The sequence below is a fragment of the Mannheimia haemolytica genome (genome assembly GCF_004342115.1).
In the GTDB taxonomy this organism is placed as follows: Bacteria; Pseudomonadota; Gammaproteobacteria; order Enterobacterales; family Pasteurellaceae; genus Mannheimia; species Mannheimia haemolytica.
This window is the reverse complement of the sequence record NZ_SMAC01000014.1, coordinates 1-57,671: the sequence shown is the minus strand read 5'-3', so window position 1 is coordinate 57,671 and position 57,671 is coordinate 1. Positions and strand designations below refer to the sequence as shown.

Here is a 57,671-nt window from a genome sequence, read left to right as displayed (position 1 = left end):
ATCACCAAGTAGTCGAGCATCTGGTACAGAAAATGGAAGATGCGGCGGAGGCTTTGGATTTTGAAGGTGCGGCACGTTTTCGGGATCAAATTCAATCAGTAAGAGCGGTGCAAGAAAAACAATTCGTCTCTAATGATAGGCTAGATGATCTTGATATTATCTCGATCGTTTATCAAAATGGGATTGCCTGTGTGCATATCTTATTTGTTAGGCAAGGTAAGGTACTAGGCAATCGTTCTTACTTTCCAAAAGTGCCAAGTAATACAGATTTAACCGAGCTCGCAGATACCTTTGTCGGTCAGTTTTATTTACAAATGAACCAGCACCGCACCATACCTAACCAAATTGTAATTGATCATCAATTAAGTGAATCTAAGGCACTCAGTGAAATTTTAAGTGAGCAAGCAGGGCATAAAGTCAGCATTTTAGATAATGCCATCAGAGGTGATAAACAGCGTTATTTAGCTTTAGCGAGAACTAATGCAATGGCAGCATTAGCTTTACAACTTAAGCAAGAATCCCATATTCAAAGCCGTTATCAGGCATTGAAAGAAATGTTGAAAATGTCAGAGATTAAAAGAATGGAGTGCTTTGACATCAGTCATACAATGGGCAACCAAACAGTGGCTTCTTGCGTGGTGTTTGATGAAAATGGGCCGCTAAAATCGGATTACCGCCGTTTTAACATTGAGGGGATTACCGGAGGTGATGATTATGCAGCAATGGAGCAGGCTCTCTTGAAACGCTATAATCGAGAATTACCGCCAGAAAAGATCCCTGATATTATTTTTATTGATGGTGGCAAAGGGCAGTTGAACCGAGCGTTAGATGTCTTCGCTAAACTTGATGTGGAATGGGATAAATCGAAACCGCTTTTAATTGGTGTGGCAAAAGGCGTAGAACGTAAAGCTGGGCTGGAAACTTTAATTATCAGCAAATGGGATAAAGAAATTCACTTACCGCCAGATAGTCTTGCCTTGCATTTAATTCAGCATATTCGAGATGAATCCCACCAGCATGCCATTAGTGGGCATCGTAAAAAACGCCAAAAGGCCTTTACCGAAAGTGGATTAGAATCTATTGCCGGTGTCGGTGCAAAACGCCGACAAGCGTTGCTAAAATATTTAGGCGGAATGCAGGGGGTGAAGTCTGCAACCTTGGAAGAGATTCAATCAGTTCCGGGAATTTCTAAAGCGTTGGCAGAGGTTATTTTTGATACATTAAAAAATAGTTAAATTATCAATAGCGATATCGCTTCCAGCCGTAATGGTAGCCCACTCCTATGCTTGGGTAAATTATAGGGTGAATTGGCAGATTTATGCTTTCTGAGCGTTTATCGCTTTGGTTTAATGGCTCATCATGTTGCTTTGTATTTTTATCAACAGTTTGCTTATTGATTACTCGTTGATGGTAATCCTGAACTGCTTGCATATCCATTGGTACTGTGCTTTGTTGTTGGGGTGTCGAACAGGCGGTTAGTGCAACGCTCAATCCGAGTAAAATTAATTTTTTCATATCATTTCCTTATATTGCAAAATATTTTGCTTTTTTGACCGCTTATTTTGCTATTAATTCTTAAAAAGATTATTTTATCCATAAAAAAGGACGCACTAGGCGTCCTCATTTCTATTCTTTAAAATTAAAGAGCAGATTTTGCTTTTTCAACTAAAGCTGCGAAAGCAACTTTGTCAAATACTGCGATGTCAGCTAAGATCTTACGGTCGATTTCAACAGATGCTTTTTTCAAGCCGTTGATGAATTTGCTGTAAGATAAACCGTTTTGACGAGCTGCTGCGTTAATACGAGCAATCCATAATTGACGGAATTGACGTTTACGTTGACGGCGGTCACGGTAAGCATATTGAGCAGCTTTAACTACTGCTTGGAAAGCAACGCGATACACGCGTGAACGTGCACCATAATAACCTTTAGCAGCCTTAAGAACTTTCTTATGGCGTGCTCTTGCAATAACACCACGTTTTACACGAGCCATTATTTAATCTCCTAATTGTCTATTTTGATTGGTGGTCGTCATCACGACCTTTACTAAGAATTCTATCCGTACGTCCGTACTTTACTACACTACGCTAACCTAAAAGGCTTATGCGTATGGTAAGCACGCTACTACTAAAACTTGGTCAGCTTTCGCTACCATTGATTTGTGACGTAATTGACGTTTACGTTTAGTGGTTTTCTTAGTCAAAATGTGACGTAAGTGAGATTGTTTACGTTTAAAACCGCCGGAAGCTGTTTTTTTGAAACGCTTAGCAGCACCACGTACTGTTTTAATTTTAGGCATTGTTAAAAAACTCCGCATTGTTTGTTAGATATTATGAAAATAAGGCGAATTTTGTGAACAAAATTACTTGGAAGCACTTATTCTCCGCTATACGATTTTCATCGTTAAAAAGTCAAGCAGGCTGCTGAGTTTGCCTGTTGAGCATTTTCTCTTTCTTGGCTAGGCAAAAAAACTTGCGAATTTTAGCGAAAATATAACCGCTATGCAAGCCAATTTAAGCTTTATCAAGAAAAAAGCACATTAAAACAATGTGCTTATCGAAATTATTTCTTCTTAGGTGCGATCACCATCACAACTTGGCGACCTTCCAATTTGCCTGGGGCTGACTCTACCATTGCAATTTCTGCAGTATCTGCTTTGACACGTTCTAAAACGTCCATACCGATTTCTTGGTGAGCCATTTCACGACCACGGAAACGCACTGTGATTTTTACTTTATCCCCATCTTCTAAGAAACGGATAATGCTACGAAGTTTAACTTGATAATCGCCATCATCAGTTCCCGGACGGAATTTGATCTCTTTAACTTGAACAACTTTTTGTTTTTTCTTTTGTTCTTTTGCTGCTTTCTCTTTTTCGTAGATGAACTTACCATAGTTCATAATACGACAAACTGGTGGTTCAGCATTTGGGCTGATTTCCACTAAATCCAATTCAGCTTCTTCTGCTCTATTTAGAGCATCTTGAAGTGATACAATACCAACTTGTTCGCCGTTTTCATCGGTTAAGCGAACTTCTTTTACGCCACGAATTTCGTCATTAAGACGATGTGCACGATTTGATTGAACACGTTTTACAGGTTTAATAGCCTTATTCCTTCTAGTAAATTTTTGCTTAAATTTTACCGCTTGAGAGCGTATAAATATTTTAGATTGCTTGTTTTAAGTGATTAAAAAACAGCTAAACGTGCGGATTCTATAAGATTTTCAGTGCTTATGCAATAATAAAGCCCTTATTTAACTGCCTATTTTCGGTTATTTTGATATTCTTTGATTAAACTCATAAATGCTTGCCCAAATCGTTCAAATTTTCGTTCACCAACACCATTAATTTCTAACATTTCCACTTTTGAAGTCGGGAGAAATTCTGCCATTTCTTGCAAGGTGGCATCGTTAAAGACGATATAAGGTGGAATATTTTCGAGGTCAGCTATCTGCTTGCGTAAAAAACGTAAGCGTGCGAATAGGTCTTTGTCATAGCGATGACTTGCTTGTTTTTGCACAAATGCAGTCGCAGATATACCTAAACGTGGCAATGCAAGCTGAAGTTGCTTTTCTCCACGCAAAAACGGTCTGGCACTTTCGGTTAATTGCAGAGCGGAATGGTTAGCAATATTTTGAATAATCAACCCTAAATGAATCAGTTGCCGCACCACATTTTGCCAATAATGTTGGCTTTGTTCTTTTCCGATACCATAAACGGAAAGTTGATCGTGTTGATGTTCACGAATTTTGAGATTGTTCATTCCTCGCAATACCGCAATAATATGGTGCTGACCGAAAATTTGACCGGTGCGGTAAATCACCGACATCACTTTTTGGGCATCAAGTAAGCCATCGTATTGTTGCGGTGGATCTAAACAAATATCGCAGTTTTTGCATTGCTCTTGGCGATGTTCCCCAAAGTAGTTGAGTAAGACTAAACGGCGGCAAGTCTGTGATTCGGCGAAATCGCCAATTGCCTGTAATTTATGCTGTTTAATATTTCTCTGTTCGCTTTCCGGCTCTTCCAATAATATTTTTTGTAACCAAGCATAATCGCTAGGATCATAAAAAAGCACGGCTTCAGAAGGGAGATCATCTCGCCCGGCTCGTCCGGTTTCTTGATAGTAAGATTCGATAGAGCGAGGTAAATCGAAATGTACCACAAAACGTACGTTGGATTTGTTGATCCCCATACCAAACGCAATAGTGGCAACCACAATTTGAATATCATCACGCTGAAAGGCATTCTGCACTCGTTCTCTCTGTTCAAAACTCATACCGGCGTGATAGCCCATCACGCTGATTTTACGGGCTGAGAGTTTCTCGGTGATTTCTTCCACTTTTTTGCGACTGTTGCAGTAAACAATACCGCTTTTGCCTTGCTGTTTGCTGATGAATTTAATGAGCTGTTCAAGCGGTTTAAATTTTTCCTGCACGGTGTAGCGAATATTGGGGCGATCAAAGCTGCCTAAATAGATATGTGGGCTATTTAAGCGTAAATGATGCAGAATATCGGAGCGGGTTGTTAGATCTGCCGTGGCGGTGAGTGCCATCAACGGCACATTCGGGAAAGTGTTTCGTAAGCCACCTAGCAGGGTATATTCAGGGCGGAAATCGTGCCCCCATTGGGAAACACAATGGGCTTCATCAACCGCAATAAAGCTGATTTTACATAGCGAAATAAAGTGGAAAAAGCCTTGAGTCATTACCTTTTCAGGGGAAAGATAGAGTAATTTTAATTGACCGGATAAGGCTTTTTGTTCCACAAGTTGCTGCTCTTCGAGCGTTTGAGTGGAGTTAAGATAAGCTGCTTCAATGCCGTTGGTGATAAGTTGATCCACCTGGTCTTTCATCAACGAAATAAGCGGCGAAATCACCAAAGTGATGCCGTCTAGGCACAAAGCCGGCACTTGGTAGCAAAGGGATTTGCCACCGCCTGTTGTCATAATCACGAGGCAATCACGATTTTCCAACACGGCATTGATAACTTCTTCTTGCCCGTCTCGGAATTTTTGATAGCCAAAAATATTATTTAAAACAGAAATTGCGGTGGTGTTCATTGGTAGTTGGTTGCTACTTATGATAGTACTCGTCTTCTGAGAGTATCTTTTAAAATGAAAATAAAGCACTCATCAAAGACGAGTGCTGTCTTAGTTAACAATTAGGCATTAGAAAGAAACGCTTTCTCCGTGTCGAGCAAAAGCTTCTTCTAAATGTTGCCAGAACGAGCGACCTTCATCTGTTACCCATTCGCCTTCTACATTTTTAAAGTGGAAACCACCCAATTTGCTGGCAAGCCATAATTCCAGCATTGCCTCTTGTTTATTAATGATAACTTGCGATTCATCATCAAAGGTTAAGGTGCAGACCGCTCCTTGGATTTCAGTATCGACTGATAATCCTTCGTCATAAATTTTTTCTTCAATTTGTTGCCATACTTGCTCTACGGCTTGGTGGAATTGTGCTGTGTTCATTGGTGTATCCTTATTTGAATGTTATATAAGTAGTAAATACTTTTTGTTTTAGCTGTTTAAATGGTCTGTAAAGTTCTTTTTGTATTTTTGTTAAGAAATAATTAGGCTTTTTAAGTTTAGCTTGATTTTTTATTTTATCCTCATTATTACAACGAATAGCTCTATCATCCTGTAATGAGCTTTTAAAATTAGTTTTACTATTTAAAATAAAATCTTGTACACATAAAGCAGGAGACATTTGTAATACTTTATATTCTTTAATTTTTAAATATTCATCAAAAATTAAGTCGTCAATAGGAATGTTAAGTGTTTTTAATATATTAATTAAAAATTCTGCTCCCTTGTTCGTTAATATATAGCCAGCCGTACCAACATGTCTACTGTTTAATTTAAAAAGCCTTCTATTTAATATGTATTTCTCGGTTTTGTTAAAACGATTTATTCTATCAAATGGTAGTGTCTCTAATTTAACAATATGAGTATTTTCTGGTATATAATTTGTTTTTAGTAATTCAAATGCATTATTACCTAAATAAATATCATCTTCAAAAATACAAATATAATCCAAATTCTGTTGTTTGGCTAAATGCCATAATGCAATATGACTCAAAGCACAGGCTATTTCACCTTTTGTTAAGTTTGTATTTGAAATGTCAATATTAAATGCTTTGGCTTTTTCTTTAATTAAATCCGGCGTAATCGCATCGAAAAATTGAAAAGGAATATTTTGTTTGCCGAATTCAGCTTCAATATGTTTTCTACGCTCCTGTGCGGAGGTTAGGCTAATTACATAATTATTCATAAATTTAATCTATCATATAGCAAGCGGTTATTTTTGATTAAATTTTTGCAAAATTAACAAGAAATTTCACCGCTTGAAAGGTTAATTAATCGGTGGTAATTCGGTCATAGCCCAGCGGGGTTTTACGCTAATGCTTAAGTCGGTTTGTTCATCGTTTTTTAAGCGAAGAAAGCCAGTGTAGGCAATCATTGCGCCGTTGTCAGTGCAAAATTGTGGGCGAGGGTAGAATACTTCGCCTTTTAATTTTTTCATCATTTCCGCAAGGTCTGCTCGTAATTGTTTATTGGCACTTACGCCGCCTGCCATTACTAAGCGTTTATAGCCGGTTTGCTCTAACGCTCGCTTGCATTTAATTAAAATAGTATCAACCACGGCTTGTTGGAATGCGTGGGCAATATCGCATTTGGTTTGCTCATCGAGTTCACCATTTTCATTAAGATTGGCTTTAATCGTATTCGCAGCAAAGGTTTTTAAACCGGAGAAACTGAAATCCAGTCCCGGTCTGTCGGTCATTGGACGAGGGAATTTAAAACGATTTGGCGTGCCGGATTCGGCTAATTTTGACATCGCTACACCGGCAGGGTAATCCAAACCGAGTAGTTTGCCTGTTTTGTCAAAGGCTTCACCGGCAGCATCATCAATTGATTCCCCGAGTAGTTCGTATTGCCCAACGCCGTCAACTTTTACCAGTTGGGTGTGTCCACCTGAAATCAATAATGCCACAAACGGAAATTCAGGGGCATTTTCTTCCAACATTGGGGCAAGTAAATGCCCTTCCATATGGTGAACGCCCAATGCCGGAACATTCCAAGCATAAGCCAGCGAACGGGCAATGGTTGAGCCGACCAATAAAGCCCCGACCAAGCCTGGGCCGGCAGTATAGGCAATGCCGTCAATATCCGAGGGTTGCAGATTGGCCTCTTTTAAGGCTTCTTGAATTAGTGGCAACGTTTTACGGATATGGTCTCGAGAAGCCAGTTCAGGGACTACGCCACCGTAATCGGCGTGCATATCAATTTGGCTATAAAGCTGGTTTGCCACTAAGCCTTTGTCTTCATCATAAATGGCAACACCGGTTTCATCACAAGAGGTTTCAATACCTAAAATTCGCATAGTTGGAGAAGTCAAAATAAGTTAGAAAACCAAAAGGGGCGAAGAACGCCCCTCACATTATTCTCTGTACGACTAGAATTGTTCGCCATACTTCGGTTTTTCAGGATTCGGTAGCTCTTTGCTTTCATATTCTTGGATCAAGAGTTCCGTTTTTTGCTCTGCATCTGGGATATTCATTTGCTTATATGCTTCTTTTAAGTATGGCAATGCTTGTTTGGTTGCCAGTGTATTCGGGTAAAAACGCAACATTTCTTCGATACGGTTTACTACAGCCACATAGGCATTACGTTCATCATAAAATTTAACAACGGCTAATTCGTGTTCCGCTAAACGGTTAAATAAGTAATTCATCCAATTTTGAGCATCTTGTGCATATTGGCTTTGAGGGTAGCGCTGTACAATAGTTTGGAAGTTACCGTAAGCATTACGAACATTATCTACGGCTCGAGAGGCGCGATTTACACCAAAGAAGTCTTGAATAAAATTATCACTTAGACGTGCATTTGATAATCCTGCTAGATAGAATACGTAATCCATATTAGCTGCATTCGGGTAAGAGCGAGCAAAACGTTCTGCGGCATCAAGTGCTTTATAGTATTCGCCAACTTTATATTGAGCATAAATTAAACTTAGTTGGGTTTGCTCACCAAGTCCTGAATATTGGCCTCCTTTGGTTCCAACCGCTTCTAAGTAGCGAATGGCAGAATTATAATCTCCATCTTGTAAATAGGTCTGACCTTTGCCATAAAGATCTTGAACGTTGGATTGTTCTAATTCTTTATTTGAATTTGAACAACCTGCAACAAACAGTCCGGCTAATACTAATGTGGCAAGAGATTTAAATTTACGCATATGTTTTACCTATAAAAAGTGTCTAGGACGAAAAGTTAATGTACAATGTCCTCTGACTAAGAATAACTTATGAAGTTCATCTCGCTATTCTATATAACATCACGCAAGTAAGCAAATGACTAATTAGGATTTATGGTTTAATGACTCAACAAAAGATTTTAACAGCAGAAATTACTGCAGATTTACTAGGTGCTCGCCTAGATCAGGCTCTGGCACAACTTTTTCCGGACTATTCTCGTTCACGCATTAAAGTGTGGATTGAAAGTGATCTAGTGAAAGTTAATGGCAATATCGTGAATAAAGCAAGGGAAAAAGTATTTGGTGGTGAAACTGTTGAAATTACCGCTGAAATAGAAGAGGAAATTCGTTTTGAGCCTCAAGATATTCCTCTAAATATTGTGTATGAAGATGACGATATTATCGTCATTAATAAACCGAAGGATTTAGTGGTTCACCCAGGGGCTGGTAATCCGGACGGTACAGTGCTGAATGCTTTGCTACATTATTATCCACCGATTGCAGAAGTGCCTCGAGCAGGGATTGTTCACCGATTGGATAAAGACACGACAGGCTTAATGGTAGTGGCTAAAAACATTCCGGCACAGACTCACTTAGTAACCGCATTACAAAAACGTCGTATTACCCGTGAATATGAAGCGATTGCCAGCGGCATTATGACACAGGGCGGAAAAGTTGATGAGCCAATGGCTCGCCACCCAACTAAACGTACGGCAATGGCTGTTCACCCAATGGGAAAACCGGCGGTTACGCATTATCGTATTATGGAGCGTTTTCGTAATTACACACGTTTACGTTTAAGATTAGAAACAGGGCGTACTCACCAAATTCGGGTACATATGGCGCATATTGCTCACCCATTATTAGGTGATCAGCTCTATGGCGGTAGACCTCGCCCACCTAAAGGTGCGAGTGACTCGTTTTTATCAGTGTTACGAGGCTTCCAACGCCAAGCCTTACACGCCACAATGTTGAGATTAGAGCATCCGATTACTGGTGAAATGATGGAGTGGCACGCCCCGTTACCTGATGATTTTATTGAATTGATTCAGGCACTAAAAGCGGATTATGAGCTTTATAAAGATCAATTAGATTATTAAGTTTAGGTGTTGCTTAAATAATGTAAAGTTGATATATTGAAATCGTTTTCATAAGTAAACAACAAAAAAGGAGCTTTCTATGAAAAAATTAGTATTAACTATTTTAGCAGCTGCAACTTTCTTGACTGCGTGTAATACCGTTGATGGTGTTGGTAAGGATGTTGAAAAAGCGGGCGATAAAATTCAGCAGGCTGCACAATAACAAAAAGCTTCGAATTCTAAGAAGCTAATAATATATATACCTTATTGAACAATTGTTCAATAAGGTATATTTTTGCGAAAAATACGGTAAATTTTACCGCTTACTCTTGGAATAAAAAATAGGGCTAAATGATATCTCTCATTTAGCCCTTATTATTAGATGTAAAGTTTAAACATCAATGTTCATTTTTCTCTTTTAGTTTAATTAACCGACCTTCTAATTTCTTCTTAACATCAAAAATTGCAGTATATAAATCTTCATGTTCAGCTTTAGCGACTAAATCACCTAAAGGGGTGCCAATTGTTGCTTCAACTTGGAATGAGTTAGGTTGTTTTATCAGCATAAAATGTGGGTTTATCAATTGGGTGTGGTATTTTTCTAACTTAGCTAAACGCTCCTCAATATGAGTACGGATTGCAGGGGTAATGTCCATTTGTTTGCTTGAAATATTTAATGACATAACATTTTCCTCTTGTTTAGTTAAGGCTTTTGCCGTTGATATTCTAATAACCAAAATATGCTCATCACTCCAAAAATTCAAGTGAAAAATGAAATAAGTTTCCAAAAATTTGATCTACTTAACACTTTTAGCAGTTTTTAGCTATAATGTAATCATAATCTAGTATGTGAGAATAATTAATGAGTGAGAAAAAACAGTTACCTCCATTCCAGACACAATTTTTACACCCTAAATATTGGGGATTGTGGCTCGGTTTAGGTGTTTTTAAGTTAATTTTATGTTTGCCTTATCCTATTTTAGTAAAAATTGGTCTGGGACTAGGTAAATTGTTTACTAAATTGGGTTTTGGTAAACGTCGTATGCGTATTGCTCGCCGTAATTTAGAGCTCTGTTTTCCCCATTACTCTGCTGAGAAAGTAGAGGAATTAGTCGAAGAAAATATGAAATCGGTTGGAATGGCGATTATTGAAACCGGTATGGCTTGGTTTTGGTCGGATAAACGTATTCTTAAATGGTCTAAAATCGAAGGGCTAGAGCATTTAACACAGCGTGATCAGGAAAGGGGTATTTTACTTGTAGGGGTGCATTTTCTGACTTTAGAACTCGGTGCAAGAATTATTGGGCTACATCATCAAGGAGTAGGGGTTTATCGACCGAATGATAATCCATTATTAGATTGGATACAGTTTCGAGGACGTGTTCGCTCAAATAAAGCGATGTTAGATCGTAAAGATGTGCGTGGAATGATTCGAGCTTTAAAAAATGGCGAGGTGATATGGTACGCGCCTGATCACGATTATGGAAGACGAAATAGCGTTTTTGTACCATTTTTTGCAGTGGAGGAAACTTGTACTACTGCGGGTAGTTATATGTTACTTCGTTCTGCCCCAAAGAGTTTAGTGATCCCGTTTAGCCCGATTCGAAATTTGGACTATTCAGGCTACACAGTAAAAGTCAGTCCTGCCGTTGATTTTAGTCAATGTCAAAATGAAGTTGAAACGGCTATTTTAATGAATCGGGTGGTAGAACGTGAAATTATGGCTGCGCTAACTCAATATATGTGGCTACATCGCCGTTTTAAAACTCGCCCAAATGAAGGTGATCAAAGCCTATATGATTAATTTTAAATAATTTCAAAAAAGTGCTTGCATATTTAAGCTGAATTTTGCAATCTAGCAATGTTATCAAGCATAATAAAAAAATACAGGAGATGATTATGGCGACCCCTTTATTTCACGGTAGTATCGTAGCATTAGTTACACCAATGACTCATGGTGAGGTAGATTATCAGGATTTAAAAAAATTAGTTGAGTATCATATTCAAGCAGGTTCTCACGCTATTGTATCTGTTGGTACAACAGGTGAATCTACCACATTAAGCATTGATGAAAATGTTAAGGTGATTAAGAAAACGGTTGAATTTGCTGATGGACGTATTCCAATTATTGCAGGAACTGGTTCTAATGCGACCAGTGAAGCTATCACTATGACTAAATTATTAGCAAACAGTGGTGTAGCTGGTTGTTTAAGTGTAGTGCCTTATTACAACAAGCCAACGCAAGAGGGGATGTACTTACACTACAAAGCGATTGCAGAAAGTACAGATTTACCACAAATTCTGTATAATGTGCCGGGGCGAACAGGGAGTGATTTAAAACCTGAAACAATCGGTCGCTTAGCGAAAATTGAGAATATTGTTGCTGTGAAAGAAGCAACGGGTGATTTAAGCCGCTTACCTTTAATTAAGCAATTAGCCGGTGAAGATTTTATTTTCTTAAGTGGTGATGATGCTACCGGTTTTGAGTCTATGAAATTAGGTGGTCAAGGGGTGATCTCGGTCACCAATAATGTTGCTGCTGCTGATATGGCAAAAATGTGTGAGTTAGCTCTTGCCGGTCAATTTACTGAAGCAGAAGAAATTAATAACCGCTTAATGGCGTTACACCATGACTTATTTGTCGAATCTAACCCGATTCCGGTGAAATGGGCTGCTTATAAATTAGGTTTAATTAGTGAGCCTAATTTACGTTTACCGCTTACCACACTGTCTGAATCAGCACAGCCTGTAGTGTTAAAAGCATTACAACAAGCGGGCTTAATTTAGTTATTTTTTGCAAATCAAATTTGAAACCGGTTAAGTTAATTCTAACCGGTTTTTTCATATCTAAAAGAAATTTCCACATAAAAATAAAATTCTAAATTTCTTTGATTTAAGTAAAATTTAATTTTGTTTGATGGATTTTTACTCGCCAAAAACACTATTTTTTCTGCTTTTAATAGTTTGATCAAAAAATACGTAAAATCTTGTTGTGTTACTGTTTCCCATCGCTAATATAGCATAGCTTGTTAGATAATTCTTTAAAGGAGATTACTATGGCTATGCCATCTCAACGTTTTTCTCTTACTTGGGTACTAAATTTATTTGGTACTGCGGTAGGAGCCGGCGTTTTATTTTTGCCAATTAATGCAGGTATGGGTGGGTTCTACCCACTTATTATTATGACTTTGTTAGTTGGACCAATGACATATTTAGCTCACCGTGGCTTAACACGTTTTGTGCTTTCTTCAAAATACAAAGGGAGCGATATTACGGCTGTTGTTCGTGAACATTTTGGTGAACAGGCCGGTAAATTGATCACGCTACTGTACTTCTTTGCCATTTTTCCGATTTTACTGATTTATGGTGTAGGTATTACCAATACCGTGAGTTCTTTTATGGAGAATCAGCTTCATATCGCGCCACCATCTAGGGCTGTATTATCGTTTATGCTAATAGCTGCTATGATCGGAGTAATGTTATTAAGTGAGCAAGTCATGTTAAAAATCACAACTTGTCTTGTGTATCCATTAGTGTTGATTTTATTGGGCTTATCTATTTATTTAATTCCACAGTGGAATACAGCTGCCTTACAGCAAATGCCAACTACAGGAGACTTCCTTACTACACTTTGGCTGACTATTCCTGTTTTAGTCTTTGCTTTTAACCATTCGCCGGCTATTTCTTCTTTTGCACTTTCTCAACAGAAATATTACCAAGATGACAAGAAGGCTGAAATTGAATCAGCTAAAGTATTACGTTCTACCGCCTTTATCTTGGTGTTATTTGTGATGTTCTTTGTATTTAGCTGTGTATTAACTTTGACACCTGAAGAATTAGCACAAGCTAAAGTGCAAAATATTTCGATTCTTTCTTACCTTGCGAATAAATTTGATAATCCGATTATTTCCTATTTTGGACCGTTGGTTGCTTTTTTGGCGATTGGTAGCTCTTTCTTTGGGCATTATTTAGGTGCGCGCGAGGGGTTAGAAGGATTGGTTAATCAAATGCGTAAAGAGCCGATTGAGCCAAGCAAATTCCGCAAAATTACCGCTATTACTTTTTTGATCATTTTATGGATTGTTGCGACTATCAATCCAAGCATTTTAGGCTTCATTGAAAGCCTTGGTGGGCCGATTATTGCGATGATCTTGTTTATTATGCCTGGCTATGCCGTATATAAAGTACCGGCACTTGCACGTTTTAAAGGTGAATTTGGCCATTTATTTGTGCTTGTTATGGGTTGTATTGCTATTTCAGCAATAGTATATGGGTTACTGTAATCTTTCTAAAATCAATGTAGAATACGCCCTTTTATTTTCTATGTGAATTTGTGTTTATGATTAGTGTATTTGATATGTTTAAAGTGGGGATTGGGCCTTCCAGTTCCCATACTGTGGGGCCGATGAAAGCGGCAAAGGAATTTGTTGATGAGCTACAAAATCGCAAATTTTTAAACAAAATTGACCGCTTGCGGGTAGATGTCTATGGTTCATTATCACTCACCGGGCGAGGACATAATACGGATATTGCCATCATAATGGGATTAATGGGGTATTTGCCTCATAATGTGGATATTGAACGTATTGAGCAGACGATTGAAAATCTAAAACAAAATAAGCAACTTATCATTGCTGAAAGCAGTGTTGAGCCTAAAGTGATTGCGTTCGATTTTTATGAGGATATGCCATTTCATCGAGATTTCTTACCTCGGCACGAAAATGGTGTGAAATTTAGTGCCTTGAGCGGTGAAGAGTTGCTATTTCAAAACACCTATTATTCTATTGGTGGTGGCTTTATTGTTGATGAAGCTAACTTTGAGCAAGTTAAAAATTCAGATCTTTCTGTTCCATTCCCATATCAGAATGCAGCAGATTTACTTGCACATTGTAAGAATAACGGGTTACCGCTTTCTTCTTTAGTCTGGAAAAATGAGCTTGCTTTACGCAGTAGAGTAGAAATTTCGGATTATTTGGCAATGATTTGGAATACAATGGAAGCCTGTATTGAGCGTGGTTTGAATACGGAAGGGTTACTACCCGGGCCTCTGAAAGTGGTACGCCGTGCCAGTGGGCTACGCAGAATGTTAGAGGCAAACAGTAAATTCAATACCGACCCAATGCAAATTATCGATTGGGTGAATATGTTTGCCCTTGCCGTGAATGAAGAAAATGCGGCAGGTGGGCGAGTAGTCACCGCACCTACCAATGGAGCCTGTGGTATTGTTCCGGCTGTGTTGGCGTACTACCAAAAATTTATTGCACAGCTTAATCAAGATACTATTGAGCGTTATTTATTGACTACCAGTGTGATTGGTTCGTTATACAAAATGAATGCCTCTATTTCCGGTGCTGAAGTAGGTTGCCAAGGGGAAGTTGGTGTTGCTTGTTCAATGGCGGCAGCAGGTTTAACGGAAATTATGGGTGGCAGTGCTGAACAGGTGTGTATGGCTGCAGAAATTGCAATGGAGCACAATTTAGGCCTAACTTGTGACCCTGTTGGCGGACAAGTGCAAGTGCCTTGTATTGAAAGAAATGCAATCGCTTCAGTCAAAGCGATTAATGCCAGCAGAATGGCACTACGCCGTACTTCTTCGCCTCAGGTAAGTTTAGATAAAGTCATTGAAACAATGTACGAAACCGGCAAAGATATGAATGCAAAATACCGTGAAACCTCAACCGGTGGCTTAGCAATCAAAATTTTACCTTGTGATTAATTAATGAAAAAGGCTACCTTATCAAAATAAGGTAGCCTTTTAGTTTGTAGAACATTAATGACGGAAATGCCTCATTCCGGTTAGTACCACTGCCATACCGTGTTCGTTGGCGGCATCAATCACTTCTTGATCACGCATTGAACCACCTGGGTGAATCACACAAGTAATCCCTACTTTTGCAGCAGCGTCAATACCATCACGGAACGGGAAGAACGCATCGGAAGCCATTACACAACCAGCAACTTGTAAGCCCTCGTCTTCCGCTTTAATACCTGCAATTTTTGCGGAATAAACACGGCTCATCTGCCCTGCACCGATACCGATAGTTTGCCCGTCTTTGGCATACACAATCGCATTCGATTTCACATATTTCGCCACTTTCCAGCAGAACAATAGGTCTTTTAGCTCAGCTTCAGTTGGTTTACGCTCTGAAACCACCTTTAAATCGTCAATAGATACAGAGCCTTGGTCGGCATCTTGCACTAATAATCCGCCGTTTACCCGTTTGAAATCTAAGCGTTTTACAGCTTCTGAGAACTCGCCACATTCAAGCACACGCACGTTTTTCTTAGTGGCTAACACTTCTTTGGCAGAAGCAGAAACGGTTGGTGCAATAATCACTTCAACAAATTGACGGTCTGCGATGGTTTGAGCAGTTTCGCCGTCTAATTCACGGTTAAAGGCAATAATGCCACCGAAAGCAGAAGTTGGATCGGTTTGGTAAGCACGGTTGTAGGCATCTAAAATATTTTTACCCAAAGCAACACCACAAGGGTTAGCGTGTTTTACAATCACACAAGCAGGCTCGCTAAATTCTTTCACGCATTCAAGAGCCGCATCGGTATCTGCAATATTATTATACGAAAGGGCTTTACCTTGTAACTGTTTGGCGGTGGAAACAGAGGCTTCTTTTAACTCATTTTCGACATAGAATGCAGCGTTTTGATGCGAATTTTCGCCATAACGCATCGTTTGTTTACGCACAAAATTGAGGTTTAAGGTGCGAGGGAATTGTCCACTTGGTTGGGTTAAATCTTCTTCCTCAGCCCCTTGATAAGGCGGCACTTTTTGCCCGAAATAGTTGGCAATCATTGAATCGTATTGTGCGGTATGCTCAAACGCTTTAATAGCAAGATTAAAACGGGTTTCTAAAGTTAAACTGTTTTGATGTTGATCCATTTCGGCAAGAATAGCATCAAAATCATTGTTATTGACCACAATCGCCACATCTTTATGATTTTTCGCTGCAGAACGCACCATTGTCGGACCACCGATATCAATATTTTCCACCGCATCTTCAAGGCTACAATTTGGATTGGCAACGGTTTGAGCAAAAGGGTAGAGGTTTACTACCACCATATCAATTCGTTCAATGCCGTGTTGGTTCATCACTTCATCATCAGTACCACGGCGACCTAGAATTCCGCCGTGCACTTTCGGGTGCAGGGTTTTTACACGCCCGTCCATCATTTCAGGAAAGCCGGTGTAATCTGATACTTCTGTTACTAGCAAACCGGCTTCAGCCAGTAATTTTGCGGTTCCGCCCGTAGAAAGTAATTTTACCCCACGAGCCGATAGCCCACGAGCAAATTCGACAATGCCTTTTTTATCAGACACACTTAATAACGCCTGTTGAATCGCCATTCTTAAATTCCTTAAAATGAGTGTTAACGTGAAAATAAACGGCAAAGATTATAACGCAAACGTTTGCTTTTTTCATCTACAAGTGGTCGATTTTGCAAATTTTTCTGCAAAATCGACCGCTTGCACTCGTGATTAAAGCGGGTAGAATAGAGGAAAAAAATCGGAGGAACTATGATTAACCACAATTTAGCAGATTTCGTATTTGAGTATTTTACCGAAAACAACCTAAAAGCAGGCACACTACGTTATCGCTACATAAAAGAGAACGTGATTGATGCTTACAGTACCCGAGTAGATGATGCCTTTCAAGGTAAAGGTATTGCAGGAGAGCTTTACAATGCTTTAATTGCGTTTGCGCAAGAAAAAGGGCTGAAAATCAAGCCAAGTTGTAGTTATATTGAGGTAAAAATGCAACGAAGTCATCGAGATTTAATTGCTTAGAGAGGAGCAAGCGGTCGTAAAATTTCAAAAATTTACGACCGCTGTCTTATTCAATTCTCAAAAATCCGTCACACAAAATATAAGCCCTATTCATTAAACAACGCCATATAAAATTTATTTTCAAACGTATTAAGCGGAGCCCGTTTGGTTTTGCTTTCCAGCTCGCCAGTGGAATAGCCGTTAATAAATTGCACAAAAGCGATGCGTTCGCCACGGGCATTTTTCATAAAGCCGGCAAGGTTGTAAACCCCTTTCAGTGAGCCGGTTTTAGCAATCAGGTTTTTGGCAAGCGGTTCGGTTGAAATTGAGCCTCTGCCGGAAATAGTACCATCTACACCTGCAATCGGGAAGGTTTCAAACAGTTTTAAGCTTTCTTCGTTTTGGGCGATATATTCAAGGCTTTCCAGCATTGTTCGGCTACTCACTTGATTATGGCGGGAAAGCCCTGAGCCATCGGTCACCACACTGTTTTTAAAGTCAATATTGGCTTTGGTTTTTAATAGTCGACGAATCACATAACTGCCTAATTGGAATGAGGCAGGGCGGTTGTGCTGCTTGTTGGCAACGGTTCTAAACAGGGCATCGGCAATTTGGTTATCCGATTTTTTCATCATTTTCTTCAGCAACACCGGCAACGGCTCGGAATAATGCTCGGCAAGGAGCGTTCCGTTTTGGGCGGTTAATGACTCTTTTACTTGCCCGTTAAACGCAATTTTCAGGCTTTTTAAATGAGCTTTAATGATATTTGCTCCGTAATTGGTTGGATCTTGCACCGAAAAACTTAAGCCGAACGGCTGAGACTGGCGAGCCATACAGCCTTTGATTTGGTAACGGTTGTTATCGTGAACCACTACATCAAGCTGGCAAAATGGGGCTTCTTTCGGCTCGACAATATAAGCAGAGCTAAACACCTGCACTGGGTAGGCAGACGGCACATTCACTTTAGCAAATTCGCCAATAGGCTGGTCTGCATTTAAAGTGACATAAAAACAGTTGTGATCTACATTAATTGCCGCTGGTGGAGCGTTAAAGCACATCGTCAAGTCGTTCCAAATCCAACCGGAGGCTTTGTCGTGGCTGGCAAAAACCGAAGTGTCTAAAATTAAATCCCCTTCAATTTTATTGATATCTTGTTGCTTCAATTTGCTAATTAATTGATAAATTTGACCGCTTGTCAGCTCAGGGTCGCCACTAAAACGGGCAATTAAACTGCCTTTTAACACCCCGTTTTCTACTTTTCCGTTACTTAAAAGGGCAGCTTGAAAGCGGAAATCATCGGTTAAGGTTAATTTGGCTGCTAATGCCGTAAAGACTTTTTGGGTGCTGGCAGGTAGCATAAAAATATCACTTTGATATTGAGTGATGATTTGGTTAGTGTCTAAATTTTTAGCAATAAAGCTAACAGAAGTGCCGGCAGGCAAGGTATTTAATAATTCTTCGGTATTAATTTCAGCCTGGGTAATACTCGGAATCAGAAGTGTAGATAAGATAAATTTATTTAAAAAAGCACGAGTGAAATTTTTAAAAATCATAATAAAAGGGGAGTTGAAATTTTTAGTGAGAAATTGAATAATAGCCCTTTCGTTTTAATTCGTAAACCGATAATTTTTAGTAAGGAAATAGATTTAATGAAACAAATTCCTATGACGGTGCGTGGTGCAGAGCAACTGCGTGAAGAATTGGATTTTCTAAAAAATGTGCGTCGCCCTCAAATTATTGATGCGATTGCAGAAGCCCGTGAACACGGCGATTTAAAAGAGAACGCCGAGTATCACGCAGCCCGTGAACAACAAGGTTTCTGTGAGGGGCGTATTCAAGAAATTGAAGGCAAATTAGGCAATGCTCAAATTATTGACGTCACTAAAATGGCAAACAACGGCAAAGTGATTTTTGGGGCAACGGTGCAGTTAGTGAATGCTGATACAGATGAAGAAGTCACTTACCGCATTGTGGGTGATGATGAAGCCAATATTAAAGAGGGCTTAATTTCAGTTAATTCCCCGATTGCTCGTGGTTTAATCGGCAAAGAGGTGAACGATTCGGTGAGCATTACCACACCGGGCGGTAAGGTCGAGTTTGACATTGTGGGTGTGGAATATATTTAATCTACGCTAGGGGCGAATTACAATAGTGGGGCGAAAAATTTTTCGCCCCTACTTTATTAAACAATCTCACTCGGCACAAAGAAGTACGCAATTTCACGTTTTGCCGACTCTTCTGAATCTGAGCCGTGTACTGAATTTTCACGCATACTTAAGGCGTAAAGATCACGAATTGTGCCTTTTTCACGGTTATCCGGATTGGTTGCTCCCATTAATGCACGATAATGGTTGATCGCATTTTCCCCTTCCAGTACAGAAACGACAATAGATCCTGATGTCATAAATTCCACTAACGGCTCAAAGAAATCTTTGCCTTTGTGTTCCGCATAAAATCCTTCCGCTTGCTCACGGGTAAGATGTACTTTTTTTAGAGCTTTGATAGTCAGCCCGTTTTCTTCCAATTGAGCCAAAATTTTGCCGATTAAATTACGGCGTGTAGCATCCGGCTTAATAATAGAAAGCGTTTGTTGAATCATCATCTTCTCCTATTTAACTTGCATTCCCGGCTGAACACCGCTGTCTGCATCTAATAAGAACAGGTTCGCACCGCCTGTGCCGGCAGATAAAATCATTCCTTCCGACATACCGAACGACATTTTGCGTGGAGCAAGGTTGGCAATTACAATCACAAAACGCCCGATAAGTGCTTCCGGATTTGGGTAGGCCGCTTTAATGCCGGAGAACACTTGGCGTTGGTGATCACCTAAATCCAGCTCAAAACGTAACATTTTGTCTGATTTTGGCACTGCCTCGCAGTTCAATACTTTGGCTGCACGCAAATCTAATTTAGCGAAATCATCAATCGTAATTTCAGGGCTGATTGGCTCAACTGCAATATTTTCTTGTTTTTCGACTGCTTGTTGTTCCACTTTTTGTGTTCCTTTGGTTTGGTTTTCGGTTTTTTTATTCGCTTCTGCAAATAAGGCTTTGGTTTCATCAATAACTGCATCAATCTGTTTTTTCTCAAGGCGTGAGAACAGCGATTTAAACGGTGCAACGGTATGCCCGAATAATGGGGTAGCGATATTATCCCAACGCAATTCGCTTTGTAAGAATGCTTCAGCACGTTCTGCCAGTTTTGGTAATACCGGTTTTAGGTAGCTCATTAGCACACGGAATAACTCAATGCCCATTGAACAAACCGCTTGTAATTCAGCCTCTTTGCCTTCTTCTTTGGCGATGACCCAAGGGGCTTTGTCGTCAATGTATTTATTGGCTTTATCGGTTAATTCCATAATGGCACGAATAGCTTTATTAAATTCACGGTTTTCATAGAAATTCGCTATGGTTTCTGCTTGAGCGGTAAATTCATTAAATAACGCTTCGTCATCTAATTTTTCAGCTAATTTGCCCTCAAAGCGTTTAGCGATAAAACTGGCGTTGCGAGAAGCAAGATTCACTAATTTGTTTACGATATCGCTGTTTACACGTTGCACGAAGTCGTCTAAATTAAAATCTAAATCTTCAATGCGATCGTTTAATTTTGCCGCATAGTAATAGCGTAAGCATTCCGGATCGAGATGTTTTAAATAGGTGTTGGCTTGAATGAATGTACCACGAGATTTCGACATTTTCGCCCCGTCCACTGTCACATAACCGTGAGCAAACACATTGGTCGGTTTGCGGTAGCCGCTGCCTTCCAACATTGCCGGCCAAAACAGGCTGTGGAAGTAAACAATGTCTTTACCGATGAAGTGATAAAGCTCGGTGGTGGAATCTTTTTGCCAAAACTCATCAAAATCAATGCCTGCACGGTCGCATAAATTTTTAAACGATGCCATATAACCAATAGGGGCATCTAACCAAACGTAGAAGAATTTGTTTTCTGCGTCCGGAATTTCAAAACCGAAATAAGGGGCATCACGGCTGATGTCCCATTGCTGTAAACCACTTTCAAACCATTCTTGCATTTTATTGGCAATTTCAGGTTGGAGTGAGCCGGAACGAGTCCACTCTTTCAACATTCCCTCAAAGCTTGGCAGGTCAAAAAAGAAATGTTCTGATTCTTTTACCACCGGAGTTGCACCGGAAACTGCCGAGCGAGGGTTGATTAAATCCATCGGGCTATAGGTAGAGGCACATACTTCACAGTTATCGCCATATTGATCTTCGGCTTTACATTTCGGGCAGGTCCCTTTCACAAAGCGATCCGGCAAGAACATATTTTTTTCTGGGTCGAACAGTTGTGAAATCACTTTGCTTTTAATAAAACCGTTCGCTTTTAAGGTTTTATAAATATCGGTAGTGATTTGGCGGTTCTCTTCGCTGTGGGTGGAATGGTAATTATCAAAGCTGATATTAAAACTGGCAAAATCCGCTTCGTGATCGGCTTTGGCTTTTTCGATTAACTGTTCAGGGGTAATGCCTAATTTATCGGCATTAAGCATAATAGGCGTGCCGTGGGCATCATCAGCACAGACAAAGTGGACTTCATTGCCACGCATACGTTGAAAACGCACCCAAATATCTGCTTGAATATGTTCAAGCATATGACCTAAATGAATTGCACCGTTAGCATAGGGCAAGGCACAAGTAACAAGCATTTTTCGTTTTTGGTTAGCCATTCTTTTTCTCATTAAAATTAGGGTAAAAATTGCCGTCTATTTTAGCCCAAAAGTTGCAGGTTTACCAGTTGGCGTGAATTTATTAGAGCTTTGGGCTAACAAGCGGTAGAATATGATGCGCTAGAGGCGAAACATTTTTCGCCTCAATTTCCCAAATGATGATGTGGGCGAAAGATGTTTCGCCTCTAAACCTATTTTGGATAAAAATAGTATGCGACAAGTAAAGTTATACCGCTACCAACTCCCCATTCAAACCGGTGTAGTGTTACGCAAGCAACCTTTGAAAGAAAGGCAAGGGGTGTTGGTGTGTTTGCAAGAACAGGAGAAAGTCGGCTGGGGCGAAATTGCACCGCTTCCAAGTTTTAGCCAAGAGAGCCTAGAACAAGCTGAAAACCAAGCTGTGAATTGGTTAAAGGCGTGGCAGAAAGGAGAGCCTGAAACGTTAGAGCAGCTTTTCCCGTCTGTTGCCTTTGGGCTAAGCTGTGCGTTGGCTGAACTGAATAATGAATTAGGCGAGCAAGCGAATAACCAATCGGCGGTGCTGTGCTATGGCGATTTGGAAAAGTTACACACGGCATTTAGCCAACATACGAACCCAATCGGTAAAATTAAAATCGGTCTCAATCCTGAACAGGAAGGCGAGCAGGCAAATTTGCTGTTGCATACTTTTCCGAATTTACGCCTAAGGCTTGATGCCAACCGTCTTTGGAGCTTGGAACAAGCGGTCAAATTTGCTGAAAAAATTGCAAATGAACATAAACCCCGTATTCAATTTATCGAAGAACCTTGCCAAGCGCTCGAACTTTCCCGCCAATTTGCCACACAAACCGACATTGCGATTGCGTGGGACGAAACCGTGAGAGAGGCGAATTTTTTGGTAAAAAAAGAGCCAAATTTGACCGCTATTATCATTAAACCTACGCTGGTTGGTTCGCTTGAAAAATGCGTGAATTTAATTCAACAAGCACAGAAGCAAGGATTAGTAGCGGTGATTAGTTCAAGTCTTGAGAGCAGTTTGGGCTTAACCCAACTGGCTCGTATCGCCCAACAATACACCCCAAACAGTGTGCCGGGGTTGGATACGTTAAATTTAATGCAACACCAATTATTGCGAGATTGGCACGACTCTAGCTTGCCGTTGGTCGGGCTAGAAAGCGAATTTGTTAGGGAAGTTGTGGTATAATCTCCCAATTAAACACTCTCTCCCCTTGTGGGAGAGAGACCGCTTATGAGCGTTCAGCGAAATAAGCAGAGAGAGGGGAAGCGGTCATTTTTCTAAAAAAGTTTGCACATTTCCCCTCTCCCTGATTTTTCTTCTGGACGAAGACGTATTTCCCCCCTCTCCCTGATTTTTCTTCTAGACGAAGAAAAATCTGTCCCTCTCCCACGAGGGGAGAGGGTAAAGTAATTTATGGTATAAAAATAGTATGCGTTTAGACAAATTTATCGCCGAAAATACCGGTTTGACCCGTTCACAAGCGGCTAAAGTGCTGAAAAGTGGTGTGGTGACGGTAAACGGCAATATTGAAAAAAGTGGTGCGGCAAAAATCAGTCAAGAAGATGAAATTTATTACGAAGATCAGAAATTAGAGTGGGTGGAAGAGGGGCAGTATTTTATGCTCTATAAGCCACAGGGCTATATTTGTTCACACGATGATGGTGAGTACCCAACGGTGTTTCAATTCTTTGATTATCCGTTAATGACTAAATTGCATACCGCAGGGCGGTTAGATGTGGATACCACAGGGCTGGTGCTGTTAACCGATGACGGCAAATGGTCGCACCGTATTACCTCGCCCAAGCACCATTGTGAAAAGACATACTTAGTGACGCTTGCTGATCCGGTGGAAGATTTTTATGCACAGCGATTGGCAGAAGGAATTTTATTGCGTGGCGAGAAAGAGCCAACCTTGCCGGCTCAACTTGAAATTTTAGACGATTACAATGTGAATTTAACTATTAGTGAGGGGCGTTATCATCAAGTTAAGCGAATGTTTGCCGCCCTTGGGAATAAAGTCGAGGCATTGCACCGCTGGCGAATTGGCGATGTGGTGTTAGATGAAAGGTTGGAAGAAGGTGAATTCCGCTCGCTCACTTCAGAGGAGATAGCCAGTTTTAATGGAAAGTAGAAGACCAAGCCTGAGCTTTTTCATCATATTAGGTATGATGGCAATGTTGCCACCATTAGCCATTGATATGTATTTGCCCTCATTTTTAGATATTGCCCGTGACTTGGCGGTTTCGCAAGAAAAAGTGCAAACCACCTTGGCGGTATTTACCCTAGGTTTTGGGGCAGGGCAACTATTCTGGGGACCGATGGCAGACAGCTTTGGGCGGAAAATCATTATTTTAATCGGATTAGTCGGCTCGGCGATTGCCGCTTATTTTCTGACCCAAGTTCAGAATATCGAAACATTTTACCTGCTAAGGTTAGTACAGGGCTTATGTGCGGCAGCCCCGGCGGTGGTGCTGGGAGCATTAGTGAGAGATCTGTTTGAGCGTAATTTATTTGCCAAATTGATGTCGGTTATTATGATTATTTCTATGCTTGCCCCATTGCTTGCACCGATTGTTGGCGGTTATATTGCCAAATATTTCCACTGGCACTCAATTTTCTATGTGTTAGTGGCGATGGGGATTTTGTGCGTGGTATTAATTAGTTGGAAAATCCCTGAAACATTAGCCCCCGAAAAACGCCTGCCGTTAAGTTTTGGCAAAACTTTAAGCAATTTTGCCATCTTACTGAAACATAAGCCTACTCTTGGTTATGTGCTGATTGGCGGCTTAACCTTTGCAGGTATTTTCTGTTTTTTAACCTCAGGCTCGATTGTCTATATTGGGCTTTATGGCGTGTCGCAAGAAAATTTCGGCTATTTCTTCGGGCTGAATATGATTGTGATGGTGACGATGACGGCGATTAACAGCAAAATGGTAGTGAAAGTCGGCTCTGAAACGATGTTACGAATTGCTTTAGCTATGCAACTGTTAGCCGGCATTTGGCTGGCTTTAGTGGCGATTTTTGATTTAGGCTTCTGGGCAATGGCAATCGGTATTCCGCTTTATATCGGAATGCTTTCCACCATTGGTAGTAATGCCAGTGCCGCCATTTTAGAGCAATTTCCACAAATGGCAGGCACGGCTAACGGAGTAGCAGGTACGGCTCGTTTTGGTGTTGCTTCCCTTGTTGGAGCAGGGCTTTCACATATTGCTGTAACCAGTGCTGCCCCAATGCTTTTGGCGATGGCATTGTGCGTTATGTTAGCCGGTGTGGTGTATTATTTTCTGTGTTATAAGCGATAACTAGGTTGGGGTTAGCTTGCGAAAACCCAACAAATTTCTACAAGCGGTTAATAATAGTACATTTTTTGCAAATTTTTAGGCAGAATTAACCGCTTGTGTGGTACGAGCGTGGACGCTCGCACCATCGGGGCAATATCTACTAAGATTTTAAAAACAGCGAAATAGATTCCAAATGCCCGGTGTGGGGGAACATATCAATCATTGCCGCTTTTTCTAGCCTGTAGCCTAGTTGCAACAGTTTTTCGGCATCTCGCACCAGTGTTGCCGGATTGCAAGAGACATAAACAATCCGCTCAGGATTGAGTGATGTCAAGTGATCTAGGCAAAATAGTGCTCCGTTGCGTGCCGGGTCGAGTAGTACCTTGTTAAACGGCTCTTTTGCCCAAGGTTTGTCAGAAAACGGCTCATCTAAATTGGTTTGGTAAAATTCCACATTTTTTAGACCGCTTGTCACCGCATTCTCTCGGGCTTGTTGCACCATTGGTTCTACCCCTTCCACACCGACCACCGATTTCGCTCGCTCAGCAATAGGCAAGGTAAAATTCCCCATTCCACAGAAGAGATCTAACACTCGATCTTGGTTGGATAATTCCAGCCACTCAAGGGCTTTTTCCACCATTTTTTCATTGAGCGTGGCATTCACCTGAATAAAATCCCGAATTGAAAAATGCAACTTTAGACCCTGAATTTGATAATACGGGCGTTCACCGCACAGATGCTCAATGTGATTTTCGCTAGTCATCACAAAAAGAGATAATTGCTCTTGTGTGGCGAATTGACGCAAATTGTGGTTATCTTGCGCCGATAATGCCCCTAAATGGCGGAAAAATAGGGCAATGGTATTGTCCGCACTGACCAGCTCAATATGCCCCAATTTTTTCGGCTGTTGCCAGTTTTCAATCAGGTGTTTTAATTTTGGGAGCAAATTGGCAAGCGGTTCAACTAGCACTTCACAGTGTGCAAGCGGTATAATTTGGTTGGAATTTTGCAAACGAAAGCCGATTACCGCCTTGCCTTGCTGGATCGCAATGCTTAATTTTGCCCGACGGCGGTAGTGTTTATCGTTGCCGATAATCATCGGCTGAACATCAATAGCGTGGGTTTGCAATTTCTGTAAGCGTTGGAATAAAGCCTGTTGTTTTGCCTTACGTTGCAGTTCAAGCGAAATATGCTGCATTTGGCAGCCACCGCATTGCCCGTAAAGTTCGCAGCTTGGCATTCGCCGATTTGCAGATTTTTTAAGAATTTTAACCGCTTGTCCACGTCCGTATTGGCGTTTCTCTTCCAACACTTTAAATTCCACCTGCTCATCAGGCAGGGCATTTTCGATAAACCAAGTTTTGCCGTTGATTTTGGCAATCCCTAAGCCTTGATAATCTAACGATTGAATAGTTGCCTTTTGACAAGCGGGTGATTTTATCGGTTTTTTTGCCGATTTTTCAGAATAAAAAATCGCCATTGTTTTCAGATGAATTGTTATGATATAAAGTGTCGAAATGGGGAGATTATATAAGAAAAGCAGTTGGCGGAAAATGGAGGCAATATGATTTCATCGGTTTGGAATGAACGTTATTTGGCGGATAAAAAACGGGAACAAGATCACCGCTCGCCTTTTCAGCGGGATCGGGCAAGGTTATTGCATTCGGAGGCTTTTCGCTGTTTGCAGGCGAAAACGCAAATTCACGCCGTGGGGGAAGATGATTTTTATCGAACCCGTTTAACCCATTCGTTGGAAGTGGCTCAAATCGGTAGCAGTTTGCGAGAAAAATTATTAGCGGATGTGGAAGGCTTTCAAGCGGTCTGTTCGGAGCAGGAATTTGCAAAAAATATGGCAAATCTGACCGCTTTATTGCCGGATCATAGCTTGGTGGAATCCCTTTGTTTTGCCCACGATCTCGGGCACCCTCCGTTCGGGCACGGTGGTGAAATGGCGTTAAATTATAAAATGTACGCCTTTGGCGGCTTCGAGGGTAATGCTCAATCCTTTCGGATTATGACCCAGCTTGAGCCTTACACCGAAACAGCCGGAATGAATCTGACCCGTCGCACCTTACTGGGGGTAATGAAATATCCGGCACTCTTGTCTCAAACCTCGCCGATTGAGCCGGCAGAAATGAGCGAGGCTCGGCATATTAATTTGCACCATTTTCCACAGAGCAAAGGGATTTTTGATGACGACAACCACTTTTTTGAGTGGGTATTAGCCCCGTTAAGTGAAAAAGACCGACGCCAATTTTGCACGGTTCAGCCCAATCAAGATCCGAAACAGCCAAACAAAACGCAATATAAATCTCTCGATTGCAGCATAATGGAACTAGCGGACGATATTGCCTATGGCGTACACGATTTGGAAGATGCGATTGTAGGTGGAATGGTCACACCGCAATCGTGGCAAAATGCGGAAAAATTGCTGGCGGAGTGCCAATCCGATTGGGTGAAACAACGCCTGCCGGAGATTCGGGAAAAGCTCTTTTCTCAGCACCGCTACGAGCGAAAAGATGTGATCGGGGCATTAGTGAATCATTTTATTACCAATGTGCGTTGGAAAGCTCTGCCTGAATTTGACGAGCCGTTGCTACGTTATAATGCCTATTTACCGGAAAGTGTTGCCTGTGTGCTGAAAATCTTGAAAGATTTTGTGTATCAATATGTGATTTGTGATGCCAAAACCCAGCGGGTGGAACGCAAGGGGCAACGCATTCTAATGGAATTGTTCGATATTTTAAGCAGTGATCCGATGCGATTACTCCCTAATAATGTGCGGGAACGTTGGAAAAATGCGGAAGAATCTAAGCGTGCAAGGGTAATTTGCGACTATTTAGCCGGTATGTCTGATGGGCAGGCGTTTAAACTTTTTGAAAGTTTATAATGAACTTTGTTAATTTTGCAAGGTCTCAGTAATAGGTTTCATTTATTTAATAGGAGATTTCAATGAAAACTGTTTCTAAAGGTCTTTTAGTATTAGCAACTTTGGCTTCTGCAACAGCATTTGCGGTTTCTTCCAAGTGAAATTTATCAGCCTCGTGGCGAATTAGTTAAAGCAGATCGTCAAGGTAATGGTGAGTTTGAAGTAGAATATCGTGTCAGTGGTAATGATGTTCGTGGCTTAGCGAAAAGTGCGATCGCCCACGCTAAACGTAAAGGTTTCCATTTAGTAGAATCTGATATTCATAGAGATGATGCTGATTTAAAATTCAAACGTGGTGACCAAGAGCTGGATATTGAAATTGAAGTAAAAGGTAGAAATCGGATTGAATATAAGGCAGATCTAGATTTAGATAAAAACTAAATTTACCCCTTAAAACGACCGCTTGTGTGATTTAACCGCACAAGCGGTCTTTTTATTGTGCTTTTTTGCAAAAATACTCAAGCCGACCGGTCCCGGAATTTGGTAAAATAGCCGTTTAAATGACAATAATGATGCTTTTACTTATTACTTAGAGGAAAAAATGTTTTTAGTCGGTCAGCGTTGGCTAAGTGAATCGGAAAATAATTTAGGTTTGGGAATCGTGACTTCGGTGGATCATCGCACTGTCACTATCAATTTCCCGGCAGCGGAAGAAGAGCGGGTCTATGCAATTGCAGTTGCACCTTTAACTCGAGTGCAGTTTCAAGCCGGAGATAGAATTAACAGTATAGATGGCTGGCAGTTAGAGGTTTCAGAGGTTGTGGAAAATCAAGGTGCCGTAATCTATTTGGGCAAAAGGGTGGATAACGGTGAAGAAGCGGTACTGCCTGAAATGTTGCTCGATCATAAAATCAGTTTCAGCAAACCGCAAGACCGCCTTTTTTCGGCTCAGATTGATCGCTCAGATCGCTTTGCATTACGCTTTAACGCTTTGCAGCACCAGCAAGCGCAATATCAGTCGCCACTGCGTGGTTTGCGAGGCATTCGAGCCAGCCTGATTCCACATCAATTACATATTGCAAAAGAAGTCGGGCAACGCCTTGCTCCTCGTGTGCTATTAGCCGATGAAGTGGGACTGGGTAAAACTATTGAAGCCGGTATGATTTTGCAACAACAGCTATTTTCGGGCAGAGCAGAACGAGTATTGGTATTAGTGCCGGAAAGTTTGCAACACCAATGGTTGGTGGAAATGCTTCGCCGTTTTAATCTGAAATTCTCGTTATTCGATGAAGAACGTTGTAGTGATTTTGATAAACAAGATGAAAATGGCGATGATGTAAGTGAAAATCCATTTGAGAGCGAAGCGTTAGTCATTACTTCACTAAACTGGCTGGAAACCTCACCGCAACGAGCCAATCAAGTGCTTGCTGCCGACTGGGATCTATTAATTGTTGATGAAGCTCACCATTTAGAATGGTCGGAAACCGAATCTTCTATCGGCTATCAGTTGGTAGAGCGTTTATCTCAACAAATTCCTGCCGTCTTGCTTTTAACGGCAACACCGGAGCAATTAGGGCAAGAGAGCCATTTTGCCCGCTTGGCGTTGTTAGATTCGGATCGTTTTTATGATTATGCCGAGTTTGTACAGGAGCAAGCACAGTATAAACCGGTGGCAGATGCGGTGAGTAGCTTATTAAGCGATAAACCGCTAAGTAATGACGAGCAGAATGCGATTGCGGAGCTGTTAAGCGAGCAAGATACCGAGCCGATGTTCCGTGCAATTAATAGCAAAAAATCGGACGAAAATGACCGCTTGCAAGCCCGTCAAGAGCTGATTAGTGAGCTAATTGACCGCCATGGAACCAGCCGGGTGTTGTTTAGAAATACCCGTCAGGGAGTGAAAGGCTTCCCACATCGGGAATACCACCAAATCAGCCTAGAAATGCCGAAACAATACCAAAATGCGTTAAAAGTGATGGGAATGATGGGGAGTGTGAGCCAAAGTGATTTGCTCTATCCTGAATATTTGTTCCAACGAATGAACCCGAATGCGAAATGGGCTGAATTCGACCCTCGGATTGATTGGCTCATCACTTTCTTAAAAAATCATCGTGATGAAAAAGTGCTGGTGATCTGCAAACAGGCGGACACTGCGATTGCTTTGGAGCAAGTTTTGCGTGAGCGTGAGGCGATTCGTTCTGCCGTTTTCCACGAGAAAATGTCGATTGTTGAACGTGACAAAGCTGCCGCCTATTTTGCTCAACAAGAAGAAGGCGCTCAGGTGCTGATTAGTTCAAGCATCGGTTCAGAAGGGCGAAATTTCCAATTTGCTAAAGATTTAGTGCTGTTTAATTTGCCGGATAACCCGGATTTATTGGAGCAAAGTATTGGGCGATTAGATCGTATCGGACAGAAAAATGACATTCAGATTTATGTGCCTTGCTTTAATTTATCGGCTCAACAGATGTTGGCAGAGTGGTATCACAAGGGCTTGAATGCGTTTGAAGAAACCTGCCCGATGGGAACAGCGATCTTCCGTGAATTAGGTGAAGAATTGCAACAATTCCTGCAAAAATCTGAACTTTCAGCCCAATTTGATGATTTTGTTGCGAAAACCTATAAACGCCAACAGTATTTGAAAGCCGAACTGGAGAAAGGACAGGACAGATTATTAGAACTGAATTCTAATGGCGGAGAAGCAGCTCAACAGCTCGCTAATGATATTGCGAAAGAAGATAATAATCCGCAGTTGGTTAATTTTGCCTTGAGTTTGTTTGATGTGATTGGCGTTGAACAGGAAGATTTAGGCGAGCAGAGCATTGTGATTAGCCCAACCGGACATATGCTTGTGCCTGATTTCCCGGGGCTATCGGAAGATGGCACGACCATTACCTTTAATCGTGAACTGGCGTTAATGCGGGAAGAGGTGGAATTTCTCACTTGGGATCACCCGATGATCCGCAATGGTATTGATTTAATCACCTCCGGCGATATTGGCAAATCAGCAATCTCATTGCTGGTGAATAATAAATTGCCTGCCGGTACATTATTACTTGAGGCGCTTTATGTGGTGGAAGCACAAGCACCGAAAGGGCTAAATTTAACCCGTTTCCTACCGCCAACCCCGATTCGGGTTTTAGTGGATAACAAAGGCAACAATATTGCTCCGCAGGTCTCTTTTGCCGGGCTTGAACGCCAATTAAAACCGGTGAATAAACAGATGGCAAATAAAATTGCCAAAATGGCTCGAGCGGATATTGAAAAATTAATTAAAGCGAGTGAAAAAGCGGTAGAACCTCAGGTCCAACAGGTGATTGAAACTGCCAAATTTGAGGCAAATAGCAAATTAAAAGCAGAATTACACCGCTTGGAATCACTCAAAATGGTGAATAAAAATATTCGAGCCGATGAAGTTGAAGCCTTAGAACAACAGCTTAACGCTTCCCTTGCCCAACTTGAAACGGCAAATTATCGCTTAGATAGCTTGCGAGTGATTGTAAGTAATAAAGCGTAATTTTTTGCAAGTACGAAAAGTGATTTTTTCGATCTATGTCGAAAAAATCACTTTTCTATTTTGTGTCATCCTTGCAGATTATTTATGCTATTCCTCATATTGTAAAAGGTATAAAAAAGGAATATTATGTATATAGATTTGCAATATGCTGTGCCGTTATTGTTTGAATACGACCCGAACAAAAGCCAAATTAATTTAGCCAAATATGGTATTGATTTTGAACAGGCAAAGTTGCTTTGGGAAGATGAACGAAAAGTTGTACTGGAGGCTTGCATTGAACCCGAATTACGCTATTTCCTGATTGGCAAGATTTATGATAAATATTGGACAGCGTTTTTTACACCAAGAAATGATGTTATTCGTTTAATTTCAGTTAGACGTTCCCGTAAAAAAGAGATCTCATACTATGAGAAATACCATTAGTGCCGAAGAATTAGAACGTATCTTCGATGAAGGCAAAGAAGATATTTTACAATACTGCGATCTTTCTACCGCTCATCGCCCGGGGCAAATGAAAAGGGTGAATGTTGATTTCCCAAATTGGATGGTAGAAGCGTTAGATAAGCAAGCCAGACATTTAGGTGTGCCTCGCCAAGCCTTGAGTAAAATGTGGATTGCGGAAAAATTACCGGTTCAATCACCTAGGTAAGCGAGTGGCAAATGGCATTAATTGAATATAACCCTCCATTAGAACCATTTTTAGATGAGGTTTATCGGGATAACCATATTTTAGTAATTAATAAGCCTAGTGGTTTATTATCGGTGCCGGGCAATCGTCCCGAATATTACGACAGTGCAATGACTCGAGTACAGCAAAAATATGGCTTTACCGAACCGGCTCATCGTTTGGATATGGCAACAAGCGGTATTCTTTTGTTCGCCCTAAGCAAAGCGGCGGAAAAAGAACTAAAACGCCAATTTCGGGAACGTGAACCGAAAAAACACTATATTGCGTTACTTTGGGGCAAATTAGGTGAAAAAGTTGGGGATAAGGGCGAAATGAATTTTCCGCTGATTTGCGATTGGGAAAATCGCCCCCGCCAGAAAATTTGCTATGAACGAGGCAAAAAAGCCATTACCCATTATGAAGTGTTAGCTCATTATCCGAATAATATAGCGAGAGTAAAACTCACGCCTATCACGGGGCGTTCGCATCAGCTACGAGTACATAGCCTTGCGTTAGGTCACCCGATTATTGGCGATAAGTTTTATGCTAATCCGCTGGCAAAAAGTTTATCGCCCCGTTTATGTTTGCACGCGGAGTCACTAACAATTACTCACCCGATTACAAGGGAGTTGATGACGTTTACTGCTGAGCCGACTTTTTAGCCTCGTTCAGTAGGTGTTTGTAATATGCCCAATCAAAATATTGCCCCGGGTCGATTTTCCGTTCCGGGGCAATATGGCAATGCCCGGTGATGCGTTCATCGGTAATTTGTGGATAGCTTTGCTGAATGGCTTTGGTCAAATTTGCCAAAGATTGGTATTGAGCTTGAGTAAACGGCTGATTATTACTGCCTTCCAGTTCAATGCCAATCGAATATTCATTGCATTTCTCCCGCCCTTCAAAACAAGAGACGCCGGCGTGCCACGCCATATCGTTAAAATTCACATATTGCGTGATTTCCCCCTCCCTATTAATCAAACAATGGGCGGAAACCCGTAGATCTTTGATTTCTTCAAAATAAGGGTGAGCGGTTGGTTCGAGTTTACCTTGGAAAAACAGATCGATAAAATTTCCACCAAATTCTTCCGGCGGTAAGCTGATGTAGTGAATAACCAACAAGGAAATATCCTCTTGATCAGGACGTTGGCTAAAATGCGGAGACGGCACTTGTTTTTGACCGGTTAAACAGCCCTGTTCGATTTTTAAATTTGGCATAGTCTAAATAGGGTGAATACGTTAAAATATGGCTCATTTTACTAGAAAAAGAGAAGAATATGTTAAGTTATCGCCACAGTTTCCACGCAGGCAACCACGCTGATGTGCTAAAACACATTGTCCAGCTTTTGATCTTGCGAGCATTAAAAGAAAAAGAAAAAGGTTTTTTATATCTTGATACTCACTCCGGTGTGGGGCGTTATAGTCTGTTAAGTTTTGAATCGGAAAAAACAGGCGAATATTTAGAGGGTGTTGCCCGTTTATGGGAGCGTGATGATTTACCGGAAGAAGTGGCATTCTATATTGATGAGCTGAAAAAATTAAACCGTGGCGGCAAGTTAAAGTATTACGCAGGCTCCCCATTATTGGCGGTACAGCAACTGCGTGAGCAAGACCGAGCCATTCTTACCGAACTTCACCCCAATGATTTTCCGCTGTTACGACAAGAATTTGCCAAAGCGAAAAATGTGCAAACCAAGCGAGAAAATGGCTTTCAACAATTAAAATCCGCCCAGCCGCCTAAAGAGCGTCGAGGTTTTGTGTTGATTGATCCACCTTATGAATTAAAAGAAGATTATGAATTGGTGGTTAAAGCGATAGAAGAGGGCTACAAACGGTTTGCCACTGGTGTGTATGCCATTTGGTATCCGGTGGTGCTTCGCCAACATACCAAACGTATAGTGCGAGGTTTAATGGATACCGGCATTCGCAAAATTCTACAAATTGAGCTTGCCGTTCGTCCTGATAGCGACCAACGTGGAATGACGGCAAGTGGTATGATTGTGATCAACCCACCGTGGCAGCTTGAAACCCAGATGAAAAAAATCCTGCCATATTTAACCGAGGTGCTTGTGCCGGAAGGAACAGGTTCTTGGAAGGTGGAGTGGATTACGCCTGAGTAAATTAAATACGGATAGCACAAGCGTGGACGCTTGCGCCATCATAAATTCTGATTTGCAATATTTTTTAGAAAAATAACCGCTTGTCTTATCAAGAAGTGGGGGAAATATAAAAGGAAAAAACGATGCAACAATACAAACACGACTTTATTGAATTTGCCTTAAGTCGCAATGTGCTGAAATTTGGCGAATTTACCTTAAAATCAGGCAGAATCAGCCCCTATTTTTTCAATGCTGGGCTTTTTAACACCGGGCGCGATTTAGCCAAATTAGGCGAATATTACGCCAAAGCCATTCAAGCCAGCGGCATTGAGTATGATGTGTTATTCGGGCCGGCTTATAAAGGCATTCCGATTGCAACCACGGTTGCCGTGGCACTAGCCAACCTGTTCGATGTGGATAAACCTTGTTGCTTTAACCGCAAAGAGGCAAAAGATCACGGTGAAGGCGGTAATTTAATCGGTTCTCCCTTAACGGGCAAGATTTTGCTGGTGGACGATGTGATTACCGCAGGCACGGCAATTCGTGAGTCGATGGAAATTATCAATGCCAATAATGCCCAGCTTGCCGGTGTGCTGATTGCGTTAAACCGTAAAGAGAAAGGCAAGGGCGAGTTGTCTGCGATTCAAGAAGTCGAACGTGATTACGATTGCCAAGTTTTCTCGATTGTGGATTTTGATGATTTGGTAGCATTTATTGAAACGTCGCCACAATACGCTCCTTATTTGCCGAAAATGCGTGAATATCGTGAAAAATACGGTGTTTAACTTTTGCAAAAAAACAGCAAAAACTCACCGCTTGTCACTCTCTAATCTCACCATTATGAATCACTTTCATCTTTTGGTGAGATTTTTTCAATTAAAAAGCCGATAAATTGATTGTGAGCTTTAGCTAATTGGCTTAGGATAAACTCCTGTAATACAGGAGTTGGAGAACTAAAATGGCACATCAAAAATTACCTTTTCACGCAGACACCGTTGGCTCATATTTGCGTTCCGATGCTTGGAAAAAAGCTCACGCAGACTATAAAGCAGGCAACATTTCCCTCGAACAACGTGATGAAATTGTAGAAGCGGAAGTGAAAAAATTAGTACAAGCTCAATTAGATGCGGGCATTCAAGTTGTTACAGACGGCGAATATCACCGCTCTTGGTGGCATATTGATTTCTTGGAAAATCTGAACGGCATTGAAGGCTATGTGCCGGAAAAAGCCTATGCGTTTAAAGGGGTTTTATAATACACGTTGTTGCGGTAAAGTGTCTTGGAATCCGAATCACCCTTTTATTGAGCATTTCAAAAAATTCAATGCGATTGTAGGTGGTCGTGCGGTGGTGAAATTTACCATTCCAAGTCCAAACCAATTAATGTACCCGATTCAGTGGGATCACGGCATTTACCCAAACCGTGAGGAATTTGCCAAAGATGTGCAACAGGCTTATAAAGAGGCGATTAAAGCGTTCTATGATGCCGGCTGTCGTTATTTGCAAATTGATGATGTCTATTGGGGGTCGTTGTGTAATAACGTTGGTCAACCGACATTTGAAGCCGATAAAGCTCAAGCGGTGGCGAATATTCAAGCCATTCTTGCCGATAAGCCGGAAGATTTAACCATTACCACCCACGTTTGCCGAGGCAACTATAAATCTTCTTATTTATTGACAGGGGCTTATGATCCGATTGCAGACGGCTTATTTGCTCAAACCAACTATGACGGCTATTTCTTAGAATATGATGATGAGCATTCAGGCGGTTTTGAGCCGTTAAAACATTTTGCCAACAACAAAGGGCGTGTGGTGTTGGGCTTAATTAGCTCAAAATTCCCTGAATTGGAAGATAAAGAAGCGGTTAAAGCCCGTATTCAAGAGGCGGCAAAATATGTGCCGTTAGAGCAGCTTTGTCTCAGTCCGCAATGTGGTTTTGCCTCAACCGAAGAGGGCAATATAATGTCAGAAGCACAACAGTGGGCGAAAGTCCGCTTTGTGGAAGAAATTGCCAAAGAAGTTTGGGGCGAAGATTAATGTGAGAAAATGCCCGCAACAAGCGGGCATTTTTTGTTAATTTTTTGCAATTCAAGCCATTTAGCGAATACGGTTAAAACCTTGTTCTAAATCGGCAATTAAATCTTCCACCGCTTCCAAGCCAACGTGAATGCGAATTAATGTACCCGTTAGTTTTCGCTCAATAGACGGACGGATTTTGGCAATTTCTTCCGGCTGGTTGGCAAGAATCAGCGATTCAAACCCACCCCAAGAATACGCCATTGAAAACAGTTCAAAATGCTCTAGGAAGTTGGCTAATTTGTCATTCGAGAGCTTTTCGCAAAGTTCAAATGAAAATAGACCGCTTGAACCTAAAAAATCCCGCTTAAAAAATTCGTGCCCCGGGCAGCTTTCCAACGCCGGGTGATAAACTGCTTTCACTTCAGGGCGTTGAGCCAGCCAGTTAGCTACCGCAATGCTACTTTGTTCGTGCTGTTTTAAGCGAATGCCTAAGGTGCGTAGCCCCCGAGCGGTGATGTAAGCGGAATCAGCATCCACCATTTGCCCCATTAAATAAGAGCCTTCACGCAGTTTATCCCAACAACGAGCATTGGAAACGGCTGTGCCGATCATCACATCAGAATGCCCGACTAAATATTTAGTGCCGGCTTGAATGGAAATATCAATGCCATATTCTAAAGCAGGGAACAGCACACCGGCAGACCAAGTGTTGTCGATCATAATCACGATTTCTGGGTTGATTTCACGAGCAACACGCACGAGAGTCGGAATATCAGGCACTTCCATTGTTAGCGAGCTCGGCGATTCTAAAAAAAGCACTTTGGTGTTCGGTTGCACAAGGGCTTTCAAGCCTTCACCAATCATCGGGTCATAATAAGTAGTTGAAACCCCCATACGTTTTAACAGCACATTACAGAATTCTTGTGTCGGTTCGTAAGCTGCGCCTGTCATTAAAATGTGGTCACCTTGTTCCACAAAAGCTAAAATCGCATTGGTGACTGCCGCCGCACCGCAAGGGTAAAGGTAGCAACCTGCTCCACCTTCTAATTCACACATCGCTTCTTGTAATGAAAAATGAGTGAGAGTGCCACGTCTGCCATAAAATAATGCTCCTTTGTAGCGGTTTTGTGTAGCGTGTTTTTTCTCTTCTAAGGTTTCAAACACTAAAGATGAAGCACGCTGAATCACCGGGTTAACTGCTCCTTGTGTGTTACGTTTTTTACGCCCTGTATGAACAAGTTTGGTGGAAAGATTTTTATAGTTAGACATAACTTTTCCTAAAGTAAAATGCATAGGGGCAAATCAACATTTGCCCCTTTATTAATAATTAACGAAACATAAAGTTATTTCTTTGACGGCTACGTTTAAATTGGCTGATTAGCACAATGACCGCAACAATTAAGTAAACCGCAAAAGTAAAGATTAGCCATTGTGCCATTGAAAAGCCGAACATTTCCCATTGGCTTTGGCTACAATTAACCGGACCGGGGGCAAACACTTGTGGTAGCCATTGGTCAAGCGGCAAGGTTTGCGGGAAATTAACTTTAAATTCGCATTGATTCCATGGTGATGGATTGACCTGATAATCGTGGTGTTTGATTGAAAGTATTAGCCCTTTAAATGCGCTACCAAGCCAAATTAGAATTGCCAAGTAGCGAATAATCGCATATCTATTACCAAGAAATCCTAAAATACCGGCAAATAAAATACCAAATAAAGCAACTCGCTCATAAATACACATTACACAAGGTACTAATCCCATCCCATGTTGGAAATAAAGCGCTGTGCCTTCAAGTATAAGACAGCTTAACATTAGTAAAAACCATGCACTGCGAGATTGTGATAGATTTTTAAAAAAATAGAGCATAGTTATTCCTCATTTTGTGAACTTAAGGCATTCTACCTTATTTGGTATGAGTTATCTATAAACTAACGTGTAATAAACCATCCCCAATTTATCATTACTTCAGTCATAGAAGGTAGTAAGAATTCTAACCCTAAGAAACCGACAATAGATAGAACAATGGTATAAGGTAATGCCATATAGACCATTCTGCCGTAAGACAGTTTAATTAACGGCGCAAAGGAGGACGTTAATAAGAATAAGAAAGCAGCTTGTCCGTTTGGGGTAGCAACAGAAGGAAGATTTGTGCCAGTATTAATTGCAACTGCAATCAGGTCGAACTGCTCACGATCTATAATGCCGGCATCTAGTGCGGTTTTAGCTTCATTAATGTAAACAGTACCGACGAAGACGTTATCTGAAATCATCGAGAGCAAACCATTGAAAATATAGAATAATGAAAGCTGTGAATGTGGTTCGGCAGATAACACAAAGGCAATGATCGGCTCAAATAATTTTAAATCAATAATCACGGCAACAACCGAGAAAAACACAATAAGCAATGCAGTAAAAGGCATAGATTCTTGGAATGCTTTCCCTAAAGTGTGTTCATCAGTAATGCCACAAAATGCAGTGCAAATAATGATGATGGTTAAGCCAATAATCCCTACATCGGCAAGATGTAGCGCTAAGCCAATAATTAACCAAATTCCAGCAATGGCTTGCACCAGCATCTTTAAGCGATCTTGTTTCGTCATTTTTTGTTCTTTTAGTTGGCTATAGCGAGCGAGTACGACCCAAACTTTGCTAGGAAGCCTGTCTCCATAACCAAATAATTTATATTTTTCTACAAGAAAGCAGGTCGCAATCCCACAAATTAACACGGGTAAGCTAACTGGTAATACTCTAAGTAAGAATTCGATAAATCCCCATTCCGCTTGGGAGGCAATAATTAAGTTTTGTGGTTCTCCCACCATGGTCATTACGCCACCTAAAGCTGAGCCAATACCGGCGTGCATCAATAAACTTCTTAAAAAACCACGAAATTGCTCTAAAATTTCTTTATTAGAGATGATTTTTTCATCATTGGTAATATCAGTAGAATCTTCAAAGTTATTACCTGATGCGACTTTATGATATACGCCGTAGAAACCTGTTCCAACGCTAATGATTACAGCAATAACCGTTAAAGCATCAAGAAAGGCGGATAAAAAAGCAGCGCTTAAGCAGAAAGAAAGGGAAAGAATTTTTTTCGAATGAATGGCGACAAGCAGTTTGGTGAAAATATAAAGCAATAATTGCTTCATAAAGTAAATACCGGCAACCATAAACATTAAAAGAAGAATAACATCAAAGTTTGCCATAATTTCTTCTTTAATGTGGTGAGGATTTGTCATACCGATTACAACTGCTTCAATCGCTAATAAACCACCTGGCTGTAATGGATAACATTTTAATGCCATAGAGAGAGTAAAAATAAATTCAGCGACTAGAAACCAGCCTGCAACAAAAGGATTGATAAAGAAATAAATGAGAGGATTGATAATTAAAAATGCCAAAATGCACAATTTATACCACTCGGGGCTTTTTCCTAAGAAACTTTTGAACAGAGCATCAATGCTACTCATATAAAGGACCTCAAAATTTGTAAACAGATATTACAATTGTAATATAGTTTAGATTAAAGGATAATAGTATTACTGAACTTTTTAGTCGCAATAATTGATTAGAAATAAAGAATAGTTAGATTTTAGATAAGCATATTTTTTGCTTGGGGGGCATTAATGGGTCACAGTGATATTTTAAAAGCGCAAAGCCCGGCAGCGTTAGCGGAAGAATATATTGTAAAGAGTATTTGGAATAATCATTTCCCTGCCGGCTCTGATCTTCCTGCCGAGCGAGAGTTAGCAGAGCGCATTGGGGTAACAAGAACAACTTTACGTGAAGTACTACAACGTCTAGCGCGAGAAGGTTGGTTAAGTATTCAGCACGGCAAGCCAACAAGAGTGAATGATATTTGGGAAACTTCGGGGCCTAATATTATTGGCACTATTATTAAGCTAGATAAAAGCTATCTTCCAGTGGTGATTGCCAATGTGGTGTCATTACGTACTCGTATGGCGGAGGCTTATATTCCAGAAGCGATTTACCTTGCTCCTGAAGAAAGTGCTAAACTCTTTGATGGACTAGATGAATTAGAAAATACAGCAGCTGCTTATGCTGAATTTGATTATAAGTTATTCAGACAATTTACTTTTTTAGCCAATAAGCCTGTGTATGCGTTGATCCTAAATAGCTTTAAATCAATGTATCATCAAGTCGCAAAAATTTTCTTTGCTGATGAAAATAATCGTCAATTAACGTTAAGCTTTTACCGTTCATTATTATGTACTTGTCTTGCAAAAGATAGTGAAAAAGCAGCCGCTTGTATGGCTAAAAATCGCCAATCTAGTGGTGAAATTTGGCAAAAATTATCCGCTAATATTCCTGAAAGCTTTGGTCAGCTTTAACAGAAGGTAGAATTTTGAACGAAATTATTTTTAGCTTAGAACCGCAAGATAATGCTCGTCTGCAATCGCTTTGTGGTGCATTTGATGAGCATTTAGCCTTAATTGAAAAAAGTTTTAATCTCATTATTGCTCGAACAGGCTTCAACTTTACGATTCAATCGGAAGATGACAATCACTATTCTGCTACCTTGGTTCAAAATAGTGTGAAGCTGATTAAGCAACTGTATAATGAAACTGCCCCGATTAAAGGCAAAATTAAGGAATTGGACTTAGAAGATATACATTTGGCGATTCAGGAAAGCCGAATGCTACTACAAAACCAATGGCAAGCCGGCTCGCAAGGCGAAATAGCGATTAAAACCAAGCGAGGGGTGATTAAACCTCGTGGCGAACATCAACAAGCCTATCTGCGGAATATATTAAGCCACGACATCAGTTTTGGTATCGGGCCTGCTGGCACAGGCAAAACCTTTTTAGCGGTAGCGGCAGCGGTGGAATCGCTTGAACGCCAAGAAATCCGCCGTATTTTACTTACCCGTCCGGCGGTGGAAGCCGGTGAAAAGCTCGGTTTTTTACCCGGCGATTTAGGGCAAAAAATTGAGCCTTACTTACGCCCGTTATATGATGCCCTGTTTGAAATGCTTGGCTTTGAAAAAGCTCAAAAGTTGATGGAACGTGGTGTGATTGAAATTGCCCCACTTGCTTATATGCGAGGGCGTACTTTAAACGATGCGTTCATCATTTTAGATGAAAGCCAAAACACGACTACCGAGCAAATGAAAATGTTCTTAACCCGTATTGGCTTTAATTCCAAAGCGGTGATTACCGGCGATATTACCCAAGTGGATTTGCCCCGTAGCCAAAAATCAGGCTTAAAACACGCAATGGAAGTGCTAAAAGAAGTGCCGGAACTCAGCTTTAATTTCTTTGACAGCAAAGATATTGTCCGCCACCCTGTGGTTGCCAAAATTGTGCAAGCCTATGATGCGTGGGAAGCGGTTGATGAAGAGCGTAAAGAACAGCGAAAACTGGAAAAATTAGCTTTAGAGCAAGAAAAAATTCTTGCTCAAGCTGAAATGTTATAGCTTACAAGCGGTCATATTTCGCTAATTTTTTGCAAAAAATCGCTGAAATTTCACCGCTTATCATAGTTGTTCAACAAAAAAGCGGGAAGTTAATTCCCGCTTTTCTTTATCTTATTGTTTCATTATAAGATTTCTTTTGCTTTAGCAACCACGTTTTCAACGGTAAAGCCGAAGAGTTTGAATAATTGATCTGCTGGTGCGGATTCACCAAAGCTATTCATACCTACAATTCGACCATCAAAGCCGACATATTTATACCAGAAGTCAGCTAATTGAGCTTCAATCGCCACACGTTTAGTGACTGAACGTGGTAATACCGATTCACGATAGGCTTCATCTTGTTTGTCAAACACGTTGGTGCTTGGCATTGAAACTACACGCACTTTCACGCCTTCTGCATCTAACACATCAGCGGCTTTCATTGCTAAATCTACTTCAGAACCGGTTGCAATTAAGATTAAATCCGGGCAACTGCCTTTTTCGCAACATTCACGCAAGATATAGCCACCACGAGAGATGTTCGCTAATTGCTCCGCAGTACGTTGTTGTTGAGCCAGATTTTGGCGGGTAAAGATTAGTGCTGTCGGGCCGTCTTTACGTTCTACCGCCGCTTTCCAAGCAACAGCAGATTCTACTTGGTCTGCCGGACGCCAGGTTTCTAAGTTTGGAATTTGGCGTAATGAAGCAGTTTGTTCTACCGGTTGGTGGGTCGGGCCGTCTTCACCTAAACCGATGGAGTCGTGTGTATAAACAAATAAGGCACGTTGCTTCATTAAGGCTGCCATACGCACCGCATTGTGTGCATATTCGTAGAACATTAAGAAGGTTGCACCGTAAGGAATGAAACCACCGTGTAGGGCAATCCCGTTCATAATCGCAGACATACCGAATTCACGCACGCCGTAGTTGATGTAGTTACCATCTACATTGTGTTCCGCACGAATCGGTTTTGAGCCAGACCATAAGGTTAAGTTAGAGCTTGCTAAGTCAGCTGAGCCGCCGAGGAATTCAGGTAAGATTGGCGCGTAAGCTTCGATTGCATTTTGTGATGCTTTACGGCTTGCAATGGTTGCCGGATTTGCTTGTAATTTTTCAATAAAAGCTTTGCTTTCAGCTTCCCAGTTAGCCGGTAATTCGCCTGCGTAACGGCGTTTAAATTCAGCGGCTAGTTCAGGGTATGCCGCTTCATAAGCAGCAAATTTAGCGTTCCAATCTTTTTCTGCTAATGTACCTTTTGCTTTTGCATCCCACTCTGTATAAATTTCAGCTGGAATCACAAATGGGGCATGTTCCCAACCTAAAAATTCACGAGCGGCTTGGATTTCAGCATCACCCAATGGCGCACCGTGGCAATCGTGAGAGTTTGATTTATTTGGTGAACCATAGCCGATAATGGTTTTACAAATAATTAAAGTTGGACGCTCGGTTTCGGCTTGTGCATTTTCAATCGCAAATTTGATTTGTTCTGGGTTATGGCCATCGACATTACGGATAACTTGCCAGCCATAAGACTCAAAGCGTTGTGCGGTATCATCAGTGAACCAACCATCAACGTGGCCGTCGATAGAGATATTGTTATCATCGTAGAAAGCAATCAGTTTGCCTAAGCCTAATGTACCGGCGAGAGAGCAAGCTTCGTGTGAGATACCTTCCATTAAACAGCCATCGCCTAAGAAAGCGTAAGTGTAGTGATCGACAATTTTATGACCTTCACGGTTAAATTGTGCTGCAAGGGTTTTTTCCGCAATCGCTATACCGACCGCATTGGTAATACCTTGACCTAACGGGCCTGTGGTGGTTTCAACACCCGGTGCATAACCATATTCAGGGTGACCAGGTGTTTTAGAATGTAACTGACGGAACTGTTTTAAATCTTCGATAGAGAGATCATAGCCGGTTAAATGAAGTAAGCTATAGATTAACATTGAACCGTGTCCGTTAGACAGAACAAAACGGTCACGATCTGCCCATTTAGGATTAGTTGGATTGTGTTTTAAAAAATCACGCCATAAAACTTCTGCAATATCAGCCATACCCATTGGTGCGCCTGGGTGGCCTGAGTTAGCTTTTTGTACAGCATCCATACTTAAAAAACGAATTGCATTCGCTAGCACTTTACGTTCTGTCATTTGTGTTACTCCTAATCGAGAATGTTATATAAAATGGAAAGGATATCGAATTGGATTCTACACTATTTTGCTAGAAAAACTCAAAAATGGAAATGAGAAATGTGATCTGTATCACAAAAAATGATTAAATTGTGATTTGTTTTGATTGGATTTGATTTTAATAGACGGTTTTTTCCTAATACAATATTTTCTTGATAAAGCGAATGTTTAGTAGTTGATCTAGGCAACAAATTTATCTAAAATACGCACTCTTTTTGGCGTTGAGCATTTGCTCAACATTTTTATTAATTACATATGGTACCTATCAGCGGTAGAGATTCTAACAAGATAGGCGGCGATATGGCTTCTTATGAGGTTCCCCAATGAAACAAGGTATTCACCCAGAATATAAAGAAATTACGGCAACTTGCTCTTGCGGTAATGTAGTTAAAACTCGCTCAACAGTGGGTAAAGATTTAAACTTAGACGTATGTGGCAACTGCCACCCGTTCTATACTGGTAAACAACGTGTTGTTGACACCGGTGGTCGTGTTGAACGCTTTAACAAACGTTTCAGCATCCCAAGCTCAAAATAATTTGATTATTGCAAACCCCGCTAATGCGGGGTTTTGTTTTTCTTATATATCGAATTAACAAGCGGTGTATTTTTCTATCAATTTTGCAAATTGGTGATTTAACCATTTTGCAGGAGCTACCAGAGAAAAACCTCGAGTATCATTATTATCCTCGGTCCATTTATCTGCGATCACCATAAAAGTTTCAACATCTTTCTTAGGTTTTGGATACCAGCGTGCAATATTAGCTGGATGATTGGCATAAAATGAGAGCAATTTCTTGCCTAATGCACAAGAAATATGGACACCACCTCCATCAACTGCAATTACAATATCAGCAGAGTTTACTAATGCACAATAACCTAAAATATCACTATTAGGTGCTAGGCTTATTTCAAATGGGGCTTTAATTTTCGACAAATATTCGGCACTATTGGTTGTATTGGTCAGCAAACAACTAATATGTTGAACATATCTTTTATCAATCATAGATAATAGCTCTGATAATTCTTGAGTAGAAATTTCACGCATACTACCTTGAGGATTCAATAGTAATCGAATTTTCTTCTCTTGCCATAGCGTATTTGCAAAACTGCTTAGTTCATTAGGAATGTTTAAATTATAATTGACCTGATTTTTTTCTAAAAAATCAGCAAAAATAGCATAGTTGAGATAGTCAGCAAAATGAACCTGCTTTGGAAAGACAGTGGTGAAATCGTAATTTTTTACTGTATCTAAATTGTAAATACTTTTTTGTTTTTTACCGAAGTTAATAATAAATTTAGGCTTTAAAATACTATCTAAAATAATACTTTTTGTGGTAAATGTCGGTTTGAAATCTAAATAAAGATCCCAATGTCCCCGCTGCGAGAGATAAGTGGATACTTTATCTTCTAAGATCATATCTACCACGTTTGCTTGAGAGAAAATCAATTTGTTACGAGATGTAACTAAAACCGCTATTTTTACATTTGGGAGAGCTTTTTTAATTTGCTCCAAATGAGCTATATGCACAACAGCATCGCCAATAGCATCTCCGATAGGTTTGAGTAATACGGATTCTATTTTGCTAAATTTGAAGGTTTTTTTCTCTTTTTTTGTACCAAAAAGTTTTATAACTAAGGATTTCATCTCTATAATAGGTTGATTCTTTTAATGATTGGTTATAGTAAGTAAAAATGAATATTAAAGCAACGTTAAGAAAAGCAAGATTGGCGATAGGTAAAGCCATTTTAGATAGTAAAAATACTGATCTGATATTATCGGAAATTCCCAATAAAATTCTATTTCTTCGTCACGATGGTAAAATTGGTGATTATGTCGTTAGTTCCTTTGTCTTCCGTGAAATAAAAAAACAGTCTCCCCAAACGCAAATAGGCGTGGTTTGCTCACAGAAAAACCGATATTTATTTGAGAATAATCCTTATATTGATAAGCTCTATTTGGTTAAGACAAAAAGTATTCCTGATTATATTCGTGGTGGCAAACAACTTGCAAAAGAGCAGTATGATGTTGTAATCGATCCGACTGTTACTTTACGGAATCGTGATCTCTTATTTTTACGCACTATATCAGCCAAACATTATGTAGGTTATCAGAAACAAAAATATCGATTATTTGATCTAAATGTAGAGGATAGAAAACAGCATTTTTCAGAGATTTATCAAGATGCGTTAGCTTTAATCGGGTTTGAAAATATAGAAACTCAGTATGATGTGCCACTAAATGCCACAAGCAACCAATCCATAAAGCATTATTTATATGAAAACCAAATTAGAAATTATATTGCGTTAAATCTTTTTGGTGCAGGTTCGGCAAGACGTTTTAGTGAGCAGAAAATTAATGAACTGCTGAGTTGCTTAAAACAGCATAGTGATAAACCGATAGTCTTACTTACTTTTCCTGAAGTAACGGCAAAATTGTGTTCCTTTACTAAGAAGTATAAAAATATATTTGTCTATGAGAAAACCAAAAGCGTTTTTGATTCAATAGAACTGATTCGTTTTGCGGACTTATTAATTTCACCTGATACTGCAACCGTGCATATTGCCTCAGGCTTGAGTAAAAAGATAATTGCTTTTTACAGTAGCGATGAACAGAATTTTATACATTGGCATCCGAATAATCAGGCTGAAACCCATATTCTCCGTTTTAGAAAAAGCGTGAATGATTTAGATTTTGCTGCAATAAAACCGGAGTGGCTAAAATAATATGGACTTCCAAAGCCTTAAACTTTTCCTAGATATAGCCCAAAGCCGTAGTTTTATTCGCAGTGCGGAGAAGAATTATATGACGGCTTCCACACTTACCCGCCATATTCAGCGTATAGAGGAGGAGCTCGGGCAGCCGTTGTTTCTGCGTGATAATCGACAAGTGCGTTTAACTGAAGCAGGGGAAAGGTTTTTGGCGTTTGCTCAACAAGGTTGGGCAGAGTGGCAGCAGTTGCAAAACCAGTTGTCGCCTGCTCAAGGTGATTTAGAAGGAGAGTTGAAAGTGTTCTGCTCGGTAACGGCTTCTTACAGCCATTTACCGCCGATTTTGGGAAAGTTTCGCCAAAAATATCCGAAAGTGGATATTAAACTGAGTACCGGTGATCCGGCTTTGGCATTGGAACAGGTTCAGTCATTGGCTGCAGATATTTCGGTTGCGGGTAAGCCGGAATTTCTGCCGAATAATATTGTGTTTCACTATATTGATGATATTCAACTTTCGATTATTGCCCCTCGTGTGGCGAGCCAAGCCACTCAATTTCTGCAACAGTCGCCGATAGATTGGAAAAATATCCCCTTTATTTTGCCGGTGAACGGACCTGTACGAAAACGGATTGACCGTTGGTTTAAAGAGCAAAAAATCAAAGACCCGATTATTTATGCTACCGTCTCCGGACACGAAGCGATTGTGCCGATGGTTGCACTAGGCTTTGGGGTCGCACTGCTACCGGATATTGTGATTAAGCATAGCCCAATGAATAATCAAGTTTCTTATGTGAATTTACCCTCGCCGATCACTCCGTTTGAGCTGGGAATTTGCGTTCAGCAAAAACGCTTGCAAGAGCCGATCATCAACGCATTTTGGCAATTATTGTCTGATAATTCAGCATAACAAGCGGTTAGATTTTGCTAAATTTTTGCAAAAAATAGAGCAAAACCGACCGCTTGTAGATAAAACTTTCAGATAAAAAATAAGGTGCGTGATTGTGATCTGCGCACCTTATGTTGTTTTAGATTATTGCACTTTATTGCACTGTGGCTTTAGCTCGCGATTTTTTCACCTTGATCTCGGCTTTTGACAAGATTTCAATCCCCATTGGCGGGTTTTCTAGTGCCAGAGCTAGTACCTCGTCAATGGTTTCTACTGCGTGAATGTCCAACGCTGCTTTTGCATTTTCCGGAATTTCCTCTAAGTCTTTTTCATTTTCTTTCGGAATAATCACCGTCGTAATACCACCACGATGGGCTGCCAGTAATTTCTCTTTTAAGCCGCCGATTGGCAATACTTTGCCACGCAAGCTGATTTCACCGGTCATCGCTACTTCTTTACGCACAGGGTTACCTGTTAGGCTGGAAATTAATGCAGTACACATTGCAATCCCTGCACTCGGACCATCTTTCGGTGTTGCACCGTCCGGCACGTGAACGTGAATATCCCGTTTTTCGTGGAAGTCTTCAGCAATGCCTAATTTTTCTGCACGAGAGCGTACAACCACCATTGCCGCTTGAATAGACTCTTTCATTACATCGCCTAATGAACCGGTGTAAGAGAATTTGCCTTTACCTGCAACAGAAGCGGTTTCAATGGTTAATAAATCACCGCCAACTTCTGTCCACGCTAAACCGGTCACTTCGCCAATGCGGTTTTGGCTATCCATTTTGCCGTAGTCAAAACGTTTTACGCCTAAGTATTCTTCGATATTTTTCTCAGAAACTGTAATGGATTTTAATTTCTTATCCAATACTAAAGCTTTCACGGCTTTACGGCAGATTTTCGCAATTTCACGCTCAAGGCTACGCACGCCTGCTTCACGGGTGTAGTAGCGGATAATACTTAAAATTGCACTGTCTTCAATGGTCAGCTCACCCTCTTTTAGTCCGTTATTTTCTTGCTGTTTAGCCAGTAAATGACCACGAGCAATGTGCATTTTCTCATCTTCGGTATAGCCTGAAAGACGAATCACTTCCATACGGTCGAGCAATGCTGGCGGAATGTTCATTGAGTTTGAGGTTGCCACAAACATTACATCGGATAAATCGTAATCCACCTCTAAATAATGGTCGTTAAAGGCTTTATTTTGCTCAGGATCTAACACTTCAAGCAGAGCAGAAGCCGGGTCGCCACGCATATCTTGAGCCATTTTGTCGATTTCATCTAACAAGAACAGCGGATTACGCACGCCGACTTTCGCCATTTTCATCATTAGGCTACCCGGCATTGAGCCGATGTAAGTACGGCGATGCCCACGGATTTCCGCTTCATCACGCACGCCACCTAACGCCATACGCACATATTTACGCCCTGTGGCATTGGCAATAGATTGCCCTAATGAGGTTTTACCAACCCCCGGCGGACCAACTAAGCACAAAATCGGACCTTTTAATTTATTTAGACGACTTTGCACTGCTAAGTATTCTACAATCCGCTCTTTCACTCGTTCTAAGCCGTAGTGGTCTTTATCCAAAATCTCTTGAGCTTGGGCTAAATCTTTTTTGACCGCTGATTTTTTATGCCACGGCATTTGTAAAATCCAGTCAATATAACCACGCACAACGGTAGCTTCGGAAGAGCTTTGCGGCATTGCTTTGAGCTTTTTGAACTCCGTATTCAGCTTGTCTTTTACCTCGGTCGGTAATTTTGCAGCGTCAATTTTCTCTTTAAGCTTATCTAACTCGCTTTGTTCAACGTCATCGCCATTACCTAACTCTTTTTGAATCGCTTTAATTTGCTCGTTGAGGTAGTAATCACGTTGGTTTTTTTCCATTTGCTGTTTAACACGATTACGAATCCGAGTTTCGGTTTCAAGCGTATCCATCTCAGTTGCCATCGCAATTAACAAGGCTTCAAAACGGGCAATCAGATTTGGTTGCTCCAATAATTCCTGTTTTTTCTTCACCGGAGCAATTAAGTTAGAGGCAATGGTATCCGCCAAGCGGTCTTCCAACGTGATTTTTTGCAGTTTAGCAATAATTTCCGCCGGAATTTTCTTGTTATTTTTAACGTAATTTTCAAATTCGGTTAAAGTGGTTTTAGCAATCGCTTTTAACTCTTCGTTTTCGTCATCATATTCCGAATATATTGGCTGAATTGCCGCCCAGAAGCCGTTTTCATCATCGTGAATTTGCTCGATTTTGGCACGGGTTTGTCCTTCTACCAGCACTTTAACTGTGCCGTCCGGCAGGTTTAACATTTGAATAATGTTGGCAATTACACCTACGCCATACATATCTTCTGCATTCGGCTCTTCTTTATTTGGATCTTGCTGAGTGACTAAAAACAGTTGTTTATTGGAATCCATCGCCGAGCGTAGGGCTTGAATTGATTTTTCACGTCCTACAAATAACGGCATAACCATATAAGGAAAAACCACCACATCACGCAATGGGAGTAGTGGTAATTCAATCGCTTTCTTTTTTCTTGGTGCCATAAATTTGCTCTCTCTATCAAAATATAATCCCCCATTATGAGGGCGAATTTGGGAAAAACAAGGGAAAATTTGATTTATCTTAAAAAAACTCGAATAGTCAAAACAGTAGATGTTGGCGATTTAATCAATTGTTAAAATCAGGGTAATTAGCTTAATTTCCCGCTTGACATCAAATCGTAATGCGAGCAAAATCCCCTGCATATTTTAATCTTCAGGGCAGGGTGAAATTCCCGATCGGCGGTAAAGTCCGCGAGCCGAGCAATCGGCAGGATTTGGTGAAATTCCAAAACCGACAGTATAGTCTGGATGAAAGAAGAGTCAAAAACCGCAAAAAATACCGCACAAGCGGTCATTTTTTGTGTCTTTTTTGCAAGCCTTGAGTCGTGAGATTTCAAGGCTTCATTGTTTTGCAGGCGGCGTTTGCAAATTTTTTACTAAAAACGACCGCTTGTATTGCAATAATCCTTTCATTACGCCCTCAATTTATCAAAATGCATATGACAGATGTTCAATATATGGCTTATGCCATCACCCTTGCCGAAAAAGCACGGGGTTGGACAAGCCCTAATCCGCTAGTTGGCTGTGTGATCGTGAAAAACGGCAACATTATCGCCGAAGGGTATCACCAAAAAGCCGGTAGTTGGCACGCTGAACGCAATGCGATTTTAAACTGCGAGGAAGATCTGACGGGGGCAACCGCTTATGTAACCTTAGAGCCTTGTTGCCACCACGGGCGAACCCCGCCTTGTTCCGAACTGCTGATTGAACGTGGGATCAAAAAAGTGTTTATCGGCTCTCGAGATCCGAACCCACTTGTTTCTGGCAAAGGAGCGGCACAGCTTAGAGCCGCCGGCATTGAGGTTGTGGAAGACTTTATGCGAACGGAGTGCGATGCGCTGAACCCGATTTTCTTCCATTACATTCAAACCAAACGCCCTTATGTGTTGCTGAAATATGGGATGACGGCAGATGGTAAAATTGCGACTTATACGGGGAATTCGAAATGGATCACCGGCGAGGCTGCCCGAGCTAATGTACAGAAAAGCCGCCACGAATATAGTGCGATTATGGTCGGGGTGGAAACGGTGCTTGCCGATGACCCAATGCTCAACAGCCGAATGGAAAATGCTAAACAGCCGGTGCGGATTGTATGTGACAGCCAACTGCGTACCCCATTGGATAGCCAGCTAGTCCAAACTGCACGCCAATATCGCACCATTATTGCTACGCTCAATAATGATGCAAAAAAGCAGGCAGAATATACCGCTTGCGGTGTTGAAATTTTAGTGACAGGCGAACGTGACAAGCGGGTGGATTTAGCCGATCTTTTGCAAAAGCTGGGCGAACTCGGGATCGACAGCTTATTGATTGAAGGTGGTTCGCAACTCAATTTCAGCGTGCTGGAACAGGGGTTAGTCAATCGAGTACATTGCTATATTGCCCCGAAACTGATTGGCGGCAAAGCGGCAAAAACCCCGATTGGTGGCAAGGGGATTGGCGAGTTAGCACAAGCGGTTAAATTACGTCTAAAATCCACCGAATTGCTCGGAGAAGATATTTTGTTGGATTATGAAGTGGACTTGCTTCGTAATTAAATTGAAATTTCCTTACTCTCGCCCGTTTACGGGAGAGAGACAGCATAAAATTTCGTTCAGAAATTTTATGCAGAGAGAGGGGAAAATGAGTGTAATCTTCCCTCTCCCGTAAACGGGAGAGGGGAATAGTAAGATAAGCAGTTCTCAGACTAAATTGGAAGTAAATCGGAGAAAAATTTAAATGTTCACAGGCATTATCGAAGAAGTTGGCCAGATAGCCCAAATTAAGAAACAAGGCGAGTTTGTGGTGGTAACGGTTAAAGCAAAAAAGATTCTGACCGATGTACATTTAGGGGATAGCATTGCGGTAAATGGCGTGTGTTTAACCGTGACTTCATTTACGCAGGAGCAATTTACTGCTGATGTTATGTCAGAAACCTTAAAACGTACATCACTTGGCGAATTAAGTATCAACAGCTCGGTTAATCTTGAGCGGGCAATGGCGGCAAACGGGCGTTTTGGTGGGCATATTGTGTCAGGTCATATTGATGGCACGGGTGTGGTTGCAGAGATTACACCAGCAGATAATTCAACTTGGTATCGCATTAAAGCCGAACCTAAGTTAATGCGTTACATCATTGAAAAAGGCTCAATTACTATTGATGGCATTAGTTTAACGGTGGTGGATGTTGATGCGGAATCTTTCCGGGTATCGATTATTCCGCATACCATTAAGGAAACCAACCTCGGTACGAAAAAAATCGGTAGTTTGGTGAATTTAGAAAATGACATTGTCGGCAAATATATCGAACAGTTTTTATTGAAAAAAGAGCCTGAAAATCCGCAAAGTAAAATTACTGCGGACTTTCTTAAAAATGCAGGGTTTTAACCAAATAAAGGACAAATAATGTTTAAGTTTTCAACGGTAGAAGAAGCAATTCAAGCAATTGCACAAGGGAAAATTATTTTAGTCAGCGATGATGCCGACCGTGAAAATGAAGGGGACTTCATTTGTGCAGCGGAATTTGCGACACCGGAAAATATCAACTTTATGGCGAAATATGGTAAAGGGTTGATTTGTACGCCGATTTCGACAGAAATTGCCAAAAAATTAAATTTTCACCCGATGGTGCTAGAGAACGAAGATAATCATCAAACCGCATTTACCGTTTCTGTTGACCATATTCAAACCGGCACCGGTATTTCCGCTTTTGAGCGTTCATTAACTTGCCTGAAAATGCTTGATGAAAATGCTAAGCCGGAAGATTTTAGACGTCCGGGGCATGTTTTCCCATTAGTGGCAAAAGACGGAGGCGTATTAGTGCGTAACGGTCATACCGAAGCAACTGTGGATTTAGCTCGTTTGGCGGGCTTGAAACCGGCAGGGCTTTGCTGTGAAATTATGGCAGAAGACGGCACGATGATGCAGATGCCGGAATTACAGGCATTTGCACAAGCACACAATATGCCGTTTATTACTATTCAGCAGTTACAAGAGTATCGTAGAAAACACGACAGCTTGGTGAATGTGGTTTCGGTGGTAAAAATGCCGACCAAATACGGTGAGTTCAAAGCACACAGTTTCGTTGAAACTATTTCAGGCAAAGAACACGTCGCTTTAGTTAAAGGTGATATTGGTGATGGCGAAAATGTATTATGCCGTATCCATTCCGAATGTTTAACCGGCGATGCCTTTGGCTCACAACGTTGCGATTGTGGTCAGCAGTTCGCAGCGGCAATGAACCAAGTGGAGCAAGAGGGCAGAGGCGTGGTGCTTTATTTACGCCAAGAAGGACGTGGCATCGGTTTAATTAATAAACTGCGTGCTTACGAATTGCAAGATAGAGGAATGGACACGGTTGAAGCCAACCTGGCATTAGGTTTCAAAGATGATGAGCGTGAATATTATATCGCCGCTCAAATGTTTGAAAAATTAGGCGTAAAATCGATTCGTTTGTTAACCAATAATCCGGCAAAAATTGAAGGACTCATTGAGCAAGGTTTAAACGTAGTGGCTCGTGAGCCGATTATGGTTGAGCCAAACGAACACGATTTGGAATACCTTAAAGTTAAACAGCACAAAATGCGACATATGTTTAATTTCTAATCCAATACTCTCTCCCCTTGTGGGAGAGAGACAGAAAAATACTTCGTTCAGAAGTATTTTTCAGAGAGAGGGTATATTTTTTAGAAAAAGTTTGCAATTTCCCCTCTCCCTGATTTTTCTTCTGAACGAAGAAAAATCTATCCCTCTCCCACAAGGGGAGAGGGTTATTGAGTATCAAATTTATTTTAAAGAAGGAAAACAAACAATGGCAACATTTCAAGGAAACTACATCGCAACTGGTTTAAAATTCGGTATTGTGGCAACTAACTGGCACAAGATTTTTATCGATCAACTGTTAAACGGTGCAACCGATAAATTATTGCGTCACGGCGTAGAAGAAAAAAATATCGACACCGTATGGGTGCCGGGTGCATTAGAAATCTCAATTGCAGCGAAAAAAATGGCACAAAGCGGTCGTTATGATGCGATTATCTGCTTAGGTGCGGTCGTGCGTGGAGCAACCAGCCACTATGATGTGGTAGTGAACGAGTCAGCAAAAGGCATCAGCTCTTCTGCTTTAGAAACCGGCGTGCCGATTATTAACGGTATTTTAACGGTGGAAAATTTAGAGCAAGCGATTGAGCGTTCAGGCACTAAAGCCGGTAATAAAGGCGAAGAGTGTGCAATGGTAGCGATTGAAATGGCGAACCTATTAAAAGCCTTAGCGTAATCAGCGATAAAATCCCCTTAGACCCAAGAGCCTAAGGGGATTTTTTTATTTTCTGCGTAGTAACAGGCTGGCAATGACACAAAATAGGCTGAAACTGTAAATTAACCAGTGACCTAATTGTTTAAACGGCGTATCGCCTTTGGTTGGCACAATGGTGGCAGTTAGTGCATCAGCAGTAAATTGCGGTAGTTGTTCAATTACTTTTCCGTTGGCATCAACAATGGCGGTAATACCGGTATTCGCAGCTCGAAGCAATGGTTTGCCAAGTTCTAACGCTCGCATTCTTGCCATTTGGAAATGTTGCCAAGGCCCGATGGAAGAACCAAACCACGCATCATTGGTGATAGTTAATAAATAATCTGAATTTTGGCTTTTTTGGTTTTGTTGTAACTGATCACCAAAAATAATTTCATAGCAAATCGCCATATTAAATCGGTTGTTTTTCGCCAAGAATGATGGTTGAACGAAACTGCCTTGTGAAAGATTAATTGGTAGAATAAACACTTCCCGCATCCAATCCAGCACCGAGCCAAACGGCACATATTCGCCAAACGGCACAAGGTGATGTTTGTTGTAGCGAGGGTTGCTGTGCAGGGCATATTCCCTCTCTTTTTCGCCTAATAGCACGCTACTGTTAAACAGTTCCTCTTGCTCATTTTGATAGAGTGTGCCGATAATAATTTCACTTCCGTGTTGGCGAGCTAAGTGATCGAGCGAGCCAAGCAGCGGGCTGATTTGATTTTCAAGTGCCGGAATGGCGGATTCAGGCAAAATAATCAGTTCACTGTTACCTAATAGGGGCAGAATGAGCTGTTCGTAGGTTCGTACGCTGTGGTTGAAATGTTGCGGATCCCACTTCATTTTTTGCTCAATATTCCCTTGTACTAAACTCACTACAAGCGGTTGTTTTTCTGTATCAATTTGCACAAATTGGAGAAAGCGAGTGGCAAAACTTAAGCCAAAAATGACCGCTAGTACCATCAATGATGGCACAGTTTTGTTCTCTTGCTGAATAATTTTCACTAGATAGCTACTTGCAACTATTACCAAGAAAGTCAAACCTTCAACGCCCAAAATCGGCGCAATACCAGCAAAGGGGCTGTCTATTAAGCTATAGCCGAATTGTAGCCACGGAAAACCGGTAAATACCACGCCTCGTAAATATTCGGTAAAGGTAAAAATCGCAGCCAATGCAAACGGATTATTCAGTTTGAGCCTGTGTGAAACTACACTAAACAGCAGATTATAAATAGCGAGATAGCACGCCAACAGGAATACTGCTATGTAGCTTACTATGGTAGGAACACCACCAAATTGGGTCATACTCACAGAAACCCAGTTTACACCGGTGCAGAAGTAGCCGATAGACCAAGCAAAGGTTGCCCATAATGCGGTTTTTCTGTTTGCCAGAGTGGCTGACCAAACCAAGCCGGCTGCGGAAGCAAAGGCAAGAATCCAAATATCAAAAGGCGAATAGGCGAAAGTGCCGATTGCACCCAGTATGATTGCAAGGAGACAAGCGGTTAAAAAAGGCGGATTTTTTGCAAAATTCATAATAACTCACTAAATAAATGAGGCACGCCGAAACGTGCCTTGATTGAAACTCACTATATTATTCTTCTTCGTTAGGAGAGGTTTTTTCCATTTTCTCTAACTGTTCATCGGAAAGTGTGACTCGTAGCTGAATCAATTGGCGGCTATTAGCTGAGGTGACTTTAAAATCAATTCCGTTTAACTCAATTTGCTCATCTCGTTTCGGGAAATAACCGAAAGCCTGCATCACTAAACCACCAATGGTATCCACCTCTTCGTCATTAAAGTCGGTAGCAAAAAATTCATTGAATTTTTTGATGTCGGTGAGCGGTAATACCGCATAAGTATGTCTTGAAAGCTGGCGAATTGGTTTGACCTCTTCTTCATCAAACTCATCTTCAATATCACCCACAATTTGTTCAAGAATGTCTTCAATGGTGACTAAGCCTGAAACCGCACCAAATTCATCAACCACTACTGCCATATGGAAGCGTTCTGAACGGAACTCTTTTAGCATTCGGTCTAGGCGTTTGCTTTCCGGTACAATAACCGCAGGGCGTAATACCTGTTGCAGATTAAAGGGTTCAGAGTCAGAACGTAAATATTTCAATAAATCTTTAGAGTGAAGAATACCTTCGATAGTATCTTTCTCACCCCGAATCACCGGAAAACGAGAGTGTGCGGATTCAATAATTAAATCAATACAGACATCTAAAGGTTCATTGGCATCAATAAACACAATTTGCGCACGGGGAATCATAATATCCCGCACTCGTAATTCCGAGATTTCCATTACTCCTTCGATCATCTCTTTGGTGTCGCTGTCGATCAATTCATTTTCAACAGAGTCTCGAATCACTTCGACTAGATCTTCACGGTTTTTAGGCTCGTTTTGAAAAAGCCCGCTAAATAGAGAGTGTAAAATCGATTTTTTTTCTGATTTTTCGGTGGTGTTTACACTTTGCTGTTCATCACTCATAGTTTGTTCCACTTAAATAAAGTACGCTTATAATAAGCAAATTCAGTCACAAAGCAAATAAAACATTGCTATTTTCACTCAAATTAGCATAGGATAAGCAAAAATCTTTTTATTTCTTCATATTTTAGGAGTTTGAAATGAAATTAACCAAAATAGCATTAAGTTTAACAGCCTTAGTTGTCAGTTCGATGAGTGTGGCCGGGACGTTAAGTACATCATCAATGGTGGACATTTTAGCCTTTGACGGGCAACGTGTTAAATCCGGCACGACTTCGGTTCAAATGAGTGAGAATAAAACGCATCAAGTGGTAGTGGAAGTCGGTGGGACAGTTGAAGGGGATTTTTTCACCTCTGATCAAATCATTTTGACTTTCCAAGGCAGTGCGGAAAATGCAAAATTAGAAACGCCAAGATTAAATTCAAAGTTAGATCTTCGTAAATTCCAAGAGAATCAGACTGTGGCAATTAAAACCGATTCAGGTAAGGTTATTTCACATAAACAAGATTTCTTAAAAGGGGAAGGTTTCCTTGCGAAAACAAGAGTTGAAGATAATTTAACGAAATATAACTTAGCGAAAAAAACAGCTTCAGTTGAACAGTTTGCGACGGCACCTCTTGAAGCAAAAGGACAAATTGTGGTGGATACAAATAAAGTTTCACAAGAAGAATTACAGCTTTTATTTAGAAAGGCAGATAAAGACACCCAAAAACGTTTCTTAGAATGGGCGAAGAAAAATATAAATGTAGAAGATCAGACTTGATCTGACAATTCACTCTAAAAAGTGAGAGTTTCCCGTTTAGAATATGAGTGTCAAAAATCAATCTAAACAAAAAGGA

Annotated in this window: 54 protein-coding genes, 1 pseudogene and 1 riboswitch (1 of these 56 running past the window's edge); of the genes and pseudogenes, 31 read left to right on the top strand and 24 right to left on the bottom strand. The window is 40.9% G+C overall.

What is annotated here, in order from left to right; translation table 11 throughout:
* On the top strand, positions 1-1,235 hold the 3' portion of the coding sequence (gene uvrC / locus EDC41_RS06685) for an excinuclease ABC subunit UvrC (protein ID WP_006253077.1). It extends 604 nt beyond the left edge of the window; the window shows 1,235 of its 1,839 coding nt (coding positions 605-1,839); its start codon lies off the left edge, out of view; its stop codon occupies positions 1,233-1,235.
* Positions 1,236-1,239: 4 nt separating this feature from the next.
* On the opposite strand, the gene EDC41_RS06680 is transcribed toward uvrC, so the two are convergent.
* From EDC41_RS06680 to EDC41_RS06640, 9 genes are all read right to left on the bottom strand, one after another.
* Positions 1,240-1,515, bottom strand: a complete 276-nt coding sequence (locus EDC41_RS06680; RefSeq protein ID WP_006249239.1) for a hypothetical protein — start codon at positions 1,513-1,515, stop codon at positions 1,240-1,242.
* 124 nt (positions 1,516-1,639) lie between these two features.
* The gene (gene rplT / locus EDC41_RS06675) at positions 1,640-1,993 is read right to left on the bottom strand and encodes a 50S ribosomal protein L20 (protein WP_006249240.1); all 354 of its coding nucleotides are present in this window, start codon (positions 1,991-1,993) and stop codon (positions 1,640-1,642) included.
* A 108-nt stretch (positions 1,994-2,101) separates the two neighbouring features.
* The gene (gene rpmI, locus EDC41_RS06670; protein WP_006249241.1) at positions 2,102-2,299 is read right to left on the bottom strand and encodes a 50S ribosomal protein L35; all 198 of its coding nucleotides are present in this window, start codon (positions 2,297-2,299) and stop codon (positions 2,102-2,104) included.
* Between the two features lie 263 nt (positions 2,300-2,562).
* Positions 2,563-3,105 (bottom strand): translation initiation factor IF-3, encoded by a 543-nt coding sequence (gene infC, locus EDC41_RS06665; RefSeq protein WP_075270716.1) that lies wholly within the window; start codon positions 3,103-3,105, stop codon positions 2,563-2,565.
* 158 nt (positions 3,106-3,263) lie between these two features.
* Positions 3,264-5,063, bottom strand: a complete 1,800-nt coding sequence (gene recQ / locus EDC41_RS06660; RefSeq protein WP_006249243.1) for a DNA helicase RecQ — start codon at positions 5,061-5,063, stop codon at positions 3,264-3,266.
* A 108-nt stretch (positions 5,064-5,171) separates the two neighbouring features.
* Positions 5,172-5,477, bottom strand: coding sequence for an iron donor protein CyaY (cyaY, locus tag EDC41_RS06655; protein WP_006249244.1), 306 nt, complete (start codon positions 5,475-5,477; stop codon positions 5,172-5,174).
* A 10-nt stretch (positions 5,478-5,487) separates the two neighbouring features.
* The gene (locus EDC41_RS06650) at positions 5,488-6,279 is read right to left on the bottom strand and encodes a glycosyltransferase family 25 protein (RefSeq protein WP_006249245.1); all 792 of its coding nucleotides are present in this window, start codon (positions 6,277-6,279) and stop codon (positions 5,488-5,490) included.
* 81 nt (positions 6,280-6,360) lie between these two features.
* Positions 6,361-7,392: a tRNA (adenosine(37)-N6)-threonylcarbamoyltransferase complex transferase subunit TsaD gene (gene tsaD / locus EDC41_RS06645; RefSeq protein WP_006249246.1), complete on the bottom strand. Its 1,032-nt coding sequence runs from the start codon at positions 7,390-7,392 to the stop codon at positions 6,361-6,363.
* Between the two features lie 72 nt (positions 7,393-7,464).
* Positions 7,465-8,244, bottom strand: coding sequence for an outer membrane protein assembly factor BamD (locus tag EDC41_RS06640; RefSeq protein ID WP_006253082.1), 780 nt, complete (start codon positions 8,242-8,244; stop codon positions 7,465-7,467).
* A gap of 140 nt (positions 8,245-8,384) precedes the next feature.
* Here EDC41_RS06640 and rluD point away from each other — a divergent pair, with 140 nt between their 5' ends.
* On the top strand, positions 8,385-9,362 hold the full coding sequence (gene rluD, locus EDC41_RS06635; RefSeq protein ID WP_006250557.1) for a 23S rRNA pseudouridine(1911/1915/1917) synthase RluD: 978 nt from the start codon (positions 8,385-8,387) through the stop codon (positions 9,360-9,362).
* A gap of 79 nt (positions 9,363-9,441) precedes the next feature.
* The gene (locus EDC41_RS06630) at positions 9,442-9,564 is read left to right on the top strand and encodes an entericidin A/B family lipoprotein (RefSeq protein WP_006250558.1); all 123 of its coding nucleotides are present in this window, start codon (positions 9,442-9,444) and stop codon (positions 9,562-9,564) included.
* Positions 9,565-9,739: 175 nt separating this feature from the next.
* Here EDC41_RS06630 and hpf read toward each other — a convergent pair whose 3' ends face one another.
* Positions 9,740-10,024 (bottom strand): ribosome hibernation-promoting factor, HPF/YfiA family, encoded by a 285-nt coding sequence (gene hpf, locus EDC41_RS06625; RefSeq protein ID WP_020831243.1) that lies wholly within the window; start codon positions 10,022-10,024, stop codon positions 9,740-9,742.
* A gap of 179 nt (positions 10,025-10,203) precedes the next feature.
* Between hpf and EDC41_RS06620 the strand changes: the two genes are divergently transcribed.
* The 4 genes from EDC41_RS06620 (at position 10,204) to EDC41_RS06605 (ending at position 15,057) form a co-directional block, all read left to right on the top strand.
* The gene (locus tag EDC41_RS06620; protein WP_006250560.1) at positions 10,204-11,145 is read left to right on the top strand and encodes a Kdo(2)-lipid IV(A) acyltransferase; all 942 of its coding nucleotides are present in this window, start codon (positions 10,204-10,206) and stop codon (positions 11,143-11,145) included.
* An 89-nt stretch (positions 11,146-11,234) separates the two neighbouring features.
* Positions 11,235-12,128, top strand: coding sequence for a 4-hydroxy-tetrahydrodipicolinate synthase (dapA, locus tag EDC41_RS06615; protein ID WP_006250561.1), 894 nt, complete (start codon positions 11,235-11,237; stop codon positions 12,126-12,128).
* A 269-nt stretch (positions 12,129-12,397) separates the two neighbouring features.
* A complete protein-coding gene (locus EDC41_RS06610) occupies positions 12,398-13,624 on the top strand; it encodes a serine/threonine transporter (protein WP_006253083.1) in 1,227 nt (408 codons plus the stop codon).
* 56 nt (positions 13,625-13,680) lie between these two features.
* Positions 13,681-15,057, top strand: a complete 1,377-nt coding sequence (locus EDC41_RS06605) for an L-serine ammonia-lyase (protein ID WP_006250564.1) — start codon at positions 13,681-13,683, stop codon at positions 15,055-15,057.
* Between the two features lie 54 nt (positions 15,058-15,111).
* Here EDC41_RS06605 and purH read toward each other — a convergent pair whose 3' ends face one another.
* Entirely contained in the window at positions 15,112-16,701 is a 1,590-nt protein-coding gene (purH, locus tag EDC41_RS06600) for a bifunctional phosphoribosylaminoimidazolecarboxamide formyltransferase/IMP cyclohydrolase (protein WP_006250565.1), read from the bottom strand.
* Positions 16,702-16,872: 171 nt separating this feature from the next.
* Here purH and EDC41_RS06595 point away from each other — a divergent pair, with 171 nt between their 5' ends.
* The gene (locus EDC41_RS06595) at positions 16,873-17,142 is read left to right on the top strand and encodes a GNAT family N-acetyltransferase (RefSeq protein ID WP_006249255.1); all 270 of its coding nucleotides are present in this window, start codon (positions 16,873-16,875) and stop codon (positions 17,140-17,142) included.
* An 86-nt stretch (positions 17,143-17,228) separates the two neighbouring features.
* On the opposite strand, the gene dacB is transcribed toward EDC41_RS06595, so the two are convergent.
* A complete protein-coding gene (gene dacB, locus EDC41_RS06590) occupies positions 17,229-18,674 on the bottom strand; it encodes a serine-type D-Ala-D-Ala carboxypeptidase (protein ID WP_006250566.1) in 1,446 nt (481 codons plus the stop codon).
* Between the two features lie 96 nt (positions 18,675-18,770).
* Here dacB and greA point away from each other — a divergent pair, with 96 nt between their 5' ends.
* A complete protein-coding gene (gene greA, locus EDC41_RS06585; RefSeq protein ID WP_020831247.1) occupies positions 18,771-19,247 on the top strand; it encodes a transcription elongation factor GreA in 477 nt (158 codons plus the stop codon).
* Positions 19,248-19,303: 56 nt separating this feature from the next.
* Here greA and ndk read toward each other — a convergent pair whose 3' ends face one another.
* Positions 19,304-19,720 carry a nucleoside-diphosphate kinase gene (gene ndk, locus EDC41_RS06580; protein ID WP_020831248.1) on the bottom strand — a complete coding sequence of 139 codons (417 nt, stop codon included), beginning with the start codon at positions 19,718-19,720 and terminating at the stop codon, positions 19,304-19,306.
* Positions 19,721-19,729: 9 nt separating this feature from the next.
* Positions 19,730-21,808, bottom strand: a complete 2,079-nt coding sequence (gene metG / locus EDC41_RS06575; RefSeq protein WP_006250569.1) for a methionine--tRNA ligase — start codon at positions 21,806-21,808, stop codon at positions 19,730-19,732.
* Positions 21,809-22,019: 211 nt separating this feature from the next.
* Here metG and menC point away from each other — a divergent pair, with 211 nt between their 5' ends.
* From menC to EDC41_RS06560, 3 genes are all read left to right on the top strand, one after another.
* The gene (gene menC / locus EDC41_RS06570) at positions 22,020-22,991 is read left to right on the top strand and encodes an o-succinylbenzoate synthase (RefSeq protein WP_006249260.1); all 972 of its coding nucleotides are present in this window, start codon (positions 22,020-22,022) and stop codon (positions 22,989-22,991) included.
* Positions 22,992-23,235: 244 nt separating this feature from the next.
* Complete coding sequence (gene rsuA, locus EDC41_RS06565) at positions 23,236-23,937, top strand: 16S rRNA pseudouridine(516) synthase RsuA (protein ID WP_006249261.1); 702 nt, start codon at positions 23,236-23,238, stop codon at positions 23,935-23,937.
* The gene (locus tag EDC41_RS06560; RefSeq protein WP_031200471.1) at positions 23,927-25,108 is read left to right on the top strand and encodes a Bcr/CflA family multidrug efflux MFS transporter; all 1,182 of its coding nucleotides are present in this window, start codon (positions 23,927-23,929) and stop codon (positions 25,106-25,108) included. The genes rsuA and EDC41_RS06560 overlap by 11 nt, the downstream gene beginning before the upstream one ends.
* 139 nt (positions 25,109-25,247) lie before the next feature.
* Here EDC41_RS06560 and rlmD read toward each other — a convergent pair whose 3' ends face one another.
* Positions 25,248-26,567 (bottom strand): 23S rRNA (uracil(1939)-C(5))-methyltransferase RlmD, encoded by a 1,320-nt coding sequence (rlmD, locus tag EDC41_RS06555; RefSeq protein ID WP_006249263.1) that lies wholly within the window; start codon positions 26,565-26,567, stop codon positions 25,248-25,250.
* A gap of 84 nt (positions 26,568-26,651) precedes the next feature.
* Between rlmD and EDC41_RS06550 the strand changes: the two genes are divergently transcribed.
* From EDC41_RS06550 to rluA, 6 genes are all read left to right on the top strand, one after another.
* Positions 26,652-27,977, top strand: coding sequence for an anti-phage deoxyguanosine triphosphatase (locus EDC41_RS06550; RefSeq protein WP_020831251.1), 1,326 nt, complete (start codon positions 26,652-26,654; stop codon positions 27,975-27,977).
* Positions 27,978-28,097: 120 nt separating this feature from the next.
* Positions 28,098-28,397 (top strand): hypothetical protein, encoded by a 300-nt coding sequence (locus EDC41_RS06545; RefSeq protein WP_006249265.1) that lies wholly within the window; start codon positions 28,098-28,100, stop codon positions 28,395-28,397.
* A 160-nt stretch (positions 28,398-28,557) separates the two neighbouring features.
* Positions 28,558-31,470 carry an RNA polymerase-associated protein RapA gene (rapA, locus tag EDC41_RS06540; RefSeq protein WP_006250573.1) on the top strand — a complete coding sequence of 971 codons (2,913 nt, stop codon included), beginning with the start codon at positions 28,558-28,560 and terminating at the stop codon, positions 31,468-31,470.
* Between the two features lie 126 nt (positions 31,471-31,596).
* Positions 31,597-31,893 carry a BrnT family toxin gene (locus EDC41_RS06535; protein ID WP_006249269.1) on the top strand — a complete coding sequence of 99 codons (297 nt, stop codon included), beginning with the start codon at positions 31,597-31,599 and terminating at the stop codon, positions 31,891-31,893.
* Positions 31,877-32,119 carry a type II toxin-antitoxin system BrnA family antitoxin gene (gene brnA, locus EDC41_RS06530; RefSeq protein WP_006250574.1) on the top strand — a complete coding sequence of 81 codons (243 nt, stop codon included), beginning with the start codon at positions 31,877-31,879 and terminating at the stop codon, positions 32,117-32,119. Before EDC41_RS06535 ends, brnA begins: the two co-directional genes overlap by 17 nt.
* 11 nt (positions 32,120-32,130) lie before the next feature.
* Complete coding sequence (gene rluA, locus EDC41_RS06525) at positions 32,131-32,799, top strand: bifunctional tRNA pseudouridine(32) synthase/23S rRNA pseudouridine(746) synthase RluA (RefSeq protein WP_006249271.1); 669 nt, start codon at positions 32,131-32,133, stop codon at positions 32,797-32,799.
* Here the strand turns inward: rluA and ampD are convergent.
* A complete protein-coding gene (ampD, locus tag EDC41_RS06520) occupies positions 32,777-33,352 on the bottom strand; it encodes a 1,6-anhydro-N-acetylmuramyl-L-alanine amidase AmpD (RefSeq protein WP_006249272.1) in 576 nt (191 codons plus the stop codon). The two genes, rluA and ampD, sit on opposite strands and share 23 nt — an antisense overlap.
* 59 nt (positions 33,353-33,411) lie before the next feature.
* Here ampD and EDC41_RS06515 point away from each other — a divergent pair, with 59 nt between their 5' ends.
* The 3 genes and pseudogenes from EDC41_RS06515 to EDC41_RS06505 all read left to right on the top strand — a co-directional run bounded on the left by EDC41_RS06515 (position 33,412) and on the right by EDC41_RS06505 (position 36,269).
* The gene (locus tag EDC41_RS06515) at positions 33,412-34,254 is read left to right on the top strand and encodes a 23S rRNA (adenine(2030)-N(6))-methyltransferase RlmJ (RefSeq protein WP_006250575.1); all 843 of its coding nucleotides are present in this window, start codon (positions 33,412-33,414) and stop codon (positions 34,252-34,254) included.
* Positions 34,255-34,376: 122 nt separating this feature from the next.
* A complete protein-coding gene (pyrE, locus tag EDC41_RS06510; protein WP_006250576.1) occupies positions 34,377-35,018 on the top strand; it encodes an orotate phosphoribosyltransferase in 642 nt (213 codons plus the stop codon).
* Between the two features lie 173 nt (positions 35,019-35,191).
* Positions 35,192-36,269: pseudogene (locus EDC41_RS06505) on the top strand (5-methyltetrahydropteroyltriglutamate--homocysteine S-methyltransferase).
* Between the two features lie 60 nt (positions 36,270-36,329).
* On the opposite strand, the gene metC reads toward EDC41_RS06505, so the two are convergent.
* The 3 genes from metC to nhaB all read right to left on the bottom strand — a co-directional run bounded on the left by metC (position 36,330) and on the right by nhaB (position 39,722).
* The gene (gene metC / locus EDC41_RS06500; RefSeq protein ID WP_020831254.1) at positions 36,330-37,520 is read right to left on the bottom strand and encodes a cystathionine beta-lyase; all 1,191 of its coding nucleotides are present in this window, start codon (positions 37,518-37,520) and stop codon (positions 36,330-36,332) included.
* A 58-nt stretch (positions 37,521-37,578) separates the two neighbouring features.
* Entirely contained in the window at positions 37,579-38,118 is a 540-nt protein-coding gene (dsbB, locus tag EDC41_RS06495; protein ID WP_020831255.1) for a disulfide bond formation protein DsbB, read from the bottom strand.
* Between the two features lie 62 nt (positions 38,119-38,180).
* The gene (nhaB, locus tag EDC41_RS06490) at positions 38,181-39,722 is read right to left on the bottom strand and encodes a sodium/proton antiporter NhaB (protein ID WP_006250582.1); all 1,542 of its coding nucleotides are present in this window, start codon (positions 39,720-39,722) and stop codon (positions 38,181-38,183) included.
* Positions 39,723-39,878: 156 nt separating this feature from the next.
* Here nhaB and fadR point away from each other — a divergent pair, with 156 nt between their 5' ends.
* Together fadR and EDC41_RS06480 are read left to right on the top strand one after the other, a co-directional pair.
* Complete coding sequence (fadR, locus tag EDC41_RS06485) at positions 39,879-40,604, top strand: fatty acid metabolism transcriptional regulator FadR (RefSeq protein WP_006249279.1); 726 nt, start codon at positions 39,879-39,881, stop codon at positions 40,602-40,604.
* Positions 40,605-40,618: 14 nt separating this feature from the next.
* A complete protein-coding gene (locus EDC41_RS06480) occupies positions 40,619-41,689 on the top strand; it encodes a PhoH family protein (protein WP_006250583.1) in 1,071 nt (356 codons plus the stop codon).
* 122 nt (positions 41,690-41,811) lie between these two features.
* Here the strand turns inward: EDC41_RS06480 and tkt are convergent, their stop codons facing one another.
* Positions 41,812-43,818: a transketolase gene (gene tkt / locus EDC41_RS06475; RefSeq protein ID WP_006249282.1), complete on the bottom strand. Its 2,007-nt coding sequence runs from the start codon at positions 43,816-43,818 to the stop codon at positions 41,812-41,814.
* Between the two features lie 362 nt (positions 43,819-44,180).
* Here tkt and rpmE point away from each other — a divergent pair, with 362 nt between their 5' ends.
* The gene (gene rpmE, locus EDC41_RS06470) at positions 44,181-44,393 is read left to right on the top strand and encodes a 50S ribosomal protein L31 (RefSeq protein WP_006249284.1); all 213 of its coding nucleotides are present in this window, start codon (positions 44,181-44,183) and stop codon (positions 44,391-44,393) included.
* A gap of 54 nt (positions 44,394-44,447) precedes the next feature.
* Here rpmE and EDC41_RS06465 read toward each other — a convergent pair whose 3' ends face one another.
* Positions 44,448-45,503: a glycosyltransferase family 9 protein gene (locus EDC41_RS06465; protein WP_006249285.1), complete on the bottom strand. Its 1,056-nt coding sequence runs from the start codon at positions 45,501-45,503 to the stop codon at positions 44,448-44,450.
* Between the two features lie 47 nt (positions 45,504-45,550).
* Here EDC41_RS06465 and EDC41_RS06460 point away from each other — a divergent pair, with 47 nt between their 5' ends.
* Positions 45,551-46,582, top strand: a complete 1,032-nt coding sequence (locus EDC41_RS06460; RefSeq protein ID WP_006250584.1) for a glycosyltransferase family 9 protein — start codon at positions 45,551-45,553, stop codon at positions 46,580-46,582.
* A 1-nt stretch (position 46,583) separates the two neighbouring features.
* Positions 46,584-47,474, top strand: a complete 891-nt coding sequence (gene ilvY, locus EDC41_RS06455; RefSeq protein ID WP_006249287.1) for an HTH-type transcriptional activator IlvY — start codon at positions 46,584-46,586, stop codon at positions 47,472-47,474.
* 133 nt (positions 47,475-47,607) lie between these two features.
* Here the strand turns inward: ilvY and lon are convergent, their stop codons facing one another.
* Positions 47,608-50,010: an endopeptidase La gene (gene lon, locus EDC41_RS06450; protein WP_006249288.1), complete on the bottom strand. Its 2,403-nt coding sequence runs from the start codon at positions 50,008-50,010 to the stop codon at positions 47,608-47,610.
* A gap of 203 nt (positions 50,011-50,213) precedes the next feature.
* Positions 50,214-50,332: riboswitch (FMN riboswitch) on the top strand.
* A 175-nt stretch (positions 50,333-50,507) separates the two neighbouring features.
* On the opposite strand from lon, the gene ribD reads away from it, so the two are divergent.
* From ribD to ribH, 4 genes are all read left to right on the top strand, one after another.
* A complete protein-coding gene (gene ribD / locus EDC41_RS06445; protein ID WP_031192886.1) occupies positions 50,508-51,605 on the top strand; it encodes a bifunctional diaminohydroxyphosphoribosylaminopyrimidine deaminase/5-amino-6-(5-phosphoribosylamino)uracil reductase RibD in 1,098 nt (365 codons plus the stop codon).
* Positions 51,606-51,786: 181 nt separating this feature from the next.
* Positions 51,787-52,434: a riboflavin synthase gene (gene ribE, locus EDC41_RS06440; RefSeq protein WP_006249291.1), complete on the top strand. Its 648-nt coding sequence runs from the start codon at positions 51,787-51,789 to the stop codon at positions 52,432-52,434.
* An 18-nt stretch (positions 52,435-52,452) separates the two neighbouring features.
* Positions 52,453-53,652: a bifunctional 3,4-dihydroxy-2-butanone-4-phosphate synthase/GTP cyclohydrolase II gene (locus EDC41_RS06435; RefSeq protein ID WP_006249292.1), complete on the top strand. Its 1,200-nt coding sequence runs from the start codon at positions 52,453-52,455 to the stop codon at positions 53,650-53,652.
* A 205-nt stretch (positions 53,653-53,857) separates the two neighbouring features.
* Entirely contained in the window at positions 53,858-54,322 is a 465-nt protein-coding gene (gene ribH / locus EDC41_RS06430) for a 6,7-dimethyl-8-ribityllumazine synthase (RefSeq protein ID WP_006249293.1), read from the top strand.
* Between the two features lie 45 nt (positions 54,323-54,367).
* Here the strand turns inward: ribH and lnt are convergent, their stop codons facing one another.
* On the bottom strand, positions 54,368-55,876 hold the full coding sequence (lnt, locus tag EDC41_RS06425; RefSeq protein ID WP_006249294.1) for an apolipoprotein N-acyltransferase: 1,509 nt from the start codon (positions 55,874-55,876) through the stop codon (positions 54,368-54,370).
* Positions 55,877-55,934: 58 nt separating this feature from the next.
* Positions 55,935-56,834, bottom strand: a complete 900-nt coding sequence (gene corC / locus EDC41_RS06420; RefSeq protein WP_006249295.1) for a CNNM family magnesium/cobalt transport protein CorC — start codon at positions 56,832-56,834, stop codon at positions 55,935-55,937.
* A 137-nt stretch (positions 56,835-56,971) separates the two neighbouring features.
* Between corC and EDC41_RS06415 the strand changes: the two genes are divergently transcribed.
* Entirely contained in the window at positions 56,972-57,595 is a 624-nt protein-coding gene (locus EDC41_RS06415; protein WP_020831265.1) for a DUF2057 family protein, read from the top strand.
* Positions 57,596-57,671: the final 76 nt, after the last annotated feature.

What these genes read in the sequence shown, in the direction of transcription:
- EDC41_RS06680 (WP_006249239.1), bottom strand. Translation starts at nt 1,515, where the DNA reads ATGAAAAAATTAATTTTACTCGGATTGAGCGTTGCACTAACCGCCTGT.
- rplT (WP_006249240.1), bottom strand. Translation starts at nt 1,993, where the DNA reads ATGGCTCGTGTAAAACGTGGTGTTATTGCAAGAGCACGCCATAAGAAA.
- rpmI (WP_006249241.1), bottom strand. Translation starts at nt 2,299, where the DNA reads ATGCCTAAAATTAAAACAGTACGTGGTGCTGCTAAGCGTTTCAAAAAA.
- recQ (WP_006249243.1), bottom strand. Translation starts at nt 5,063, where the DNA reads ATGAACACCACCGCAATTTCTGTTTTAAATAATATTTTTGGCTATCAA.
- cyaY (WP_006249244.1), bottom strand. Translation starts at nt 5,477, where the DNA reads ATGAACACAGCACAATTCCACCAAGCCGTAGAGCAAGTATGGCAACAA.
- EDC41_RS06650 (WP_006249245.1), bottom strand. Translation starts at nt 6,279, where the DNA reads ATGAATAATTATGTAATTAGCCTAACCTCCGCACAGGAGCGTAGAAAA.
- tsaD (WP_006249246.1), bottom strand. Translation starts at nt 7,392, where the DNA reads ATGCGAATTTTAGGTATTGAAACCTCTTGTGATGAAACCGGTGTTGCC.
- EDC41_RS06640 (WP_006253082.1), bottom strand. Translation starts at nt 8,244, where the DNA reads ATGCGTAAATTTAAATCTCTTGCCACATTAGTATTAGCCGGACTGTTT.
- rluD (WP_006250557.1), top strand. Translation starts at nt 8,385, where the DNA reads ATGACTCAACAAAAGATTTTAACAGCAGAAATTACTGCAGATTTACTA.
- EDC41_RS06630 (WP_006250558.1), top strand. Translation starts at nt 9,442, where the DNA reads ATGAAAAAATTAGTATTAACTATTTTAGCAGCTGCAACTTTCTTGACT.
- hpf (WP_020831243.1), bottom strand. Translation starts at nt 10,024, where the DNA reads ATGTCATTAAATATTTCAAGCAAACAAATGGACATTACCCCTGCAATC.
- EDC41_RS06620 (WP_006250560.1), top strand. Translation starts at nt 10,204, where the DNA reads ATGAGTGAGAAAAAACAGTTACCTCCATTCCAGACACAATTTTTACAC.
- dapA (WP_006250561.1), top strand. Translation starts at nt 11,235, where the DNA reads ATGATTATGGCGACCCCTTTATTTCACGGTAGTATCGTAGCATTAGTT.
- EDC41_RS06610 (WP_006253083.1), top strand. Translation starts at nt 12,398, where the DNA reads ATGGCTATGCCATCTCAACGTTTTTCTCTTACTTGGGTACTAAATTTA.
- EDC41_RS06605 (WP_006250564.1), top strand. Translation starts at nt 13,681, where the DNA reads ATGATTAGTGTATTTGATATGTTTAAAGTGGGGATTGGGCCTTCCAGT.
- purH (WP_006250565.1), bottom strand. Translation starts at nt 16,701, where the DNA reads ATGGCGATTCAACAGGCGTTATTAAGTGTGTCTGATAAAAAAGGCATT.
- EDC41_RS06595 (WP_006249255.1), top strand. Translation starts at nt 16,873, where the DNA reads ATGATTAACCACAATTTAGCAGATTTCGTATTTGAGTATTTTACCGAA.
- dacB (WP_006250566.1), bottom strand. Translation starts at nt 18,674, where the DNA reads ATGATTTTTAAAAATTTCACTCGTGCTTTTTTAAATAAATTTATCTTA.
- greA (WP_020831247.1), top strand. Translation starts at nt 18,771, where the DNA reads ATGAAACAAATTCCTATGACGGTGCGTGGTGCAGAGCAACTGCGTGAA.
- ndk (WP_020831248.1), bottom strand. Translation starts at nt 19,720, where the DNA reads ATGATTCAACAAACGCTTTCTATTATTAAGCCGGATGCTACACGCCGT.
- metG (WP_006250569.1), bottom strand. Translation starts at nt 21,808, where the DNA reads ATGGCTAACCAAAAACGAAAAATGCTTGTTACTTGTGCCTTGCCCTAT.
- menC (WP_006249260.1), top strand. Translation starts at nt 22,020, where the DNA reads ATGCGACAAGTAAAGTTATACCGCTACCAACTCCCCATTCAAACCGGT.
- rsuA (WP_006249261.1), top strand. Translation starts at nt 23,236, where the DNA reads ATGCGTTTAGACAAATTTATCGCCGAAAATACCGGTTTGACCCGTTCA.
- EDC41_RS06560 (WP_031200471.1), top strand. Translation starts at nt 23,927, where the DNA reads ATGGAAAGTAGAAGACCAAGCCTGAGCTTTTTCATCATATTAGGTATG.
- rlmD (WP_006249263.1), bottom strand. Translation starts at nt 26,567, where the DNA reads ATGGCGATTTTTTATTCTGAAAAATCGGCAAAAAAACCGATAAAATCA.
- EDC41_RS06550 (WP_020831251.1), top strand. Translation starts at nt 26,652, where the DNA reads ATGATTTCATCGGTTTGGAATGAACGTTATTTGGCGGATAAAAAACGG.
- rapA (WP_006250573.1), top strand. Translation starts at nt 28,558, where the DNA reads ATGTTTTTAGTCGGTCAGCGTTGGCTAAGTGAATCGGAAAATAATTTA.
- EDC41_RS06535 (WP_006249269.1), top strand. Translation starts at nt 31,597, where the DNA reads ATGTATATAGATTTGCAATATGCTGTGCCGTTATTGTTTGAATACGAC.
- brnA (WP_006250574.1), top strand. Translation starts at nt 31,877, where the DNA reads ATGAGAAATACCATTAGTGCCGAAGAATTAGAACGTATCTTCGATGAA.
- rluA (WP_006249271.1), top strand. Translation starts at nt 32,131, where the DNA reads ATGGCATTAATTGAATATAACCCTCCATTAGAACCATTTTTAGATGAG.
- ampD (WP_006249272.1), bottom strand. Translation starts at nt 33,352, where the DNA reads ATGCCAAATTTAAAAATCGAACAGGGCTGTTTAACCGGTCAAAAACAA.
- EDC41_RS06515 (WP_006250575.1), top strand. Translation starts at nt 33,412, where the DNA reads ATGTTAAGTTATCGCCACAGTTTCCACGCAGGCAACCACGCTGATGTG.
- pyrE (WP_006250576.1), top strand. Translation starts at nt 34,377, where the DNA reads ATGCAACAATACAAACACGACTTTATTGAATTTGCCTTAAGTCGCAAT.
- metC (WP_020831254.1), bottom strand. Translation starts at nt 37,520, where the DNA reads ATGTCTAACTATAAAAATCTTTCCACCAAACTTGTTCATACAGGGCGT.
- dsbB (WP_020831255.1), bottom strand. Translation starts at nt 38,118, where the DNA reads ATGCTCTATTTTTTTAAAAATCTATCACAATCTCGCAGTGCATGGTTT.
- nhaB (WP_006250582.1), bottom strand. Translation starts at nt 39,722, where the DNA reads ATGAGTAGCATTGATGCTCTGTTCAAAAGTTTCTTAGGAAAAAGCCCC.
- fadR (WP_006249279.1), top strand. Translation starts at nt 39,879, where the DNA reads ATGGGTCACAGTGATATTTTAAAAGCGCAAAGCCCGGCAGCGTTAGCG.
- tkt (WP_006249282.1), bottom strand. Translation starts at nt 43,818, where the DNA reads ATGACAGAACGTAAAGTGCTAGCGAATGCAATTCGTTTTTTAAGTATG.
- rpmE (WP_006249284.1), top strand. Translation starts at nt 44,181, where the DNA reads ATGAAACAAGGTATTCACCCAGAATATAAAGAAATTACGGCAACTTGC.
- EDC41_RS06465 (WP_006249285.1), bottom strand. Translation starts at nt 45,503, where the DNA reads ATGAAATCCTTAGTTATAAAACTTTTTGGTACAAAAAAAGAGAAAAAA.
- EDC41_RS06460 (WP_006250584.1), top strand. Translation starts at nt 45,551, where the DNA reads ATGAATATTAAAGCAACGTTAAGAAAAGCAAGATTGGCGATAGGTAAA.
- ilvY (WP_006249287.1), top strand. Translation starts at nt 46,584, where the DNA reads ATGGACTTCCAAAGCCTTAAACTTTTCCTAGATATAGCCCAAAGCCGT.
- lon (WP_006249288.1), bottom strand. Translation starts at nt 50,010, where the DNA reads ATGGCACCAAGAAAAAAGAAAGCGATTGAATTACCACTACTCCCATTG.
- ribD (WP_031192886.1), top strand. Translation starts at nt 50,508, where the DNA reads ATGACAGATGTTCAATATATGGCTTATGCCATCACCCTTGCCGAAAAA.
- ribE (WP_006249291.1), top strand. Translation starts at nt 51,787, where the DNA reads ATGTTCACAGGCATTATCGAAGAAGTTGGCCAGATAGCCCAAATTAAG.
- EDC41_RS06435 (WP_006249292.1), top strand. Translation starts at nt 52,453, where the DNA reads ATGTTTAAGTTTTCAACGGTAGAAGAAGCAATTCAAGCAATTGCACAA.
- ribH (WP_006249293.1), top strand. Translation starts at nt 53,858, where the DNA reads ATGGCAACATTTCAAGGAAACTACATCGCAACTGGTTTAAAATTCGGT.
- lnt (WP_006249294.1), bottom strand. Translation starts at nt 55,876, where the DNA reads ATGAATTTTGCAAAAAATCCGCCTTTTTTAACCGCTTGTCTCCTTGCA.
- corC (WP_006249295.1), bottom strand. Translation starts at nt 56,834, where the DNA reads ATGAGTGATGAACAGCAAAGTGTAAACACCACCGAAAAATCAGAAAAA.
- EDC41_RS06415 (WP_020831265.1), top strand. Translation starts at nt 56,972, where the DNA reads ATGAAATTAACCAAAATAGCATTAAGTTTAACAGCCTTAGTTGTCAGT.